The sequence below is a fragment of the Paenibacillus macerans genome (assembly GCF_900454495.1).
Classification (GTDB): domain Bacteria; phylum Bacillota; class Bacilli; order Paenibacillales; family Paenibacillaceae; genus Fontibacillus; species Fontibacillus macerans.
In genome coordinates this window covers 3,171,480-3,229,150 of the sequence record NZ_UGSI01000001.1, presented here as the reverse complement: position 1 = coordinate 3,229,150, position 57,671 = coordinate 3,171,480, and the positions used below count along the sequence as shown (strand labels likewise).

Below are 57,671 nucleotides of genomic sequence, written 5' to 3'. Positions count from 1 at the left end.
CTTGAAAGGCAGTTAGCGATTGCAGGGCGGTCTGCCTATTTTTGGAGTAGTCGAGTTTGTAAATGCAGGAATACAGCACGTTTAACACATATTCAAATGCGATCTGGGAAGAGAAGGTCCCGATTTTGGCATAGGACAACTCGTCGTTTGGCACCTGAATACAAACCTTACTGAGTGCGGCCAGTTCGCTGCGGGCCGAAGAGGTGATGGTCAGCATGGGAACTCCGGTATTTTTGAGATGCCGGGCGGCCTTCAAATAGATGGGCGATTTACTGTGATACGTCAGAAAAACGGCGCAATCCTCCGGAGTCATATTCATGGTATGCTGCGCCCATTCCGCCAGTTCGGTGGCAATAATGGCATATTTGTTGATTTTAATCAGTTTATTTTGAAAGCTCTGGGCACGAATTTGAGAATCCCCCAACGCAAACATAAAAATCCGCTTCGCACGGTTCAGCATTTCGGCAGACCGGTTCAACAACTCATGATCCAGCAAAACAAATGTTTTCTCAATGGTCTCCTTCAAGAGTTCGGCCATCCCTTTGGCTACCTGAATGGAAGACTCATCGACCCCAAAAGGCAGGTTCGGATCTACGCCGGAAATCTGCTGAAGGGACTGCTGCAATTCCTGGGCCAGTTTGATTTTGAATTCCTTGAAGCCGGCCAAGCCGAGCTTTTGCGTCAGACGAACCACGGCGGAATGCGAGGTGAAAGCCGCTCGGGCAAGCTCATGGATGCTTAAGGACAGGCAGTTCTCCGGATGCTGCAGAACGTAGGCGGCAATACTCTGTTCATTTGGCGTAAAACCTCTCATCTCTTTCAGCAATGTTAGTATTTTCATCAGACCCACACCTCAAGATTTATTGTACCAAAGGATTTGCTCAGAAGTATAGAAAATGAACTTTTAGTTCAGCATTAGGGGGAGCGCCATCGGCACGGCTGAACATAAGTACCATTCTGGCGGCAGTCTCTATACGAGCGGGAGTTTATGTTCCTATAATGGAGTCATTAAATTACAAGGATAAGGAGTGTGCGGACAAGATGAAATTGGGAATAGCGGGCGCGGGTAAGATCGTGTTGGATTTGTTGAGTTTTATTCATGAGATTCCCAACATTTCCGTCATCGCCATCTGCGGGACACCAAGAAGCTATGAGAAACTGGGGCAATTACGGCAGCAGTATCGGATTCCGGAGATTTACACGGATTACGACAGGATGCTGGAGGATGATTTGGATACAGTTTATATCGGCCTGCCCAATCATCTGCACTATTCTTTTGCCAGAAAGGCATTGCTGCAGGGTAAACATGTGATTTGCGAGAAGCCTTTTACATCGAATTTGCGGGAGTTTCTGGAGTTGGACAGGCTGGCGCGCGAGCGCGGCTTGATGCTGCTGGAGGCGGTCACAACGATTCATCTGCAAAATTACAAATCGATAAAAGAACGTGCGGGATTGCTTGGCGATATCAAAATCGTGCAGTGCAACTACTCCCAATATTCCTCCCGTTATGACGCGTTTAAAGCAGGGAGCACGCTGCCCGCGTTTGATCCGGCAATGTCCGGCGGAGCGCTGATGGACATCAACATTTACAACATCCACTGGGTAACCGGATTGTTCGGCAGCCCGGAACATGTGCAATATACGGCCAATATCGAGCGGGGGATTGACACTTCCGGCGTATTGCTGCTGGATTACGGACATTTTAAGGCCGTCTGCGTTGGCGCCAAGGATAGCTCGGCTTCCGCCTTCTACAGCATTCAAGGAGACAAGGGCGTCATTCAGATGAACAGTCCGGCCAATATCTGCGATTCGTATACCTATACTCTCCATCGTCAAGCGCCGCCGGAAAAAGTGGATCATAAAAATCACGCGCACCGGATGTATGACGAGTTCGTGGAGTTTGAACGGATGATAGCCCAGCGGGACACGCAGGCCGCGGAGCTATTGCTGGAGCAAAGCCGGAGAGTGATGGAGATCGTGCAAGCGGCGAGAGAATCGGCCGGTATTACATTCGCCGCTGATTATGGCTGATCATAAATGAGTACCGGTTTAGCGCCTAACTTCGTCATGATAAGGACAAAAAAGGTCGTTATTCCGGCGATATCCGTCCATTTGAGAGAAATAGAGGAAATTTATGTCGCTATTCTCCCCGGTCGCCAGGATATACCTATGTTTTGGACCATTTATAGGAAAATAGGGACAAAAAAATCCGCTATAGGGATCAACATGCTAGGGCTCCCGATAATAAGAACATAAAATTCCACTATTTTTGAAGGCCGGCAGTTCGTCCTTCCAGAAGCTGCCCGCTCCACTTTCACTCCTCAACTTCCTCCTGTTCGACCCGCTTGACCAGGTTCCCCAACTTTGAGAGCAACTGGCTCCGCCAGTCGCCCAGTTCCTTAATTCTTTCTTCGATTAATTCGGAAGGGGATTTAACCGTTTTTCCGTTGCAGTAGGATAACGCACTCCACATGGCTCGTCTGCGGGAACATGTCGACCGGCTGCACCCAGTCGATAGCATAGCCGCCGTCCAGCAGCACCTTGCAATCCTTGGCCAGGGTGGAAGGGTTGCAGGACACGTAAACGAAGCGCTTCGGCTTCGTGCGCAGGACCGCTTCGAGGAAGCGGGGATCAAGGCCGGTGCGCGGCGGGTCGGCGACGATCACGTCGGGCGCGAAGCCGCTCTTCACCCAGCGGGGCAGCAGTTCCTCCGCGTAGCCGGCGTAAAAGGAGGCGTTGCCGCGGCCGTTGCGGGCGGCGTTTGCCTTGGCGTCCTCGACGGCCTCGGGGATCGACTCGATCCCGCGCACCTCCCGCGCGTAAGGCGCCAGCCACAGGCCGATCGTACCGGTGCCGCAGTAGGCGTCGACGACCGTTTCCCGGCCGGTCAGCCCGGCGGCGGCGCGCACCGTTTCGTACAGCTTCACCGTCTGAATCGGGTTCAACTGGAAAAAGGCGCGGGGCGATAACGTAAACTCCAGGTCGCCAAGCGACTCCCGGATGCTGTCTTCGCCCCAAAGAATCACCGTCTTGTTGCCGAAGACAAGCGATGTATTTTTCGGATTGACGTTCATCGCAATGCTCGTCAAATCGGGCAGCGCCAGCCGCAGTCCCTTGATCAACTCGGCCTGGCGCGGCAGCTTGTCACTCGCCGTTACGAGCGTGACCTGGAGCTGCTCCGACTGGAACCCCCAGCGAACGACGATTGTGCGGACGAGCCCCTGATTGCTTTTTTCCCGGTAGACGGGGATTTGCAACTGCTGCAGGACGTTGCGCGTCCGGTCCACCGCTTCATTGATCTTCGGATGTTGAATCGGGCAGCCGGTGATGTCGATCAACTTGTGCGAGTCGGCCGCGTACAGTCCGGCGATCACGCCTTCCTGGGCCATGCCGAGCTGCAGCTGTGCTTTGTTGCGGTAATTCCAGGGATGCTCCATGCCCAGTATCGGCTTAATCCGCATGTCCTGCAATCCGGCATAACGGGAAAAGGCCTCGCGCACCATGTCCTCCTTGCCGGCGAGCTGGCCTTCGTAAGACAGGTGCTGGATTTGGCAGCCGCCGCAAATGCCGAAAACCGGACATGGCGCATCCACCCGGTAAGGGGAGCGTTTTTCGATCTCCTTGATGACGGCGGAAATAAACTTGTCCGAAACACCGGTAACTTCCGCCTTGATGACTTCCCCGGGGATGGCGCCTTCGATAAATACCGCCTTGCGGCGGTAGTAGCCAACCCCTTCGCCGTTGATCCCGAGCCTCTTGACCGTGACGACGATCCTGTCTCCGGCCTGCAGCCGGTCGGCTTCCTCCCGGGTTGCGGCGGATTGCTTTGGACGCGGCTTCGAACCGTGTTTTTTTCCCGGCGTCTGTATTTTTTTATCAAAATGTTGTTGTTTGTTGTCTTTCATTGATCCGGATTCTCCATTTTCGAAATATGTACAGACCCACTATACCATGCGGGGTCGTGGAGCACCACTGGCAGCTAACGCTTCGGTTTTTAATTCAAGGCGTGCAGCAATAGAAAAGTCAGCAGCCCTGCGGCGGAGAGGGCGACTTCGGCCCAGCCAAAGAAGCGGGCGCAGCGGTGCTCCTTTTTCATATGCGTCACTTTGTAAATCTCCTTGTCCACCAGCAGCAGAATAAGTCCCGAGAACAGGAACATGACGGAGGTGGATGCGAGCACGCGAATCATACGGTTTTCCTCCTATTTGCTCTTTATTCCGACGCGGCGGATCGTATTTTCGATTTCGACATCAACGGGAATGTCCGAATACATCAGCTCCCAATCGCGCTTTTGATGAATATTGTCCCGCCAGAAGGAACGGTAGTGGGCTCTGACATATTCTCCGATTCCGAAAATATCCGAATGATCGCGTTGGGTTTTGCGGATAAAGCTTTTGATCAGGGCGGCCGCTTTTTGATCGAATGCTTTCTCAATACGCCGGATGTCCGCCGAACTGTCGATGGCTTGACCGGAATCGAAGTGTTCGTCAAGGACGGATTCCACATGAATTTTAAAGGAAACGCGAGGTTTGCCGTCAACGATTTTGACGATGGTCCGCGTGTGCCGCTCCGTGACCTTGGTCATGACGTAACCGATGCCGGGGACATGATACAGGGTGGAGTATCCGCCGGGATTCAGGCCTTTGGCCGCCATAAAAGCCCCGATTTCGATCGGATCGCTCGTTCCGGCGAGACGTCCGGCGCTGAAATACGCGAGCCCTTTGATCAAAATATTATCTTTGCCCTGAATGGTGACGTAAGGCAGGTAGCCGTCCTGCCCCCATTTCGATTCCTCATCCCAGAAAGCCCCAAGAAAATTGGGAGGAAACTTGCCCATATCGACCGCTTTTTCCACCATAGCATCGAGATAAAGCGTCGGTACGCGTTCCAGCGGAGGAGCCACCTTCATCAGCCTTGCCGCTTCAATATCGGAAACAAGCAGCCAGATACGGCGGCGGACTTCCGGGTTGCGGCGCAGAAAATCGCTTAGTTCATCGAGCCCTTGCCGGGCGATGCTTTCATTGATCACGATAATCCGCAGATGCACGAGATAGCGGGGATCGGCAATTTGCTGCTGCAAATTGTTCAGCGCTTCGTCCAGGCTGTGACCGATGACTTGAACGACCCAGACCGGATTGGTGTTCTCGTTCCCGCCGCCCATTCCGCTGCTTGGCCCTAAAGGAACGCGCCCGGGAACGGCGATTTGCGCGGTCACCCGGAACATTTTGGCGCTGGGCGGCTGGTCTTTGAGGATGGTTACCTTCGGATCTTCCTTGGCGCTCTCCGGCGGAGCTTCGTCGATGGCGAGGCCAAGCACCAACGCCCGGTTTTCGATTTCAACCTGATCCCAGCATCCGGACAGGCTAAGCGGCAGGGTTAAAGCCATCAGGCCAAGCAGGCATCTTTTGGCAAGTCTCCTGTTCATGGTTAAGTCCTCCTCCCGCGCCGAACCAGCGAAACCGCCAAAAGCAGCAGCCCGTATCCCGTCAGGAAAATATAGCTGGACCAATCCGCGATCCGGGAGATCTCATACAATTGAAACAAATCATTCGGGAGCATGGAAATGCCGAAAAAGACGGGAATCAGCAGGGTCGACGTCATGCGCTGGTCCTTTACCCGCAGCAGTTCGCACAGCGAATAAGCCGATAAATAATAGCCGGAATACAGCGTCGAGTAGATGTTAATGACCCACATGATGATAAAGATCGCGTCAAAGCGCTCGATGACCTGGCCGCCGAGCTCAATGGACCTGGCCACTTCAAGGGTCGGGTACAGCAGAAGCTTGGTTTCTTCCACCCCGTATATGCCAAGGGCCGAAATGATGATCAGCAAATACATTCCCCCCGCGACCGAAATGGCGATAACGCTTGCCTTTAGGGCCTTCTTTGGCTTTTCCGTTACAGGCAGCAGGATGGCGATGATAAAGGATCCCAAATAGAGGGAAGCCGACGAAAAGAGCGACGGGACGAGATCCGCAGGCTCATTGCCCAGCAGCGGCATGAGATTCAGCGGATTGATCGATTTGGCGGAAACCAGAAACAGAAACAAAAACGGCGTAATTACGAAAGGCCAGTAAAAAATATGCACGTAGCAAAACTTAAGCACGTTCCGGCGGCAGGAGAAAGCGACCAGAAGCAGCATCAGCAAAATGCTCATCTCGATGGGCGTTTGGCGAAAGACGACGGTGGAGAGCACCTCACCGGTATGCCGGAGTCCGAGGGCGGTCGTGATCAGAAAAACGGCCAATACCAAAGAATTGATGAAAAAAGCCGGCCATTTGCCGATCAGGTTCCGGCTGTAGTCATAAATCGTCCGGTCGCTGAACCTTTGGCTCAGGATCGCAAAGATGAACAGGCTGACCGCAGCAAAGGCCGTTCCGGCCACCGTGATTAACGGGGCTGCGGTGCCGGCGCTTTCGGCCATGATTTTCGGAAAGCTTAAGACATTAGAGCCGAAAATCGTGCTACTGATCACGACCGCCAGTTGAATCGTGCTGATTTTTCCTGCGCTTTGCATCGAGATTTCCCTCCGGAAGAATGATCTTTTCAAATTGGTGCTCAAACATGCCCTCGGCGCGCCGCGTATCGTCGACCGCATGCAGATAGGCGGGGCGTCTGCCCATCCACCAGAGCGGAGCGCGAACGAAGGTATCCTTGACCCCGGCCCGTTTTTTGGCCACAATCGACTTTAGATAAGGGACTCCGAACGATTCGAGATACAGCAAATGATTGATGATAAAAATACTTCCGATCATCACCCCGTACAGCCCGAACAAGCCGGCGAGAATGATCAGGGGGAACCGGAGCATACGCAAGGCGATCGCCACATTATAGGCCGGTGTAGCGAATGACCCGATCGTGGTCAGGGCGACGATGACGACCGTAATCGGGCTTGCTAAGCCGGCCGAGACGGCGGCTTGGCCGACGACGAGTACGCCGACGATCGACAAGGCGCCCCCGATCATCTGCGGCAGCCGGATCGTCGCTTCGCGCAGAATTTCCATGGAAGCCTCCATAATGAGTACTTCCAGCATGGCGGGAAAAGGAACTCCGGCCCGTCCGCCGGCGACCGCGACCGCAAAATCCGTCGGCATCAGCTCGGGGTTGTAGGAGATGACGGACACGTACAGCGACGGGAAGAAAATCGAAAACATCAAGGCCGCGAGCCGCACGAACCGGAGCAGGCTGGCGATCAGGAACCGTTCGGAATAATCGTCGATCGTTTGAAAAAACTGATCGAACAGCGCCGGTACGATCAGCGCAAAGGAGGAGCCGTCGACCAAAATCGCGACCCTCCCTTCCAGCAAGGCGGCGACGGTTTTATCGGGCCGTTCCGTGTTTTGGATTTGCGGGAAAGGGGAAAGCGGCTGATCTTCGATAAACTGTTCGATGTAACCGGTATCGATGATTCCGTCGATATTGATTTTCGCCAACCGCCGCATCACTTCGCCGATCAGATCCGGATTCGCAATGCCGTCCATATAGCACACCGCCACTTTCGATTTGGTCCGCGCCCCGATATCCCCGGTTTCGATTTTCAGACTGGCGCTCTGCAGCCGGTAACGGATCAGGGACAGGTTCGTTTCCAAAGCTTCGATAAATCCTTCCCGGGCGCCGCGGATGACCTGCTCGGTTTGCGGCTGTTCGATCCCGCGTTTTTCGATTTTGCGCGTGTCAAAGGTTTGCGCCTCGGCGTATCCGTCCAGAAGCAGCAGGGCATGCCCTTTGGTCATCCATTCCAGCAGTGCGCTCCAATCCGCGCTGCGCGCTCCTACATTAATGTAGACCGTTTCTTCGCAAATGGCGGCCAGCACATCGTCCCCCGAACCTGCCTCCCGTCCGCCCTCCGCCGACATCAGCGCTCTGACGATCCCTTCCTGGATTTGCTTTTGGTCGGTTAGGGAGGAGTAATACAACAATGCCGCTTCCCGCTTGCCGTAATGCAGCTTCCGAACGGTAAGATCGGTATTGTCGCCGAGCCGCACCTGCACCTCCCGCAAATTGCGTTCCAGGCTGATGTCCAGTTGCTTGGCGTTTCCCCGCTTACCGTCCTGTCCACCGGTATCTTTGGAGGAAGAAGACGAGGAGCCGGCTTGGCGCTGCTTTTCCACAAAAGTTTCGTATTTGCGTTTCCAATCCAACATCACTTAAGCCCTCCGCTGCAGTGTTTGATCGTTCGGGTGCGGCTATTCGCCCGCCTAAACGGGTTATACATAGTTGAACTAAACAAATGCGGAAGTTAGGCACACCAGTGGTCGCCTTTGTGAGCGGATTTCATCCTTGTTGGAATCTAAAAAAATCATCAGAAATCCGCGAACAACAGCGACCGCAAAAACATTTCACACGGCTGCCCTGATCCATACAATCAATAGTTCAACTTGTGTAGAAGCACGCTAACTAATTAGAGTGTTGGTTATTTTGGAAATGTTTATGTAGAGGCGGTTTATTTAGGCGGCGAAAGGGCGTGAGGCGGCCCGCTTAATGGGTCGTGGATCGACGAATCGCGGAGCGATGAATTCGCGGATCGATGGATCATGGTTGCCAAGGTGCGGCCAAGCCCGGTAAACTTTAAGTATATGGATTTAGGGAGAAAAGAGTGAGGAGCAAATGATTTCACAAACAGCAAACATGGAACAAGCGCGGCAATTGCTGCAAAAATATTACGGCTACCCCGATTTCCGCGAAGGTCAGCGAAAAATCGTGGAAAGCGTGCTGTCGGGCGCGGACACGCTCGGCATCATGCCCACCGGCGGCGGCAAATCGATCTGCTACCAGGTTCCGGCGCTTTTGCTGCCGGGGCTTACGCTGGTCGTGTCGCCGCTCATTTCTTTGATGAAGGATCAGGTGGACGCGCTGACCGCGATGGGGATCTCCGCCGCTTACATCAACAGCACGCTCACCGGCAAAGAGGTGAACGAGCGCATCCGCACCGCCCGGCGCGGCGAGCTGAAGCTGCTGTACGTGGCGCCGGAGCGGCTGGAGCTGGACTGGTTCCGCGAGGAGATGAGCGGGCTGACCATCTCCTGCGTAGCCGTGGACGAAGCGCACTGCGTTTCGCAGTGGGGGCACGACTTCCGGACGAGTTACCTGGCGGTGTCGCCGTTTGTGCAAGGGCTGCCGCAGCGCCCGATCATCGCGGCCTTTACGGCCACGGCGACGCCGGAGGTTATGGACGACATGGTGTCGCTGCTGCGGCTTGCCGAACCGGCCGTGTTCGTTACCGGCCTCGGCCGGGACAATCTGGCGATGTCGGTGCTGCGCGGCGAAAATAAACGCGAATTCGTGATGAACTATGCGAACTCGCACGCGCACCAGCCCGGCATCGTGTATGCGGCGACCCGCAAGGAGGTCGACGATCTGTACGACCGGCTGCGCCGCTCCGGCATTCCGGCGGGCCGCTACCACGCCGGCTTGTCCGACAAGGAGCGGGAGGAAAGCCAGGAGGCGTTCTTGTATGACGATATTCGCGTCATGGTCGCCACCAACGCGTTTGGCATGGGGATCGACAAGTCGAACGTACGGTACGTCATCCACTACAATATGCCGAAAAATATGGAAGCGTATGTCCAGGAAGCCGGCCGGGCCGGCCGCGACGGCGAGCCGAGCGAATGCATTTTGCTGTTCAGCCCGCAGGACATTATGACGCAAAAATTTCTGATCGAGCAAAATCCGCAGGACGACAGCCGCAAGCGCAACGAATACCGCAAGCTGCAGCAGATGGTGGAGTACTGCTATCAGACCAAGTGCCTGCGCTGGGCGATGCTCGATTATTTCGGCGAGGAGCACGACCATACGCCGTGCGGCATCTGCAGCTCCTGCCGGGACGAACGCGAGCTGGTCGACATGACCCGCGACGCGCAGATCGTCTTCTCCTGCATCCACCGGATGCGGGAGCGGTTTGGCGTGTCGCTGGTCTCCTCCGTTCTTAAGGGCTCGCAGAACAAAAAGGTGCTGCAGTACGGCTTCGACTCGCTGCCGACCTACGGGATGATGCGCACGCGCACGGAGAAGGAAATTTCCGAGCTGATCAACGTGTTTATCGCCGAGGGATATTTGGCCTTGTCGGAGGGGCAGTACCCGGTCGTACGCCTGCAGCCGCTGGCCGTGGAGGTGCTGAAAAGCCGCCATCAAGTGATGCTGCGCGCGCCGGAGCCGGCGGCCGGCAAACAGAGCGGATCCGGCGGCGGATCGCGCCGCAGGGGCTATGACGACGGCCCGTCCGCGGTGAATGAGACGATTTTCGAGCAGCTGCGCCTCATCCGGCGCGATCTCGCCGAGAAGGAGCACGTTCCTTCCTATATCATTTTCAACGATGCGACCTTGCGCGAAATGAGCGTCGTCTGCCCGACGCGCGAAGCGGATATGCTGAAGATCAAGGGCGTGGGGGAAGTCAAATATCGCAAATACGGCAAACCGTTTCTGGAATTTTTTCAAAATATGGAATAGGGTTGTGAAATATGAAAGTCATACTGGCGACATTAAACGCAAAATTTATCCATACTTCACTGGCCATTCGGCTGCTTAAAGCTTACAGCGGGAACGAGTTCGATATCGATTTGGCCGAATATACGATCAAGGATCCCGTGATGAACATCGTTTCCGACCTGTTTCAGCGCCGGCCCGACGTGGTCGGCTTCTCTTGTTACATCTGGAACATCGAAGAGACGATCAAAGTGATCCGCTTGCTGAAAAAGGTGCTGCCGGAAACGGCGATTGTGCTGGGCGGCCCTGAGGTGTCTTACGATACGCAGCATTGGATGGAGCGCGTCCGCGATGTCGATTTCATCGTGATGGGCGACGGCGAGGAGACGTTCCATCAGTTGCTGCAGGAGCTGTCCGGCGACCGGAAGTTCCACTTCGTGTTCGGCGCGGCTTACCGCAAAGGGGAGGAAGTCGTGATCAACCCGCCGCGTCCGAAATCCGATCTGAACACGCTGCCTTCGCCGCACCGTTTTCCCGAAGACATCCCGAACCTCGGTAAGCGGATCATTTATTTTGAGACGAGCCGGGGCTGCCCGTTCAGCTGCCAGTTTTGCTTGTCCAGCATCGAGGTGGGCGTGCGCTATTACGATATCGAACGGGTGAAATCCGACATCCTGTACCTGATCGAGCACGGAGCGAAAACGATCAAGTTTTTGGACCGCACGTTTAACATCAACCGCAGCTATGCGATGGAAATGTTCCAGTTTCTGATCGACAACCATCAAGGCTGCGTGTTTCAATTCGAAATCACGGCGGACATCATGCGGCCCGAGGTGCTGGATTTTCTGGCGGAAAACGCGCCGCCGGGGATCTTCCGCTTCGAAATCGGCGTGCAGTCGACGAACGATCCGACCAACGAGCTCGTCAAGCGGCGGCAGAACTTCGCGAAGCTGACCCGCACGGTGACCAAAATCAAGGACAGCGGCAAAATCGATCAGCACCTCGATCTGATCGCCGGGCTGCCGGAGGAGGATTACGCGACGTTCCGCAAGACGTTTAACGACGTGTTTGCTTTGCGTCCCGAGGAGCTGCAGCTCGGCTTCCTGAAAATGCTGCGCGGAACCGGGCTGCGGAATAACGCGGCCAAATACAATTACGTGTATATGGACCATGCTCCATATGAGATTTTGGGCAACGATGTGCTGCCGTTTTCGGACGTCGTGCGCCTGAAACGGCTCGAGGATGTGCTGGAGAAATACTGGAACGCGCATCGGATGGACCACACACTGGAATATCTGGTGAGCCGCGAGTTCGACTCGCCGTTCGATTTCTTCCAGGAGTTCGGCGATTACTGGGAGGAGCGGGGCTGGCAGCGGATCGGCCATCAGCTTGAGGATTTGTTCGCCCGTTTGCACGAATTTCTCGCCCATCGCGGCCTGAAGCGGCCGGAGGTGGCCCTTGGCCTGATGAAGCTCGATTATTTGCTCGGGCATAAATACAAGCCGCGCAAAATCTGGTGGGAAGACCGGCTGGACAAGGAGCGCCGCAGCGGCTATTTCAAGGCGCTGGCGAAGCATCCGGCGGCGTTATCCGCGGACTTCGCGGCCTACGGTCTGGACGAGCGCGAACTGCAGAAATACGCCTGCCTGCAGGTGCTGCCGTTCCGGCTGGGCGACGTGCTTGCCGGGGAGGAAGCCCCGGCAGAGCCTGCGGACCAAGGCGGGAGCACGGTTGCGGCTGCCGCCGCAGGCGCGGGCGATCTTGCAACCGCAGGCGCAGGCGCGGATGTCGCAGGCGCAGGCGATGTCGCAGCTACAGCCGCCGCAACCGCGGGTGATGCCGCAACCGTAACCGCAGGCGTGGAAGTCGTAGCCGCAGGCGCGGGTGATGCCGCAACCGTAACCGCAGGCGTGGAAGTCGTAGCCGCAGGCGCGGGTGATGCTGCAACCGCAACCGCGGGCGCAGACGCCGCTGCATTCACGGCCGCGGGCCAAGACGTAGCGGCGGCTCCGGCGACAACCGTAGACGCGGCCACAACCGCCGTTTCACTCTCAGTCGCCGATCCTCTCCCCGCCGCTGCGGACACGACCCTGCTGATCGTGCTGTACCAGCAGAACGAGGACGAGCGCCCGGTATTTTTCCATGCGCCGCTGGCATTTCAGTAAATTCCGGCACTTCCTCCATCACAGGCGTGGAAATAGAGGCCCAAAATGTCGTTATTTTCTTCCAAACCGGGATATGAGACAATTAGCGGTATAAAAGGTGCTTATTTTCCACAGACCAGCTAAAATGGGGGAGAAATGGGGGCCCGCCGCAGAAATAGAGACCAAGAATGTCGTTATTGCTGCGAAAAGTGGCCGAATTACGAAAATAAGGACAAAAAACTCCGCTATTGTGTATCCCATCGAATATCGGCAGGCATCCGGCAGGTATTCCTCCGGGAATTCCACCGAGTATCTGGCGGACGACCCACTGAGTATCGGAGAACGTTCGACGGGAAGCCAACTGCTGATCAACCTGCGCAAACACCAAAATCAAGCCGCTGACTTATTCAGCGGCTTGATTGCTATACTAAGATGAGCTGCCCTCAGCCTCTGCGCTGATAGGCAAATGGCGCTCCAACCAATCGGCAAGATCGTTCATCACTTCGTCACGGTTGATTTCGTTCAGCATTTCGTGGCGCCCGCCGGGGTACAGCTTCACCTCGACTTCCTGCAGCCCCAGCCAGGAATACAAAGCGCTCAGCCGCCGAATGCCTTCGCCGTGCAAGCCGACCGGGTCCTGGTCGCCGGCGAAAATATAGACCGGCTTATGTTTCGGGATAAACTGCATGTGCTCCGGCTGATGGATTTCCTGCAGCAGATCGAAAAAATCCTGAAAAAAACCGGCGCTGCACAGAAAACCACAGTAAGGGTCGTTTATGTATTTGTCGACCTCTAGCTCGTCGCGGGACAACCAGTCAAACGGAGTTCTGGCGGGCAGAAACTTCCGGTTGAAGCCGCCGAAGGTGAGCGCGTTCATCAGGAAACTGGGATGATCATCTCCTTGAAACCTTGCCTGCAGGCGGGCCAGGTTTTTGCCGAAGCCGAGCAGCGAGCGCGGCCCGTTCGTACCCGTAAGGACGAACCCGCGGTAAGGCTCGTGTGCAGCATACATTATTTTTTGCGTTAAAAAAGAACCCATGCTGTGGCCGAGCAAAAACAGCGGCAGCTCCGGGTACTCGCCGCGGATGATTGCGCCAAGGTTGATGAGATCCTGCACCATGCCGTTAAAGCCGTTTTCGCCGGGCCAGCCCAATTCCTCCGGGCCTCTGGCGGTGCGGCCGTGGCCGCGATGGTCGTTGGCGTAAACGACAAAGCCGCAGGCGGTCAACACCCGGGCGAGGCGCTCGTATCTTTTCGCGGTTTCCGCCATGCCGTGAGCGATTTGCAGCACACCCCGCGGCGGGGGAGCGGCTCCTTCCGCGCTCCAGCGATAGACGAACACGTTATGGCCGGCGCTGTTTTCGAACGTAAACGTTCGCTCTTCCATGCGCAGCACTCGCTTTCTCAGATTAGTTAAGAAAAACGCAATTCAACTTCACAGAATGAAAATCAGCCTAAAAGCAGGTCAATCCGATGGTTCAAATGTAAAAATGCAGTTCATTTCGGGCCAAAGTCTACTTTTTTATTATATAGCCCTAAATGAGATGTACTATCAGCTTTCGCAGTTGATTCCATCGGCTTGCCCTTCTTCCCGTGAAAAAAATCAACTCGGCTGTAGGCCTTAACCAAATCCGGCCTAGTGGGGCGGTCGCTTTGCAACTATTACTGAAGCTGCCCCCGCGAAGCCGTTGCCAAAACCGGGAAAAGCTTTCCGCTCTGATTTAGCGTCGGCTCCACCGGTAGATCACGGATTTCCCCGTTAGATCAAGGCTTGATTGCCAATTTTATGCTGCGAAAGCGGAAAGCCGCGTTCGACCCGAAGACGGTCACTCCGTCAGTCCATCACTCGTCAGTCCATCACTCGTCAGTCCATCACTCGTCAGTCCGTCACTCCGTCACATTGTAACTCTATCACACCTTAACACCGTCACACTGCAACACCGTCAAACCGCAACACCATTACACTGCAACACCATTACACTGCAACAACATTACACCGCAACACCGACCGCAACATCGTTACACTGCAACTTCATAACACCGCAATTCCGTCACACCGTCACCGCCGGCTGAAAAAACTCAATCCGCTCGCCGTCCGGTCCGTTAAAGAAGAAAAAGCGGCCGCCGCCACCCGGGAGCGAGCGGATTTCCCCATCAAGCCCCGACAGGCCCAAAGCGGCGATGCGGGCGTATTCTTCCTCGATCTCGCTGGCGGTGAAGGCGATGTGGTGAACGCGCCCTTCTCCCGGCAGATCTTCCCCGCCCTGCAAACTAACCAGTTCTACCTCTACTGACTCCTGTCCCGGAAAAGACAGAAAAGCGAGCCGCAACGGGTCGCCGACCTCCCCGATCGTGTGAAGCAGCTTCAGCCCGATAACCCGCTCGTAAAATTCGATCGAATCCTCCAGCGCGGACACGCGGATTCCGACATGCTCGATTTTGCGAATACCCATGAATAAACCCCAGCCTTTCTTTTATCGTTTGCCGCTTATTGTTTATTGTTCGCTGTTCATCGTTCATCGCTTATCTTTTCTCTACGGCGACCAGATAAGGCGCGGCTGGCCTTTGCAGCTGCCGGTATACAATCGCTTGTCCATCTGCGGCGGACAGTGACGCGGCCCAGGCTTCCACGGCTGCGGCTTCGGTCTCTCCGCCAGGGTGCCCCGGGTAGAGGACGGCGGTGAGAATCCCGCGCGGCCGCAGCAGGCGCACGGCGGCCTCAAGCGCCGGGATCGTGCTGTCCGGGAGCGTGATCAGCGCCGGGTCCGCTCCTGCGGCCGGCAGGTAGCCGAGATTGAACATCACGGCGCCCAAACGGCCATGGACCTCGGCGGGCAAAGCAGCCTCCATCTCGGCATGGCTGCGTTCGATCAGGGTGACGCCGGCCAGGGGGGAGGGCGCCCCTTTGTCAAGCCGCTCCCGGGTCAGGTTTAAGGCCTGCGGTTGAATATCGAAGGCGAACACCCGCCCCTTCGGTCCGCAGGCTTTGGCCAAAAACAGCGTGTCCGCCCCCGTGCCGGCGGTGGCGTCGACCGCGGCATCGCCCGGCTGCAGCCGTTCGCCGGCCAGCTTATGGGCCATGCTTAACACCGAGAGGAAACCCATGCCCCTTGCCCCCTCCAGTATTTGCCCTGCCAGGAATCGCGCCGTTTCAGCTCGGCGTCGATGGCGTTCAGCACTTCCCATTTTTTCAGGCTCCACATCGGCCCGATCAGCAGGTCGCGCGGCGCGTCTCCCGTCAGGCGGTGGACGATCATCTCCGGCGGCAGAAACTCCAGCGTATCGACGATCAGCTTGATGTATTCGTCCATTTCCAGGAACCGCAGCAGTCCGGCTTCATACTGCTTTACCATCGGCGTTTTGCGCATCAGGTGAAGCAGGTGGATTTTGATACCCTGAACATCCATGGCAGCGACGGCCCGCCCCGTTTCGAGCATCATTTCATGGGTTTCCTGGGGGAGGCCGTAAATGATATGCGTGCAGACGCGAATGTTGCGTTTGCGCAGCTTCTCGACGGCGTCAAGATAACACTTTGTATCATGCGCCCGGTTGATCAGTTCGGAAGTCGATTCATGGATGCTCTGCAGCCCCATCTCGACCCATAAATAAGTCCGCTCGTTCAGCTCGGCCAAATAATCGACGACGTCATCCGGGAGACAGTCCGGCCGGGTGGCGATGGACAAGCCGACGACGCCGGGCTGTTCGAGGATCGCCTCGTAATATTCGCGGAGCACCTCCACCGGGGCATACGTGTTCGTATAGGCCTGGAAGTAACCGATGTATTTGGCCTGCGGCCATTTCTGGTGCTGCCGGTCGCGGATCCGGTTGAATTGGGTCACCAGGTCGTCCCGGCGGCTGCCGGCAAAATCTCCCGAGCCCCGGGCGCTGCAAAAGGTGCAGCCGCCTTTGGCGATAGAACCGTCGCGGTTGGGGCAGGTAAAGCCGGCATCCAGCATCACCTTGAACACTTTTTCCCCGAATTCGCGGCGCATCTCGGTATTCCAGGTATGAAATCGCTTGTCTCCCCACAAAGCAGGAGTGTCCGCCATTAGTGTACTCATCACAAGCTCCTTTATTTTGTCAAAAAAATTTTTTGTATATTTATTCACTGGGAAAAGCCCGTCGTTTCGGCGATTCTACCTGATTCATTGTATCAAATTTTTCGAAAAAAGGGGAATACAGCCTGGTAGCTTCCTTGCAGTGAAATACGGATTATGCTATTTTGAATGTATTAAATTTGTTGGAACCCCAATTCCAAAATATATCGAAAAAGGAATCACTCGTTCGTCTCCCCGGCGTTCGTTTCGGTTCCTTTTTCATTTTCCGCTCTTTACTTTTATGACGATCTTCGGCAAAATATTGCAAGTACGAATAACCAGAAAAGCGAGGAATAACATGCGTTTACGCGGCAGAAAAGGCATTCGGGAGGATTTGGAGCAGCAGCGCGACCTGGTTGTGCTGGATCCCCGGGAATATAAAGGACGCTGGGCGGAGGCGTTCGGCAACGGACGGCCGATTCACATCGAGCTTGGCATGGGAAAAGGACAGTTTATCAGCGGGATGAGCGTAAAATACCCGGAGGTCAATTTTATCGGCATGGATATGTACGATGAACTGATTCGCCGGGCGGGCGAGAAAGTGCGGGCGATTTGGCGGGAACAGGGCGCGGAGCGGCCGGAAAACGTTCGGCTGGCGCTCGGCAACGTCGAATCGCTGGAGGAGTTTTTTGCTCCGGGGGAAGTGGAGCGGATTTATTTGAATTTCAGCGATCCTTGGCCGAAGAAGAAGCATTGGCGGAGAAGGTTGACGCACCCCAGATTTTTGGACAAATACCGCGCCCTGTTGAACGAGCGGGGGGAAATTCACTTTAAGACGGATTCGAGGATTCTGTTCGAGTTTTCGTTGAATTCGTTTGCCGCGTGCGGGCTGCAGATGAGCGATATTTCACTCAGCCTGCATGAGGGAGGCGTTAACGAGGGGCATGTCATGACGGAATACGAAAGCAAGTTCGTCGGTCAAGGCCTGCCGATTTACCGCTGCGAGGTGATTGTGGGGGAAGCGGCGCTGCAGCGGTATCATGAACATAAGCTGGAGCGGTTTTAGATCGGGCTTGAAAAAACAAGGCGGCGCAAAGGGATACCCTTCGCGCCGCCTTGTTTTATTTTCGAATGAAATTCGTGTTTCCAAGAAGATCGATGATGGCCTGGGCGCTCTGCATCGGACGGAAGCGGGCGATATGGCTCAGCGCGTCTTCCCTGGCGCGGACGACCTCTTCGTAATCGTCGGTCAGGCGTTTGATCCAATTCGTGATATCGTCCAGGGAATCGATCGGAGTCCCCCATCCTTGCTGCGCGAAATAGTGGGAATTTTCTTCCTCCTGGCCGGGAAGCGGCTTGTGGAACAGCATCGGGATGCCTTTGGCCAGTCCCTCGGAGCAGGTCATTCCCCCGGGCTTCGTAATCAGCAGGTCGGATATTTCCATCAGCTTGTCGATTTCCTTCGTGAATCCGAGCAGCCGAATATTCGGATGGATGAAGCGAGGATCCTTTTTCATCTTTTCCAGCGACTTTTCGTTGCTGCCGAAGCAGAAAATGATTTGGATATTTTCCCGGTATGAGGCCAGCAGCGAGTTCACTGCCTCATCCTTCATAAACCCCCAGCCGCCGCCCATCACCAGAACGGTCGGCATGTCCTTCAAGCCGAACTGCAGGCGGATGTCTTCTTTGCGGTGGCGCTCCCAGAAATTCGGATGCACGGGAATGCCCGTGATCAGGATTTTACTCTTGTCCACGCCGCGGTCCATCAGTTTGCGCTGCACCTGGTCGGTGGAGACGAGGTAGCAGTTCACTTCCCGGCTTACCCACGCCCCGTGCACATCATAATCGGTAATTACGGTGCAAAGCGGCACGTCAAGCATGCCCAGCCGCTTCATCCGCGAGATGACCGCGCTGGGAATCGGGTGGGTGCAGACGATCACGTCGGGATGCAACTGGCGTATGATCTGGATGGTGCGGGTATAAAAAATCCGATGTAGAGCAAGCGTCGTCAATCGGTTCATGGATTTTTTGTAATTGCTGCGGTACATCATGCGGATGAGCCTGGGCTGGGTGGACACTGTTTTTTTGTACGCGGTGATGAACAGCGGAGCCACTCTCGGGTTCAAAAAACTGCCGAGCTCCAGGACTTTCGTTTGCACGTTTGGCGCCAGCTTCCGTAAACTGCTGGAGAGCGCATAGGCCGCCTGGGTATGTCCCGCTCCAAACCCTTCGGATAAAAGCAAGACTCTTTGTTTATGCACTTTGGTTTCACCTTTTCCTGCAAGGTTTTCCTACTGAACTACAATATCCCCTTTACGCCCAGAATGCAACCGTGCCGAGGGCCACGCAAGAACCGATCACCGCGCCGGCAAGGCAGTCCGAAGGATAATGCAGGCCCAGGTAAATCCGCGAAACGGCGACCACCAGCGCCACGGGCAAAAGCACAAATCCGAGCCCGGGGGCGGCGGCCACGAACGGTACCGTTACCGAAAAAATCGCCGTCGTATGCCCGGAAGGAAAAGAATGGTCCTTCAGCGGATTCCTGAAGGTGTTCGTGCCCGGCAGCGTCAAATAAGGCCTAACGCGCGGATATGTTTTTTTGACGAGCGCGACGGGAAGATGGCTGAGCGCAAGAGCAACGCATGATTGCAGGCCTACCCTGCTCCAGGGCTGGGGTGCGGCAAGCCAAATGAGCAAGGAAAAGGCGATCGTAAACGTAGCTCCGCCCAAAAAAGTTAATCGATAAAGCCAGGAATTGAGAAATTCGCGGTGCCAGCGGCCGTTGATCCCCACGAAAATCCGGCGGTCCAGGTTTTTTAATTTTTGAATGAGCTGATTCATGTAATCCCTCCGCGTTTGGTTTGGCCGCGTTCTACGGCCTAAAACTGCCCGTTTTTACGTTTTGCTTAAAAAGTAGGTTGGCATTTTCAGGTTAGACTTATCATATTTTTAATCCATGGCCTTTTCAAGAACTGTTTTTTTGTTCGGGGTACATCGGCGGGTTTTGACTTTTTGCCCGGCGTCCCTTTACAATGATTCAAATAATAGCAAAAAAGTTTAAAAAAAAGTGCAGGAATCTGTAAACTTTTTGCCGCTTTGTCACGTCTGTTAAATATGGAACGTTCCTTTTTTTGACGCGGAGAATGAAAAAAAAGTTGGAACCTGAAATAAAAAGTGCCAAAAGTGATGAAAATAAGAACAAACCGCACCTGCACGCAGGATGCGGCGGTCCCGTACGCGAAAATAGACCGACTTCGGATATATTTGCGCTACGGCGGGGTTATAGTGGCTTTGACAAAAGCGGCAAATTCGTGGAAAATCGAATGCGTTACGTTAATTTGATTAGAAAAAAATGCCATTCGAAAGACAAAAAAAGGGACAGTGACAAAAAAAGGGTCAATTATTACCAAACGCTCCGGACATGAGAGATAGAAAACGGAGCATTAAAAAGGGGGCAAGAAATCATGTTGGACATCATCTTGGTCTCGCTGCAGGTGGTGCTTGCGGTGATTGGGGTGTATCAGTTCGGTTTAGCTTTATTCGGCATGTACAAGAAAAAAACGAAAAGGCAATTCGAGCCAACCAAATCTTTTGCCGTGCTTGTCGCGGCGCACAACGAAGAAAAAGTGGTCGGGGCTTTGATGGAAAATCTCAAGCTCCTGAACTATCCGAAAGAATTGTTCGACGTATTTGTCATTTGCGATAACTGCACGGACGGTACGGCGGACATCGTCCGCAGCCACGGCATGAACGCCTGCGTCCGCAGCAATCCGAATTTGCGCGGCAAGGGCTACGCGATCGAATGGATGCTGAAGCAGCTGTGGAAAATGCCGCGCCAGTACGACGCGATTGTGATGTTTGACGCCGACAATCTGGCGCATCCGGATTTCCTGCGGGAAATGAACAACGATCTGTGCTCCGGGGCCCGCGTGATCCAAGGGTACATCGACACGAAGAACCCGGAGGATTCCTGGATTACGGCTTCTTACGGGATCTCGTACTGGTACTGCAACCGGCTTTGGCAGTTGTCCCGGCATAATTTGAACATGGCGAACTTCCTGGGCGGCACGGGGATGTGCTTTGAAACGAACCTGCTCAAAGAGATGGGCTGGGGCGCGACAAGCTTGGTCGAAGACTTGGAATTTACGATGCGCTGCGTGGAGCGGGGCGTGTATCCGGTGTTTAACTACGACGCCAAGCTGTTCGACGAGAAGCCGCTGACGTTCAAAGCTTCGGCGCGCCAGCGTTTGCGGTGGATGCAGGGACACTTTACGGTCGCCCGCCGTTACTTCTTCCCGCTGCTTTGGAAGAGCATCAAGGAACGCAATTTTGTCAAGCTGGATATGGCGCTTTATGGGGTCAACGTATACATCGTGTTGCTGACGTTCCTGCTGACGGCATTGATCTGGGTGGACCAGTCGCTGCTGCAAGGGCCGCATTTCGATACGCTTTATCAATACTTGCCGATGTGGGTTTCCTATTTGGCGATCGCGGCGAACGTGTTTATTTTCCTGGCGGCCATGATCCTGGAGAAGGTGAAGTCCAAGAAGGTGTACGCATACCTGATCCTTTTCCCGATTTATCTGATCTCCTGGTGGCCGATCACGTTCTACGCATTCTTTACGCAAAACAACAAGCAATGGAGCCATACGCAGCATACGCGCGTAGTTCGCCTCGAAGAAGTGCAAAGCAAACAAGGCTGATTTAAGGAAACTCAAAAGGCCGTCTTTTGATCACGAAGTAATTTCAGAGGGCTGTTCGGCGTCGAATCTTGAATTCAATAGGGCCTTCCGGTGCTCACGTAGGAACTACCTACGCTCCGCTCCTCAGTCCCTATTTCATCCAACCTTTTCGGTGCTGAAAACCTGGCCTTTTGAGTCTTGATTGTAACAGTTGTTTAAAAACCGACTTTTGAAGATATGAGGATGAGTAATCATCCAAGAAAGAACTTCCTCATATCGCAAGAAAAACTTCCGCTAAATGCGGTCTGACTGCTTGGATTTGCATCGATAAAGGTTTTTCTTATCACGAAGCTTTAAACGGATGAAGCGGGCTCGGCGTCGAATCTTGGATTCAGCCGGGTCCTGCGTGTGCTCACGTAGGCTCACCTACGCTGCGCTACTCGGTCCCAGCTTCATCCAACCCTTCTCGGTGCCGAAAAGCCGGTTTTTAAACTTTTATTGAATCGAAAACTCAAAAGGTCATCTTTTGAAGATATAAGACTGAATCATCATCGAAGAAATAATCTGCCTTATTTCGCAAGTCATGCAGGTTCGCCGAAGTTGGCGCTTGAGCGCGCCGTACAGTATCGTACTGTACTGTACCGTGCCGTGTCGGAAGGATAGCGGCAAAAAATGACCTTATTTTATCCGACCAGGGAGCTGTGGAGCAAATAAGGGATTTTTAGGCTCTTATTTTTGGGCGAAGGCTCAATATCGCTGCTTTTTACGGGCTGTCTTGGAAAATAAGGGCGTAAAACGCTTCTATTTCGGGCAAACGGAATCAAAAAGCTAAAATAACGACATTAATGACCGCTATTTCCGGCCCAACTCTCCGGCCCATCTTTCCAGCCTAACTTTCCGGCAGCGAGACCACCAAGTGGATAGGGAGCTTGTAGGGAGGGAGTCTGACTCCCCGCCGGAGGCGAACGGAAATACAAAAGAAATACAAACCGGCTTTTTTTATCAAATCCCCTTGACTTGGCGTTTATCCTCATGCTATAGTATTTGAGGTTGCAAGAAGTTTTTGGATTGCAAGCAGAGGCCCCGGCTTCTCACCTGACCGACTTTAACGTTGGCTGGTTTTGATCCAATGATTTGTGAATGATATGTTCATGAAGAATTGACGATCAATTTGGGATGCGGGCGTAAGACCTGCATCCTTTTTATGTGCCTAAGTTTCGGTCAAAGAGCTTAAGACCTTTTGGAGGTGGAGAATTATCAGTAAGGAACATTTGATCAATGATGAGATTCGTGCGAAAGAGGTCCGTCTGGTTGGCGCTGCTGGAGAACAAATTGGCATCAAGCCGCTGCGCGAAGCGCTGCAGATGGCGATCGACCTGAATCTGGATCTGGTGAACGTTGCGCCGACTGCCAAGCCGCCGGTTTGCCGGATTATGGACTATGGCAAGTTCCGTTACGAGCAACAGAAGAAAGAGAAGGAAGCCCGCAAAAATCAGAAAATTGTGGACATCAAAGAAGTCTGGTTCCGGAGCAACATCGAGGAGCACGATTTCCAAACGAAGCTTCGCAATGTGATCAAATTTTTGAAGGATGGCGACAAGGTGAAATGTTCGGTCCGCTTCCGCGGACGCGAAATTGCCCATGCCGACATCGGGAAAAAAATTCTCGACCGCGTCAAAGATGAGGTTGCGGAAATCTCAAGCATTGAGCGCCTTCCGAAGCTGGAAGGACGCAGCATGATCATGATTCTGGCACCGAAAAACTAAGCGCTTGTTTTCTATATATGAGCGTTCCGCCCGCGGAATGCCACGGAAAGGGAACAATCGTCTCACAAACTTTGAGGGGGAAGTACAATGCCTAAAATGAAAACTCACAGCAGCCTGAAAGGCCGCTTCAAAATTACCGGGTCCGGTAAAGTTAGACGTTACAAAGCGAACCGCAATCACTTGCTGTCCCATAAGTCCAATCGCAGAAAACGTGTTTTGGCCAACAGCCCTGTTGCTTACGCAGGTGACGTTAGCCGTATGAAGCAACAACTGGCAAACTTGAAGTAATCAAAGAGATAGTTCAAAAAGTCATCTTTTGAAGATATAAGAAAGTAAAGCCTCTCGGCACCAGCTTCCTTATATCGCAAGAATAACCACCGCTTAAGGCGGTCTGGCTTCCGTGCAGATGCATCGATCGAGGTTTTCCGATCATGAAGCCTGCCGAAAACCTGACTTTTTGAACGCTCATACTTAACACAACTTTTTGGGAGGTTTTTAATATGGCAAGAGTAAAAGGCGGATTCGTCGTTCGTCGTCGTCATAAAAAAGTATTGAAACTGGCTAAAGGTTATTTCGGTTCGAAGCACCGCATTTTCAAAACCGCGAACGAGCAGGTTATGAAATCCCTGCTGTACGCATACCGCGACCGTCGCACGAAAAAACGCGACTTCCGTAAGCTTTGGATCGTTCGGATCAATGCGGCAGCTCGCATGAACGGTTTGTCCTACAGCAAATTGATGCATGGCTTGAAATTGGCCGAAGTGAACATCAACCGCAAAATGCTGGCGGATCTCGCCGTCAACGACCTGAACGCATTTAATTCTTTGGCCGCCGTAGCCAAAGAAAAAATCAACGCTTAATTAGGTTGACAAGGCGCTGTTTCCGGTATTAGAACACCGGGGCGGCGCCTTTTTTAGAAGATGCATAAGCAAGACAGGCATGGAAATTAGAAAATGAGGAAGTATATAGGTACAGCGGGGCGAAGCGGGCCGAGAGAAAAAGCTTACATTGTGCTTCGGGTTGCTGGGAAAAGTTCGGAAATAGACAGTTCTTCCCAGCTTAAGTTCACATCAAACGAACATTGCGTGGGAAACTTGTCAAAAGCAAGCGCTTTACCTGGAATAAACACGAAAATTATTTGACCCAAGGTCGTTAAAAGTATGGATTTTAGCTTATTTTGCAGTTATAATCTGACTATATCGAAACCTTGGATAAGGTCATAAATTTTAAGGGGGATTATTTTTCAATGAACAAAGCCTTCAAACTTTCTCTAGTCATGATGCTCGCCTTCGTGTTGGTTTTGGCCGGCTGCGGTCAGAAAGCGGCGAACAATGGCGGTGCCAACGGAGGCAACGCGGCTAAAACCGGAAATGCCGGAGCGGGCAACGGCGGGGATACGGCTTCAGCTTCCAATGTGAAGATCGGTCTTGTCACGGACGTCGGCGGCGTTAACGACAAATCGTTTAACCAATCGGCATGGGAAGCGCTGCAAGCTTTGAACAAAGAAAAAGGCATTCAAAACCAGTATTTGCAAAGCGCAAGCAGCTCGGACTACGTTCCAAACCTGAACCAATTCGTGCAAAACGGCTTTGATCTGACCTGGTCGATCGGCTTTGACCTCGGCGACGCTACGAAACAAGTGGCTGACGCGAATCCGAACGCCAAAATGGCCATTATCGACAACGTGGTTGACGCTCCAAACGTGGAATCCGTAACATTTGCGGAAAATGAAGGGGCTTATCTGGTCGGTGTCGTAGCCGGCTTGACGACGAAAACAAACAAAATCGGTTTTATCGGCGGTGCCGATAGCCCGGTTATCAAACGCTTTGAGGTTGGTTTCCAAGCAGGCGTTAAGGCGGTTAATCCGGATGCGGAAGTCAAAATTACTTATGCCGGCGCGTATGACAAACCGGATATCGGCAAATCTCTTGCCGGCCAATTGTTTGATTACGGCGCGGACATTATTTTCCCGGCCGCCGGCCAAACCGGCAACGGCGTGTTCAACGAAGCAACCGCGCGCAACAACGCCGGCGGAGCAAACAAATTGTGGGTTATCGGCGTCGACAAAGACCAATCGATTGAGTTTGGGCATGAAGTTACTTTAACCTCGATGATTAAACGCGTTGACGTTGCGGTGAAGAACGTTTCTCAGCAAGTTATCGACGGCACGTTTAAAGGCGGACAAGTTACCAACCTGACGCTGAAGGAAGACGGCGTTGGTTTGCCGGAAGAAAATCCGAACCTGAGCAAGGAAATTCTCGACAAGGTGGAAGAGTACAAACAAAAAATCGTAAGCGGCGAAATCACGGTTCCATCCGAATAACCAAGCGGCTTAAAAGATCGGCCGGGTTTGAGCCGGATGCGGTCAAGCAGCAGTAAACATAGCAATCAAGCAGGCAAGGCCAGTGGATGAACTGGCCTTGTTGCTTGCGTAAATCCCAAAATGGTGAGGGTGATTTCATGAATGCCGAGGCTCCCGTAGTCGAGTTGAAGCAAATCACAAAGCGTTTTCCCGGCATAGTGGCCAACGATTCCATCAGCCTGACCCTGAAAAAAGGGGAAATTCACGCGCTTCTCGGCGAGAATGGTGCGGGCAAATCGACGCTAATGAACATTTTGTTCGGGCTCTATCAACCTGATGAGGGTACGATCGAGATGAACGGCCAACCGGTAACGATCGACAGTCCCAATAAAGCGATCAAATTGGGAATAGGCATGGTTCACCAGCATTTTAAGCTTGTCCAGCCTTTTACGGTGACCGAGAACATCATTCTCGGCTTGGAGCCGAAAAAAGGCGTTAACATCGACTATAAATCGGCGTCCGCCCAAGTGGCGAAATTGTCGGAACAATATGGTCTTCATGTCAATCCGAACTCGAAAATCCACGATATTTCCGTCGGGATGCAGCAGCGGGTGGAAATCATGAAAATTTTGTACCGGGGCGCGGATATTCTTATATTTGACGAGCCCACGGCGGTGCTTACGCCGCAGGAAATCGAAGAGCTGATGGCGATCATGCGTCGGCTCGTCGCCGAAGGAAAATCGATCATTCTGATTACCCATAAGCTGAAGGAAATTATGCAAATTTCCGACCGGGTAACGATTATCCGGCGCGGCAAAGTGATCGATACCGTCGAGACGAACAAAACGAATCCGAGCGAACTGGCCGAAAAGATGGTGGGCCGCGGGGTATCGTTCAAAATCGATAAAAATGAGCCGAAAATTGGGCAGCCTGTATTGCAGCTAAGTGAAATCAAGGCAAAGGACAAACACGGCATTCCGGTGCTGGACGGCTTGAATCTCGAAGTGCGGGCAGGGGAAATCGTCGGAATCGCCGGGGTTGACGGCAACGGTCAAACGGAACTGATCGAAGCGATTACGGGATTGCGCAAGATCGAATCCGGATCGGTCCGGCTGCTGGGGAAGGAACTCGCGAACCTGCCGACCCGCAAGATCATTGAAAGCGGCGTGTCGCATATTCCGGAAGACCGACATAAGCACGGCCTCGTTCTCGACTTTTCCATCAGTGAAAATATGGTGCTGGAAACGTATTATAAAGCGCCTTACAGCAAAGGTGTGATGCTTAACCAGCGTGCAATCGACGAGCGTGCCAAGATTTTGGTCGAGCAATTCGACGTGCGTACGCCAAGCATTGAGACCAAAGCCCGCTCCTTGTCCGGCGGCAATCAGCAAAAGGCAATTATTGCTCGGGAAATAGACAAAAATCCGGTCCTGCTGATCGCGGCCCAGCCGACGCGCGGGCTTGATGTCGGCGCGATCGAATTCGTGCACAAACAGCTGGTGGAGCAGCGCGATCAGGGGAAAGCGGTACTGCTTATTTCCTTCGAGCTGGATGAAATCATGAACGTATCCGACAGGATTGCCGTCATTTACGAGGGGAAAATCGTCGGCGAAGTGCTTCCGCAGGAAACGAACGATCAGGAACTCGGCCTGATGATGGCGGGCAGCCTGGAACGGGGAGGTCAGTCGATTGGATAAACTGCGCAAAATATTTACGATGGACAGCCTGATCGTCCCGCTGGTGGCGATTTTGCTCGGCCTGCTGGTCGGGGCGGTGGTGATGCTGATCGGCGGCTATAATCCGCTGGTGGCTTACGGCGCGTTGATTAAGCGGGTCGTCGGCAATCCGTACGATTTCGGCGAAACGATCCGGCAAATTACGCCGCTTATTTTCACCGGTCTGGCCGTTGCCTTTGCGTTCCGTTCGGGGATGTTCAACATCGGTGCGGACGGGCAGGTGCTCATCGGCATGACGACCGCCACGGCTGTCTCGTTGTCCTTGTCGGGTTTGCCGTCCGCCATCCTTGTGCCGCTCGCGGTCATCGCCGGCGGGATCGCCGGAGGTCTATGGGCCGCCATCGCCGGGTATCTTAAGGCCAAGCGGGGCATTAACGAGGTTATTACGACGATCATGCTCAACTGGACCGCCTTGTACTTATCCAATTACGTGATCCGGAACTTCTTTTTACTGAAAGGCCAAAACCGTTCCGAGGATATCGAAGCTTCGGCTTCGATGACGTTCCTGTTCGGGATGTTCAACAACGCCCGGATTCATTGGGGAACGGTGATCGCCCTTTTGGCGGCGGTATTTTTCTTTGTATACCTGTGGAAAACGAAACAAGGGTACGAAATGCGTTCGGTCGGCCTGAACCCGAACGCGGCCGAATACGCGGGGATGAACGTTGGCCGGAATGTGGTGAAAGCGATGTTCATCAGCGGCGTGTTTGCCGGCCTGGCCGGCACGTTTGAAGTGCTGGGCGTTTTTCACTATCAGTCGGTATACGCCGCATCGCCGGGGTACGGCTTCGACGGTATTGCCGTAGCGCTGCTTGGGATGAACCATCCTTTTGGCGTGGTGCTGGGGGCCATTCTTTACGGCGTGTTGACTTACGGCTCCGCCGGGATGAGCTTTGCCGCCAAAGTTCCGCCGGAGCTGATCAAGATTGTGCTCGGTTCGATCATATTCTTCATTGCCGCTCAGGGCATCGTACGCTTGGTACTGAAACCTTTCTTCCTGAAGCGAAAGAAAGAGAAGGTGTTGTGATATGGACGTACTAACGCTGCTTGGTCAACTGCTTAATTCAACCCTTGTATTTTCGACCGCGCTGATTTTCACGGCGCTGGGCGGCATTTTTTCGGAACGTTCCGGCGTGGTGAATATCGGTTTGGAAGGCTTGATGATCTTCGGCGCGTTTGCGGCGGGCGTAGGCACCTATTATGCCCAGGAGGCCGGAATGGGAGGACTGGCCCCGTGGATCGGGGTGCTGGCGGCTGTCGTTGTCGGGGCTTTGGGGGCGCTTATTCACGCGGTTGCCACCATCACGTTCAAGGCGGATCAGACGATCAGCGGGATCGTCATCAACTTTTTGGCAGCGGGCCTGACCGTTTACATCGTCAAGCTGCTGTTTGAAGGGGCGGCGGAAACGCCGCTGGTCGACGTCTTCCAGAAATACGCCGTTCCGGTGCTCCGGGATATCCCGATCATCGGTCCGGGCGTCTTCAACTCCTATCCGACGACGTATCTGGCGTTGATCCTCGTCGCGGTCGTTTATTTCGTGCTGTTCAAGACGCCGTTTGGCCTGCGTCTTCGCGCCGTGGGCGAACATCCGAGCGCGGCCGATACGCTGGGCGTCAAGGTAACCCGCATGCGTTACATCGGCGTGCTGCTCAGCGGCGCCTTGGCGGGCATCGGCGGGGCTACGATTACGCTGACGACAACAAGCACGTTTGCCCATAATACGATTTCCGGGCAAGGGTACATTGCGATCGCGGCGATGATTTTCGGCAAATGGAACCCGCTGGGCGCGTTCGGAGCGGCGATGTTTTTCGGCTTTTCCCAGGCGATCCGCAACTATGTGCAGCTGTTTGAATGGTCAAGAAACATACCGCAGGAGTTCATTTTCATGATCCCGTATGTTCTGACGATCATCGTGCTTGTCGGTGCGGTTGGCCGCTCCTCGGCTCCGTCCGCGCTGGGAACGCCTTACGATCCGGGTAAACGGTAAACAACCGTGAGAAGCACTACGGAAAGCTATATAAAAGAGATGCTGCGTTAACGCGCAAGCATCTTTTTTTGCCTAAATCCGTAGACACCGGCCTGTTTTTTTAGGGAGCAAGGCGATGGTGCAGGCACCGATGATTACAGGCGAATATGTTAGGTTTGAACACACAATAGCCGAATAAAACGGTTCACCCGAGCGGTTTGACGGCTATGAAATAACCTAACAGGAGGAGTTAAGATGGGCAGAACGGTGACGAAGAGAGACGCCGAAAAATTGCTGGGCAAAGACATTGTAGCTTATAAAAAGGACGGTAGTATTGTAACGGGCAAACTGGTGAAAATCAGCGGCAACCGCCTGTACGTCCGCCAGAAATCCGGTAAAAAAGTGCATACCAAAGCGATTGCTCCGCTCGTTTTGTTTGATCTGCTGGCTATCGGCACATCGCCCTTTGCTTTCGGCGGCTTTGGTCCCTTTGGATTTGGCGGCTTCGGCCCCTTTGGGTTTGGTGGCCCGTTCATTTGGTAAACCGGCCTAAATGTAGAAATTAAGTATTTTTTCCATTTCATAGCACTTTGTCGCCTCAATGAAACGCTTCCTACGGTACCCCATTTTGCGGTAAAAAAGGTGGGCTCGGGTGTTGTCCCGGTCCACCATCACTTTTGCGCGAATGCATTCGCGCGAAGCGGCAAAATGCTCCGCGTGCAGCATCAGCGTCTGGCCGTAACGCTTGCGCTGATAAGCGGGAGCAACCGCCATCATATCGATATACAGCAAATCGCCGTACACGAGAAAATGAATAAACGCCACCGGATCGGCTTCATAATAAGGCGAGGCTACCAGCGTAACGCCGCGCGAAAGCCGTTTCGGCAGTTCCTTTAGGATCGTTTCGATTTCGTGGGAAGGCAAACTCGAATGGGGGACGAGCTGCTTTTGAACGAGATCGAAAATGACGGGATCGTCCTGCTTTGGTCTTCTGTAGCGGATCATGCGATGATTCTCCTCCTTGCCGCGTATCCTGTATGGGCGCCGCCATTTATCTTATGAGAGCAGGGGGAGAGGTGTTCCGGTCAAAAGTTTTCATTCGATTGGGTATTGACTCTATGTGTAAAGTAATCATATAATGTTCCTAAACATTTTATGAACATACTGAATCGGCGATGATGAGGACGAAGGTTTAAGGGCTCTTTGCTCAGAGAGTGGATGGATTTGCTGAGACCACCACCAAAACCCCTTAAATGCGAGCTCACCTCGGAGCTGTTTTCCTGAAAAGCTGCAAGCCATTCCGCGGTGACGCTTGCGAACAAGGCCTATTAGGGAAAATCGTCAGGTCCGCGTTAGGGACTTCGGGTAAGGGTAACAAGCACCGTACTCGATAAGGCTTGGCACCGTGAGGTGCCGGGTGAAAATGGGTGGTACCACGAAAGGATGCAAACCTTTCGTCCCTCGGAACAGGAGACTGCTTCCGGCGGACGGAAGGTTTTTTTATTTGCAATGTAATTCAATAAGAGTTCAAAAAGTCGGCTTTTTGAACAACCCTTGAAAAGGAGGATGACTGATGAGCGCGCAAACTCCAGAAGTGCGGTCTACAGAACAATTACGTGAGAAATGGATGAAACCGGAAGTCATTACGGGCTCGGAAATACTGCTTCGCAGTTTGCTTTTGGAAGGTGTCGAGTGCGTCTTCGGTTATCCGGGCGGCGCGGTGCTGTATATTTACGACGCGATGTACGGTTTTACCGACTTCCATCACCTGCTGACCAGACATGAGCAGGGCGCCATTCATGCGGCGGACGGTTACGCCCGGGCCACCGGCAAAGTCGGCGTGTGCATCGCCACCTCCGGTCCGGGGGCGACCAACCTGGTTACAGGCATCGCCACCGCATTTATGGATTCCGTACCGCTGGTTGTCATTACCGGCAACGTCGCGACCAGCCTGATCGGCACCGACGCTTTCCAGGAAGCGGACATTACCGGCATTACGATGCCGATTACGAAACATAGCTATCTCGTAAGAAACGTGGAGGATCTGCCGCGCATTATCCACGAGGCGTTCCATTTAGCCAACACGGGACGTAAAGGGCCGGTGCTGATCGATATTCCGAAGGACGTGTCGGCGGCCAAGACGCTGTTCGAACCGGTACAAACGGTCAATCTGCGCGGCTACAATCCGACGGTTGTACCGAACCGGCTGCAGCTCGACAAACTGGCGGCGGCGATCAAAGAAGCGGAGCGTCCGGTGATCATCGCCGGCGGCGGGGTCGTCTACTCCGGCGGCCATGAGCAGCTGTTCGAATTCGTGAACAAGACGCAAATTCCGATTACGACGACGCTGCTCGGCTTGGGAGCTTTCCCGAGCGGGCACGAGCTGTGGATGGGCATGCCGGGAATGCACGGCACCTACACGGCAAACCAATCGATCCAGCAGGCGGATTTGCTGATCAATATCGGGGCCCGGTTCGATGACCGGGTGACGGGCAAGCTGGACGGTTTTGCGCCTCGCGCGAAAATCGTGCACATCGATATCGATCCGGCCGAAATCGGCAAAAACGTGCATGCCGACATTCCGATCGTCGGCGATGTGAAGACGGTGTTGGAAATGCTCAACCCGCTCGTATCCCGGGCGGACAAGGCGGATGCCTGGAGAGAGCAGATCCGGCAGTCGAAGATCGATAAACCGCTGAAGTACAAAGACTCGGACACCGAGTTGAAGCCGCAGTGGGTTATCGAAATGCTGAACGAAACCACCGGCGGCGAAGCGATCGTCACCACGGACGTCGGACAGCATCAAATGTGGGCGGCGCAATTTTACAAATTCAATCAGCCGCGGTCCTGGATCACTTCGGGCGGCCTCGGAACGATGGGCTTCGGGTTCCCTTCGGCGATCGGCGCGCAGATGGCGTTCCCGGACCGGCTGGTCATCTCGATCAACGGCGACGGCGGCATGCAAATGTGCTCCCAGGAGCTGGCCATTTGCGCCATCAACAACATTCCGGTGAAGATCGTCGTCATCAACAACCAGGTGCTCGGGATGGTTCGCCAATGGCAGGAGCTGATTTACGACAACCGTTATAGCCATATCAACCTCGAGGGCAGCCCGGATTTCGTGAAGCTCGCCGAAGCGTACGGTGTCAAAGGTTTGCGGGCCGCAAGCAAGGAAGAGGCCAAACGGGTATGGCAGGAAGCACTCGATACGCCGGGACCGGTGTTGGTGGAATTCATGGTCCGCAAAGAGGAGAACGTGTATCCGATGGTTCCGCAAGGTTCTACCATCGATCAAATGCTGATGGGGGACGGTGAACAAGAATGATGAAGCACGCCATTTCCGTATTGGTAAACGATCAACCGGGTGTTCTTCAGCGCGTGTCCGGCCTGTTCGGCCGGCGCGGCTTCAATATCGAGAGCATCACGGTAGGCCAGTCCGAGGAGGAAGGCTTGTCCCGGATGGTTATTGTGACCCAAGGGGACGACAAGACGCTGGAGCAAATCGAAAAACAGCTTTATAAATTAATCGATGTCATCAAAGTTGTCAATTTGAGCTCCAGACCGATGGTTTCCCGGGAGCTGGCTTTGATCAAGGTCAAAGCCGAGCCGGCCGAACGTCCCGAAATCATGGGCGTCGTCGAGACGTTTCGTGCGGCGGTCGTCGATATCGGTTCGTCCAGCTTGATGGTGCAGGTAGTGGGCGATACCGAAAAAATCGACGCGATGATCGAACTGCTCCGGCCTTACGGCATCCGGGAGCTGAGCCGCACCGGCGTGACCGCGATGATTCGCGGCAACGCCTAAAACGAAAGCCTTAAGTCCAAGTAAACAATCAGGTTTAACTAAGCCGTTTACGGCTTCGGCTTCCGCCGGAGAGCGGGGGTTTGAGCGGATGGACAGCAGCGCTTTACCTCGTTATGGCGTCGGTCCGTTGAAACGCCCGCTCATCAGGCGGAGGGTTAAATATCAAGGGAAGCCAAACGGCTATCCCGCAAATTTTAGGAGGGCAAATTAAAATGGCAGTTACTTTGTACTATGAACAAGATGCAGATCTCGGCGTTTTGAAAGGAAAAACAATCGCAATTATCGGTTACGGCAGCCAAGGCCATGCCCATGCGCAAAACCTGCGCGAAAGCGGAGTGAACGTTATCGTTGGTCTTCGCGAAGGCAAATCCTTCGATAAAGCCAAAGAGGACGGGTTTGAAGTATTGTCCGTCGCCGAAGCGACGAAACGCGCCGATGTGGTGCAAATCCTGATGCCGGACGAAACGCAGGCTGCGGTTTACAACAGTGAAATTGCGCCAAACCTGAAAAAAGGCGCGGCCCTGATGTTCGCTCACGGTTTTAACGTACATTTCGGCCAAATCGTGCCTTCCAAAGACAACGACGTGCTGCTCGTTGCTCCGAAGTCTCCGGGCCACATGGTTCGCCGTACTTATGTGGAAGGCTTCGGCGTTCCCGGCCTGATCGCGATCCATCAGGATGCTACGGGCAAAGCTAAAGAAATCGGTTTGGCTTATGCGAAGGGCATCGGCTGTACGCGTGCAGGGGTCATTGAAACTTCGTTCCGCGAAGAGACGGAAACCGACTTGTTCGGCGAACAAGCTGTGCTTTGCGGCGGCGTATCCGCGCTGATCAAAGCCGGCTTCGAAACGCTGGTGGAAGCGGGTTATGCTCCGGAAATGGCATACTTCGAATGCTTGCACGAAATGAAGCTGATCGTCGACCTGATCTATGAAGGCGGTCTGGCTACGATGCGCGATTCCATCTCCAACACGGCGGAATACGGCGATTATGTAACAGGCCCGCGCATCGTGACGGAAGAAACGAAAAAAGCGATGAAAGAAGTGCTTGCCGATATTCAACAAGGCAAATTCGCCCGCGACTTCATTTTGGAAAACCAATCGAACCGTGCTTTCCTGACGGCTACCCGCCGCAACGAAGCCAGCCATCCGATCGAAGTGGTCGGCGGCGAGCTGCGCGGATTGATGCACTGGATCAAAAAGTAATAAAAATAAACGAAAAAAACGGAGCGGAAGATGCTCCGTTTTTTCGCTTTTCGCTTTTCGTTTTTCATGGAAAGAAGGACAGCCCGCTGGGATCAACTGCAAAAGTGCATTCTATTTTCCGTAAATCACCATCTTAGAGCGATTGAAATGCAAAAGATTCAACTTCCCGAATGTACCTCGACAGACGTTTTTTTAACTGCTGTATCCGCCCCCGCAGCTGCTGCAGGAAGATCCGCCGCTGCAGGAGGAGCCGGCGGGTTAACCCCATGGCGGGGGGCCGTAAAAACTCATTGTAATGCTTTCTCGGCCACAGTTTATCCTTCACGTTACGGATGGCGCTTCGGGCCTCCGGAACATGCCCGCTTTGCGCATTGGTCCGAGCTTTCTTAGAGACACTAACGAGGATAACGGTAGAGGATAAAACAATCGCCATAATCCATAGGAAAACGGAAATAGCTTATAGCTAATGCCTATTGCCTTAATAGATTCTATATCTTTGTTTATCCTAACCGGCTATGATACAACTGAAGAAGAGTATGTTCACGAAAGGGAGCTGGAAGCAATGGCGGAAGTAAAAAAAATCGCGGTTATCGCGGGAGACGGCATCGGACCGGAAGTGGTGGCCGAAGCGGAAAAGGTGCTGAAACGGACGGAGGAGTTGTTCGGATACCGTTTTGAAACGGAGCATGCCCTGTTTGGGGGCATTGCGATCGACGAGAAAGGAACGCCGCTTCCGGAAGAGACGCTGGAAGTGTGCAAAAACGCCGACGCTGTGCTGCTCGGTGCGGTCGGCGGCCCGAAATGGGACAACAATCCGAAGGAGCTGCGTCCCGAAACCGGCCTGCTCGGCATCCGCAAAGCGTTGGGCTTGTTCTCGAATTTGCGCCCGGCGGTCGTTTTCGACTGCCTGAAGGACGCGTCCACCTTGAAGCCGGAGGTGCTTGAGGGCACCGACCTGATCGTCGTGCGGGAGCTGACGGGCGGCATTTACTTCGGCGAAAAATTCCGCCGGGATACGGATCAAGGCCAGGAAGCCGTGGATACCTGCGCGTACAACGTCAGCGAGGTGGAGCGGATCGTCCGCCAAGCGTTTGAAATCGCGCAAAAGCGGCGCAAGAAGCTTGCTTCCGTCGATAAGGCGAACGTGCTGGAGACGTCGCGTTTATGGCGCGAAGTCGTAAACCGGATCGCGCCGGAGTATCCGGACGTAGAGCTTGAGCATGTGCTCGTGGATAACTGCGCGATGCAGCTGCTGCGCCGTCCGGCCAGCTTTGACGTCATCGTCACGGAAAACATGTTCGGCGACATTCTCAGCGATGAAGCGGCGATGCTGACCGGCTCGATCGGCATGCTGTCATCGGCTTCCCTCGGCGAAGGAAGCTTTGGCCTTTACGAGCCGGTGCACGGTTCGGCGCCCGATATCGCCGGCCAAAACCTGGCCAACCCGATCGCCACGATTCTGTCGGTGGCGCTGATGTTCCGCATGACGTTTGGTTACGCCGACGCGGCGGACGCGATCGAAAACGCCGTGGCGGAAGTGTTGGACGCCGGCCACCGGACCGGCGACATCGCGGTTGACAAAAGCAAGGCGATCGGCACGAAAGCGATGGGCGACCTGATCGTCGCGGCGATGAAAAAGTAAGCAAAAAAGGGCTCAACCTAATAATCAGCGCTTGACAGGGAGGGCCGGTAACCGATCGTGGCAAGAGATATCGGCAGATCAACATCCGCTGTCCGGACGCTTTGCATGATTATCCCGTTTGATCCGGAAGCAGATAGGAAGTTAAATTCAGGAGAAGAAAATAGGTTTGGGAGAAGCAGACCTGTTCGTGAGCATTAGTTCGAGATCGTTAGTTCGAGATCGTTAGACAGGTTTGTGAGAATGAGGTTTAGGAGAAGTGAAGCGGACCTGACGGGAGGAACGGGGCAAGACACCGGGAAAAATGAAAGGACTGTGAATAGCCCCCATCCTCTCCCTCCTGAACAAAAGGAATAATCGTGCAAAGCAGTATGCAGGGATACCAAGACACGAACGCTATAGACAGCCACCTCAGAGTCAAAGTCATAATTTATTTTTTCAAGCACTGATCTCGGTTTTGAGTCTAAAAAAAGTTCAAAAAAAATCCTTATTTATAATAATTATAAAAAAGTAACTGTTATAATATTGACTTTGAAATATGCCTTTGATACCATGAGAACTGTAAGTTTGAAAAAGGTTGAAACTTACCAACAAAGGGATTAGAAACACTCATGTGTTTCTTACATATTTTCAAAGGAGGAGTTTTAAAAATGGCAGAACGTTTGGTTGGAAGACCCGCTCCGGATTTTGACATGGCGATCGTAACGGGAGACGGAAAGGAATTTGGACGCAAGAAGCTGGCCGACTACCGCGGCAAATGGCTGGTATTTTTCTTCTATCCGCTTGATTTCACGTTTGTGTGCCCGACGGAAATTACGGCGCTGAGCGACGCTTACGCTCAATTCCGCGACCTCGATTGCGAAATTCTCGGCGTGAGCACGGACTCCGAGCACAGCCACAAAGCGTGGATCAACACGCCTAAGGATAGCAACGGCCTCGGCCAGTTGAACTTCCCGCTCGCTTCCGATATCACGAAGAAAGTTGCCCGCGATTACGGCGTGCTGATCGAAGAAGAAGGCGTAGCCCTCCGCGGATTGTTCATCATCGATCCGGAAGGCGAATTGAAATATCAAGTCGTTAACCATAACGACATCGGCCGCAGCGTAGACGAAACGCTTCGCGTGCTGCAAGCCCTGCAATCCGGCGGCCTTTGCGCCATGAACTGGAAACCGGGTGATAAAAACCTGAACGCTTAATTTCGGGTGAATAGCGATGAACCCCCTGTTTGGCCACTGCCAATCAGGGGGTTTTTTGCCCATCAAAAGCGCCTTATGCCAAGCTTGGTCCGCCGGCGCTTACCTGCCTGAGGATCGGACCATAGTCCCGTTTTGTAACAAAATGGGTGAATTTTCAAATGAGGCGCAGGAATTTCAATCCTGCTTCACGAATAAATTATATGAAAATCCTGCAATGCGATTAGCCTGGGATCCATGGATGTACCGAACACGCGAAAGGGTGAAGGGGAATGAGTTTTTGCTGCGGAGCAAGCATGCTGGGAACAAAGGGGACTTTAAAGCATTATCGTACGCAGGTTCATAATGTTCCCCTGTTATTTTGCCCGGTATGCCATCGGGTTGAGGTTCATTATAAGGTGGAGAACGAATACGAAATATTGGCGGAATACGCCCACGGCGACGGGGTTTCGGAAATCGATTTTCAGGATTTCGTCATGGAGGACGATGAATCGATTTTCGGAAATTGCGTCAACCGTGAGGATGAGGACCCGCTCTTGATCGTTCAAAGCCAAATCGATATTTCGCTTGATCTCCTGTCCGTTGCGAAGCAAATCGGCGATGATAAATGGGAGGAAGAACTGAAGAAAAGATTGGCCGTTATGAGCAGGCGCAGAGCCCGGCTTCAACACAAATAACGGCTGAATACAGGCCATAAACAGCCTCCCGGCAGGGAGGCCGTTTTATTTTTAGGACTATGGTCGTCCATTTGCGGTGATTCCATGTTTTTCGACAGTATCTCTGATTGACGGTATTTGGAAGACTTTACTATGATTGAAATAGGCAGTTTCGGACTGATTTTCGGACAGGCTTTTAGTTCATGAAATATTACCGTCGTCGAAACGGATCGGAGCGGCTAATGGAATGAAAAAAAGCGTTACGCGCGAGCCGATTTCGGGTAAGTTCTTCTCAGGTAGTGATCGTATGTTGTCAGTAAGGCAAGTACATCATTTATGGGAAAAGGGGGAACCAACTTGTTGAGTGAATTCCAGGAGACGCTGCTCCAATCCGTCAAAGCATTCCAATCAACCCAACTCGTCAAAAACAAATACGAAAACGTGCTCCAGCACCTAGACAGCGGAATTATGCTGTTTGACTGCGAAGGAATATTAACCTTCATCAATGTTCAAATGGCCAGGCTGCTCGAGATGCCGCGCCAATCACTCATCGGTTGCAATTTGCTGCAAATGCTGCGCCACCCGCACCTGAACCGATTCAAGAAGCGGAAGATTCTGCGGATTTATCGGGAAACCATTTTTCACCGGAAAAAATACCACGAGTTTATCGATGAGTACGGAAGGCATTGGCTCATTACGGTTACATACGGAGATCAGATGGACGGGGACTTTTTGCTAAGCGTCAAAGATGTGTCGGATTTCAAACGGATCGAGCAAACGGCGTACCAAAACGACAAGCTGGCGATGCTCGGGAAAATATCGGCGGCGATCGCCCATGAAATCCGCAACCCATTAACCGCGATCCGCGGGTTCATTCAATTGCTCCGCCCGCATTTGGTGGAGCTGGGCAAGGATGAGTACGCCCGGATAATTTTAACCGAGATCGACAGGGCCAACGACATCATTCATGAATTTTTGAATTCGTCCAAGCCTTCCGCCCCGCAGAAATCGACCGTCAGCGTGTCATCGCTGCTGAAAGAGGTTGTCCTGCTGACGGAAAGCGAGGCGGTGATGAAAGGCTGCCAGATGATGCTGCACGCTCCGGAGGAGGAGCTTCTCGTATCGATCGATGTGAAGCAGATCAAGCAGGTCCTGCTCAACATCATCAAAAACGCGATGGACGCCATCGCCGAGGTGGAGGGGGATCATAAGGGAGTCATCGATATCCGGGCGGAGATGGAGGGCAAGGCGGTCAACATTTCCATCCAGGACAACGGAAACGGCATGGACAAAAGCATGCTGGGCCGTCTGTTCGATCCTTTTTTTACGACAAAAGAGAAAGGCACCGGTTTGGGGCTGTCCGTAAGCTATCGGATTATCCGCAACCATCGGGGGAATATTTCCGTGGACAGCCTCAAAGGCGCGGGAACGATTTTCGTCATCAAACTGCCGCTCGTATCTTAAAAACGATGCTGCACTTACTCGCGTTTGGGCTTGGCCGGCGAACAGGAAGAGGCGGGGGGCGCCTGACGTCCGCTGCACGCCGCAGAACAGGTTTTCTGCTGCGAGCACGACGCGCAGGCGCCTTTCTTGCTTTTTTTGAAGCCGCGGTACAGCGAGTATCCGGCGAAGGCGAAGACGGCGGTTACGATCACAATATCGAACAGCATAGTTTTTCTCCTTTCCGTTCTTTGGCTTGGGTTGGGAGCTGACTTAGGCAAGTCCCAACCATATTCCGCCCCGGTAGATGATCAGCGAAACGACATAGGCGAGAGACAGCGAGTATCCGATCGTAAACAGCGTCCATTTCCATGAGGCGGTCTCTTTGCGGAGCACGCCGACCGTAGCCATGCAAGGCGTATAGAGCAGGACGAAGGCCATGAAGCTGTAGGCTTGCAGCGGCGTAAAGAAACGGGCGATTTGCCCCTGCAGACCGGCCAGATCGGGAACGTGGTAAATAATGTTCATCGTTGAAACGACGACCTCTTTGGCCATAAAACCGGTAATCAGCGCCGCTCCGGACTGCCAGGTACCGAACCCGACCGGGGCCAGCACAGAGGCAAACAGGCCGCCGATCAGGGCCAGAAAGCTGTCGTCCATATTTTCGGCGATACCGCCCGGTCCGAGGTAAGTAAGCAGCCAGATCAGCACCGAACCGCCCAGGATGAACGTACCGGCCTTCCGCAGAAAACCTTTGCCCTTTTCCCAAGTGCTGCGGAGTAAAGTTATGCTTTGCGGCATACGGTAGGGCGGCAGCTCGACCATAAAAAAGGAGTGCTCCTTTTTAAACAGGGTAGCGGAGAACAGTTTGGCCATTACCAGCGCAAGAACGATGCCCAGCACGTACAGCGACAGCACGACCAAGGCCTGATACTTGGCGAACAGGATGCCTGCAAACAAGGCGTAAACCGGGAGCCGGGCCGAGCACGACATCAGGGGGATGAGCAGCATCGTAAGCAAGCGTTCCTTGGGCTGTTCGATATTCCGCGAAGCCATGACCGCCGGCACATTGCAGCCGAACCCGAGAATAAACGGGATCAGCGCCTTGCCGTTCAGTCCGACGAGCTCCATCAATTTGTCCATCATCACGGTGATCCGCGCCATGTAGCCGGAGTCTTCGATAAACGAGATGATCAGAAACATGATGAAAATTTGCGGAACAAACACCAGCACGCCGCCGACCCCGCCGATAATCCCGTCCAGAATCAGCGCCTGCGTGAAACCGGAAGCTCCCGCCGCCGCCAGCAGCCATGCCGCGCCTTGGGTTACGGGGCCGGTGATCAGAGCGTCGAGCCAATCGGATAACGGATTGCCGATCCAGTCAAACGTCAGCTGAAAGGTCAGAAACATAAAGGCGATGAACAGCGGAATTCCCCAAATAGGATGGGTGACGATTCGATCGATTTTTTCCGTGAAATCGTTTGGCTTTTCGCCGGTCGTGTCGATGACTTCGCGGCATATTTTGCCGATTGCCTGCATGCGGATCGCGCGGATATGATCCTCTGCGCCGGCGGCGACGCCTGCCGCGGCAAGCCGGTTTTCCGCCGCTGTCCGTAAGGCGGCCAGTTTACTCAGATCGGTTTGCGGAGGCAGCACCGAACTTACGGCGGGATTGCCCTCCAGATATTGCAGAGCGATCCAGCGCAGGGAAGGATGAGGGTCCGTCAGCGAGCCGTTTAATTCACGGGTAATGTCCTGAATGGCCTCTTCAAGGATGTCTCCGTAATAAATCTTAAACGCCGGCGCGGCTGCGGACGAGGCCAACAGCTTGCCCATCGCCGCAAGCATTTCCTTGCTGCCCTTGCCTGTGCGGGCAACAAGCGGCATAACCGGGGCGTCCAGCAAGCCGGCCAGCCGCTCTATGTTGACGTCGATTCCGTTTGCTTTGGCGACGTCCATCATATTAAGCCCGATGATGACGGGCTGGCCGTATTCCAGCAGCTGCAGCGTCAGATAGAGGTTGCGTTCCAAATTGGACGCATCGACGATATTGACGAGCAGCGAGGGGCGTTCCGCGGCGAGAAATTCGGCGGCCACCCCTTCGTCGCGCGACAGGGGGCGCAGCGTATAGATGCCCGGCAGATCGGTCAACTGCCCGGACTTGTTGCGGAGCTGTCCGACTTTTTTCTCCACGGTCACGCCGGACCAGTTGCCCACGTATTCGTATGATTTCGTCAGGCTGTTGAACAGCGAGGTTTTTCCGGTGTTGGGGTTGCCGATCAACGCTGCGACGCTCATGACACCATAACCTCGATATTAGCGGCTTCCTTTTGCCGGATGCCGAGCAATTGCCCGCCGCATTCCAAAGTCACCGGACCGCCCAGCAGGCAGTACCGTTTAACCGTTATACGCGATCCCTCCCGGATCCCGAGATCGGCCAGCCTGCGCTTCAAGATCGGGTCCATTTGGCCGAAATCCGCAACCCGGGCCGACGCGCCCGGCTTTAATCTGAGCAAACAAAAGCGGCAAGTTTCCATTACGAATCACTCCTCGTCAATTAGGAAGATAATAATGTATGTCTATTGGATGCCTGCGATAGATGGAATGGATGTTTTCATTGAGAATCAATCTCAATTAGATTCAAAAGTAATATATCACGCTAGTTCGTACCATACTGTGACTAACCTCATATCAATTATTAATTGCTTCTTTACTTTTTGATTTCGCTTCAAGTAAGATGGGTATTAATACTATCGATGGAGAGGAACATGCTGGTATGAAGGGTAACCCGTGCAAAATCGTGGATTGTACAATACGTGACGGAGGTTTGGTCAACAACTGGGACTTCAGCGTTGAATTTGTCCAAAAATTGTACGCCGGCCTGAACGAGGCGGGGATCGATTATATGGAGATCGGCTATAAAAATTCGCCCAAGCTGCTTAAAGGCGCCGATCAGGCGGGACCGTGGCGCTTTCTTGACGATGATTTTCTCCGGAAAGTCATTCCCGAAAAAGGCCGTACGAAGCTGTCGGCTCTGGTCGACATCGGACGCGTCGATGAAAACGACATCCTGCCGCGCAGCGAAAGCCTGCTCGATCTGATTCGCGTCGCCTGCTACATCAAAGATGTAGACAAGGCGCTTCAATTGGTGCAGCTGTTCCATGACCGCGGCTACGAAACGACCTTGAACATTATGGCATTGTCCAACGTTATGGAAAATGAGCTGCTGGAAGCTTTCGAAATGATCCGGGAGAGCGTCGTGGACGTCGTTTATATCGTCGATTCCTACGGCAGCCTGGATTATAAGGATATGGAGTATCTGGTCAACAAGTTCAAAACGCATCTGCCGAACAAACGGCTTGGGGTGCATACCCACAACAATATGCAGCTGGCGTTTTCCAATACGCTCATAGCCGCCGAAAAAGGCGTCGAGCTGCTCGATGCGTCGGTGTACGGAATGGGGCGCGCCGCGGGCAACTGCCCGACCGAACTGCTCGTCACGCATCTGAAAAATACGAACTACCGTCTGCGTCCGGTGCTCGAAGTGCTGGAAGAGCTGCTTATCCCTTTGCGCGAAAAAGAGGAATGGGGTTATTTGATCCCTTACATGATCACCGGGACGCTGGACGAGCATCCCCGCTCGGCGATGGCGCTGCGCGCTTCGGACGACAAGGACGGCGTTGTGGATTTCTACGATAAATTAACGACGCCGGAAATCAGCTTTGACAAGAAGAAGAAGTAATGCTGCGAAAAGTTCGGCCGCTTTGGCCGGGCTTTTCTTTTGCTCCGACATTTTTGGAACAAAAGGAAGGAAAAACACGGAAAATGTTGAATTATTAATTTTTAGGACCATAGACAGATACTTACCTCCGGAGGTTGAGGGCATTGAGAATCAGGGCAGAAGCAAAATCGACAATCGTCCCAGGGGTAGTCGGGCTGGCAGCGATGATCGGTGTCGTCTGGTTGTCGGCAACAGCCGTCTTGCCGGGCGGAACCGGCAAAACGATGCAAGCGCTGCATTTGCTTGCGGGCTTGATGTGCCTGGCCGTGTCTTATTCCATCTTTGCGCAGGGATGGATCATGTTTACCGACAAGTTGTCCAGGCAGCGGCTGTATTCCGCCGCATTGTTTTCGGTGGTAGGTATCCTTGACATGTTATATTCCGCCGCTTACGGAGGCATTCCGCTTTTGGGCTTCGAGCCCGGACCGGGGCTGGCGGATTGGTTTTTAACGTTGTCCCATACGGTGGGAGCGCTTGGCATGCTGGCTGTTTTCGCTTCCTCCGAGAAGCAGGTGTCCGACGTTCATAAAATTACGCTGTTTTCCGTGACGGCGCTGATCGCCGCCGCCGGCCTGGCATGGATGAACCGGCACGAAGCCAAGCTCGCTTCCGGTTTGGCGGCGGGCTTTCTGAACTCGCCGGCGGGCAGGTTTACGCTCATATTCGGCGTTTCCATGCTGTATATTGTAGCGATCGCCGCGATTATGCACAGCCACCGGGCGGAACAGCCGCCGGCCATCATGACGGTAACGCGGGCCTTGCTGTTTATGGTTATGGGCCATGTGATGCTGACGTTTCCTTTCAAAGACCCCCAAGGCTCCATACAAGCGGCGGGCCAGTGGTATATGTGCTTATCCTATTATTTTGTGCTGAAAGGCGTTTACCGGCTGACGATCGAAGAGCCGATCCGCGGCCGGCGCCAGGCCGAAGCGCGGATGAAGCATATGGCTTATCATGACGATTTGACGGGCCTGCCGAATCTAAGGCTAATGAAGGAGCAGCTCGGCCAATGGTTGAGCGTTTCGGGGGCGTATACCGGGGTTGCCGTCATCAATATCGACCGTTTCAAAGCGATTAACGATTCGCTGGGGTACAGCGCGGGGGACAAGCTGCTCACCGAGTTCGGAGCCAGGCTGAAAGCGCTGTGTCGTGCCGAAGAGCAGGTGTACCGCATGGGGGAGGACGAGTTCGCCTTGATTTTGCCTAGGACGGACGGCGCCGAGATTGCCGAAGAGCGGGCCGAGCAGCTGCTCGGTGCGGTAAACCCAGCGGTGCTGATCGACGATACGGAATACCATATCTCGCTCAGCATGGGCCTGTCGGTGTTCCCGGTTGACGGCGAGTCGGTCGATCAAATGATTCAATACGCGGATATGGCGGTTCATCACGCCAAGGAGCACGGGGTTCATTTTATGCGGTATACTCCGGCGATGAAGATGTATACCCAGTCCCGGGTGGAGCTGGAGAACGATATGCGAAAAGCGCTGGACCGCGAGGAGTTTTTTCTGGAGTTTCAGCCGCAAATGAGTCTGGACACCGGAAAAATGGTGGGGATGGAGGCGCTCGTCCGCTGGAACCACCCGAAACGCGGGCTGCTGCCGCCCGGCGAGTTTATCCCGCTGGCCGAGGAGAGCGGCCTGATCGTTCCGTTGGGGGAATGGGTGCTCAAAACGGCCTGCCAGTACAATAAGCAGTGGCAGCTTGCGGGATATGAACCGGTAAACGTATCGGTCAATTTGTCGATGCGTCAATTCCGCCAATACAATCTGGCGGAGCGGATCGGCGCGATTTTGCGCGAGGTCGATCTGGACCCCCGTTACCTGGAGCTGGAAGTGACCGAAAGCATGACCTACGATATCGATACGGCTTTGGACCAGCTCCATCGTTTGAAGAGCTTGGGCATCCAGATCAGCATCGACGATTTCGGCACCGGCTATAGTTCGCTGTACTATTTGAAAAGCTTGCCGATCGACCGGTTGAAGATCGACCGCGCTTTCGTCAAAGAGGTTATGTACGACGGCAACGACGCGGCGATCGTCTCGACGATCACGACGATGGCGCATCATCTGAAGCTCAAGGTGACGGCCGAAGGCGTTGAGAACGAGGAGCAGTTGCAGTTTCTGAGGCTGCAAAAATGCCATGAAGGCCAGGGGTATTTGTTCAGCAGACCGGTATCCGCCGGCGTGCTGGAGCATGAATTCCTCAGCCGGCTCGCTGGCTAGGGGATTTTCCTTCTCCCGCTATTTCCTAAAGGAAATAATATCCTCTTGCACCGGGCCCGCAAAAATGGTATATTATATTTTGTCTTCGCGTTTCGGACTGATCGCGAAGCTTCCGGGACGTAGCTCAGCTTGGTAGAGCACCTGGTTTGGGACCAGGGGGTCGCATGTTCGAATCGTGTCGTCCCGACCATATTATACCTTTGCGGGTAATGTGCGGGTGTAGTTCAATGGTAGAACTCCAGCCTTCCAAGCTGGTAGCGTGGGTTCGATTCCCATCACCCGCTTACTGTGAAATTTCTGTAAAAACCCTTGCGGCGCAGGGGTTTTTTCTTTTGTCTTTAACGCTGCCAATACGGGCTGCGTTCTGCTCTAGGGGGCAGTTTAAGGGACAAATTCAGGCTGTAGCCGGCGCTGATAACCATTAGTTTTTTTATTGACGGAACCTGAATGAAGTTTGCTCGTGTATATTAAAATTAATTTATTAAATTTTTAATATATGTGATTTAAATCACATATATTGTGAAAAAAATCACTTATAATAAAGACATCAAAGATGATCATCCTTAAAAAACAAAACAAACCAACTTAAGGAGTGGTAAATATGTTTAACAACTTCCTGAGAACCAATAAAATCGCCATGTGGCTGCTGACCGTCATCCGGGTTTACCTCGGGTACCAATGGATTGAAGCCGGGTATCACAAAATTACCGGCGGCTTCGACGCCGCGGGCTTCCTCACCGGCGCGATCGCGAACAGCACGGGCGATCATCCCGCTGTCCAAGGCTGGTGGGCCAATTTCCTGGAACATTTCGCCCTGCCTAACGTAGGCCTCTTCAACGTCCTTGTTCCTTACGGCGAGTTCCTGGTCGGCCTGGGGCTGATCCTCGGCACCTTCACCACCTTCGCCGCCCTGATGGGCCTGGTAATGAACGCGGCGTTCCTCTTCAGCGGAACGGTAAGCACGAACGCGCAAATGCTGCTGCTTGAAGTGCTGGTCGTCGTCGCCGCCGCCAATGCCGGCAAAATCGGCCTTGACTATTACGTGCTCCCTTACCTGCGCAAATTGTTCGGCAAAAAGGGGGACACAGGAACGAAGCTGGGAGCGCCGCAGCCACCGGTGAATGTGAAGCATACGGCGTAAAGCGGCCGACTGGACTGGTAAGAATCTGAGATCGGAAGCCACTTTCCAAGACTCTTCCTTTGTGAAGGGTCTTTTTTTCTGCGTTTTGCGGAGTGTTGGGGAATGACGGCAAATGTGGGGCTCAATCTAGTGATCGGCGCTTGACAGCCAACCAAATGGAACGCCCAACCGTCAGCGTTTAAAATATCGGCACATTATGTACTTATTATCCGAAACCTAGCATGTTCATCCCCATTAGCGGCATTTTATGTACTTATTTTCCTAGAATGTTCGCAGAAGAGAGTCATTTCCTTGCGAAAGAGGAAAATAGAGGCGTGAATTGTCTCTATTTTCCTCAAATTGCCTGATATCGCGGGATTAACGACAATTTTAGCCTTTAAGGTTATTTTAGTCCGATAGCCCGCCCGCATATTCTGAATCGTTTTGTCCGAACACGGTCTTTCGCTTTGTGACACGGTCTTTCGCTCTAATGACAGGGTCGTTCGCTTTAAATACATGGTATTGTCGTCTTGCTGCCGGTATACTCAAAGCAGGAACTTGTAGCAGGGGGGAAACTGCGTGCAAATAAGTCGGTTGTTTGGGATCGTCTATTTGTTGATGGAACGCAAAACCGTGACGGCGGCCGAACTTGCCGAACGTTTTGAGGTGTCGGCGCGGACAATTTACCGGGATATCGATACGCTTAGCGCTGCGGGTATCCCGGTGTTTTGCAGCAAAGGCAAGGGCGGGGGCATCGGTTTGCTGCCGGATTTTGTGCTCAATAAATCACTGTTATCGGAAACGGAGCAAAACGAAATTTTGTTTGGACTGCAAAGTCTTGCGGCCACGAACGCCGAGCAAACCGGGGAGGTGCTGGCCAAATTAAGCCGCCTGTTCCGGCGGGAAGAAGTGAACTGGATCGACGTGGATTTTTCCCATTGGGAAAGCGGGGAAGCGGAACGGCGGAAGTTCGGCATACTGAAGACGGCGATTCTGGAGCGGCGGAGGATTTCTTTTACCTATTACAATTCGAACGGGGAACAAACGCAAAGGCAGGCCGACCCGCTGAAGCTGCATTTCAAAAACAAGTCCTGGTATTTGCAGGGATATTGCTTGCAAAAGCAGACGTTCCGCACATTTAAGATCAGCCGGATGGAAGCCGTCGCGTATACCGGCGAGCATTTTGAGCGGAGAGAGGGCGAAGTTCCCGAACTTGTGTCGTCCTCACGGGAATTGGCGCCGCTTGTTCGGCTGGAGCTGTGGTTTTCGCCGCGTTTGGCCTTCCGCATCCATGATGAATTTGACCGGACTTCCGTACATAAAAACGAGGACGGCAGCTTTCGGGTTACGGTCAGCTATCCGGAAAACGGGTGGGTGTACGGGTACCTGCTGTCTTTTGGCGAGGACGTCCGGGTGATCTCCCCGCCGCATATCCGGCAGATCCTGAGGGACAAAGCGGAAAAAATCGCAAAAATATATCAAAACCCTTCTGAATATGACATACAGTCGTCATATTATGATTGATACAATGGCTCCATCAAAGAAGGGAGTGGACAAGAAATGGCGGAATTGAAGTTGAAGTATGTGGAAGAGTTTACGGTGGCCGGAAAGCTTGGCCAGGGAAAAGCGGACGAGGGACCCCAGTGGATTGTTCCCCTTTGGGAGCAAGCGAACGGAGCGTATTCCCAGATTCAGGACATCGCCCTCAAGAACGAAACCGGTGCGCCCAAGGGAATGTGGGGGGTGATGGGGCACCCTGACGTCTATTTGGGACGGTGGGACGACCGGGGCCTTTATCTGGCCGGCTGTGAAGTGAGAGCGGACGCCGAAGTTGCGGAAGGATGGACAAAATGGACGGTGCCGGCGCACACGTATCTGGTGGGGGATTGCCGCGGAACGGCTTACGGCGAGGTGTTTCAGCAAACGATTGAACATGATTTGCCCAAGCATGGGCTGCAGTTGACCGGAGCCGTGCACGAGCATTATCCGGAACCGGGCAATCCGGCGCATGTGGAGCTGTATTTTCCGGTGGCAAAGGGCCATCTGTTCTGCCAAAGCTGCGGCATGCCGCTGACGAACAACGAGGAGCTCGGCTCGGAACAAGGCGGCGGGGCCAACTATGACTATTGCGGTTACTGCTACCGGGACGGGGCGTTTACGAGCGATTTGTCGATGGAGGAGATGATCGAGCAGTGCCTGAAATACGGGGCCGAGTCTGGAGCGGAATTTTTTGCGGATCGTGAACAGGCCAGAACGCGGATGCAGGCGTGGTTTCCGGCGCTGAAGCGCTGGAAGCGGGACTAGCGGGAATAAGGAACGGGATGGACGATGATGGAAAAACTCGATTATAAAAAGAAATACAAGGAGCTGTATTGGCCGAAACCGGAGCCGATGCTGATTGAAGTTCCGCCGATCCGCTTCATTATGGTGGACGGTGAGGAAATAACCGGCTGCCCGCGCGGATGGAGCCTGGCGGCACCCTTTAGTCCGCTTTGGCGGGATGGATGGCCTTCACCCGGCCCACCTGGCCGTCCTGAAGCCGTACTTTGATGCCGTGAGGATGGGCGGGCGAATTCGTCAGAATGTCTTTCACCACACCGCGGGTCAGACGGCCGCTGGGCTGGTCTTTTTTCAGAACGATGTCGACGGTAAGGCCGGGATAGATGTTTTTGCGTTCGTTGCCGTTCATGGGGGTGTACTCCTTGTATGGTATAGTTTGCTGAGATAAACATACCATATTTATGCGGCGGCTTGCCAATGGCGGCAAGTTTGCATATAATAGCAGTTAAAGTCGAAAACGCGCCGTCACAGGCGCGGTTGCAAACACTAACGACGAAATGCGATGATGGAGAAGAGTAAGCAGAGGCCTCCTTACAGGGAGGGAACGCCGGAGATTGAGAGCGTCCCCACGGAAACAGGCTGCCGAAGTTCGCTCCGGAGCAGTTCCTTGAACCCCGTGCGCTTTTCGCCTGTTCAATGGGCGAGGGGCCGGCGCAGTAGAGGATACCGGTTACGATCCGTTATATCGTTAAAGTGAGAGCTGCAGGAAGCATCGGACACCGTACCGCCTGGCCGAAGTTGGCGCGGCAAACAGCGCCAATTATACGGAGGTTATACGGAATGCCGGGCCTGACGGGCTCTAACAAGGGTGGTACCACGGTCTTTTCGTCCCTTTCGGGAGAAAAGGCCTTTTTTATTTTGCCTGAGGAGGAAATATTCATGAAAGAACGTTTGGAAGCACTCAAGCACGAAGCGTTGGAGCAGCTTAGCAAAGTTGCGGACGCCGGGCAGCTGGCTGAGCTGCGGGTCAAATATTTGGGCAAAAAAGGGGCGCTGACGGAAATCCTGCGCGGCATGGGATCGTTAAGCGCGGAGGAGCGCCCGGTCATCGGACAGATCGGCAACGAGGTGCGGTCGGCGATCGAGGCCCTGATCGAAGAGAAGCAGGCGCATTTCGAGCGTCTTGAGACAGAGGCGCGCCTGGCCGCCGAGAAGGTTGACGTGACGCTGCCGGGGCGGCCGCTGAGGCAGGGGGCGGTTCATCCGCTGAACCAGGTCATCCAGCAGATCGAGGATATTTTTATCGGCATGGGCTATTCAATCGCGGAAGGTCCGGAAGTGGAAACCGACTATTACAACTTCGAAGCGCTGAATCTGCCGAAAAACCACCCCGCCCGGGACATGCAGGATTCGTTTTACCTCACCGACGATCTGCTGATGCGGACGCAAACGTCGCCGGTGCAGGCGCGCACGATGGAGGCGATGAAGGGCGAAGTGCCGGTCAAAATCATCTGCCCGGGACGGGTGTTCCGGCGCGATGACGACGATGCGACCCACTCGTTCCAGTTCCACCAAATCGAAGGCCTTGTCGTCGGCAAAAAAATCCGCATGAGCGACCTCAAGGGCACACTGCTGGAATTCACCCGCAAAATGTTCGGAGCGAACACGCAAATCCGTTTGCGTCCGAGTTTCTTCCCGTTCACGGAGCCCAGCGTTGAGGTGGACGTGACGTGCATGAAATGCGGCGGCAGCGGCTGCCGGGTGTGCAAGCATACCGGGTGGCTGGAAATTCTCGGCAGCGGCATGGTGCACCCGCGCGTGCTGGAGATGAGCGGTTACGATCCCGAGGAGTACAGCGGTTTTGCGTTCGGGATGGGCGTGGAACGGATCGCGATGCTGAAATACGGGGTGGACGACATCCGTTATTTCTATAACAACGACGGGCGTTTCCTGCAGCAGTTTGCCAGAGTTTAATTTTTGGAAGAGGGAAGGGAATTACGATGAAAGTATCAACCGAATGGTTGTCCGATTATATATCGCTGGACGGAGTCAACATCGAGGAATTGGCGGAGCAAATCACGCGCTCGGGTATTGAGATCGATTCCGTTGAAAACCGCAACAAAGGCGTATCGAACGTAGTTGTCGGTTATGTCAAAAGCAAGGAAAAGCATCCGGATGCCGACAAGCTGAACGTCTGCATTGTTGATGCCGGGCAGGACGAGGAGCTGCAGATCGTCTGCGGGGCGAAAAACGTCGCCGCCGGCCAGAAGGTGCCGGTAGCGCTCGTCGGCGCCAAGCTGCCGGGCGGGATTGAGATCAAAAAGGCGAAGCTGCGCGGCGTCCCTTCGCAGGGGATGATCTGCTCCGCGAAAGAGCTGGGCCTGAACGACAAGCTGCTGCCGAAGGAGCAGCAGGAAGGCATCCTCGTGCTCCCGGAGGACGCCAAGATCGGTACGCCGATCGCGGGGCTGCTTGGCCTGGACGATAAAGTGCTCGATTTCGATCTCACCCCGAACCGTTCCGACTGCCTGAGCATGCTGGGCGCCGCTTATGAAGTCGGCGCGATTCTGGGACGCGACGTGAAGCTGCCGAAGCCGGAAAAGGAGCTGATCGAGTTCGCCCAGCCGGCCGAGGAGCGGATCGCCGTCAAAGTCGAGGCTTCCGAGCTGTGCAGCCGCTATGCCGTCCGCTACATTTCCGGCGTTAAAATCGGCCCGTCCCCGCTGTGGATGCAAAACCGGCTGATGGCTGCCGGCATCCGTCCGATCAGCAACGTCGTGGACATTACCAACTACGTCATGCTGGAGTACGGACAACCGCTGCACGCTTTTGACGCCGACAAAATCGCCGGCGGGCAAATCGGCGTCCGCCAGTCGCGGGAGGGCGAAAAGCTGGTGACCCTGGACGGCCAGGAACGCGAACTGGAGCCCGGAGCGCTGCTTATCGTGGACGGCGACGATAAGCCGGCAGGTCTCGCCGGCGTAATGGGAGGCCTCGACTCAGAGGTCACGGACCGGACGGTCAACATTGTGCTGGAGTCGGCGAAATTCGACGGCGGGGCGGTGCGGAAGACGTCCCGCGCGCTGGGGCTCCGCTCGGAAGCTTCGCAGCGCTTCGAGAAAGAGGTCGACCCCTCCGCCGTCATTCCCGCGTTGAACCGCGCCGCCGAGCTAATGGCCAAATACGCCGGAGGCAACGTTTGCAAGGGGATCGTAGAGGTCGTGAACCGTGAGCCGCAGGAACAGGTGATTACTTTGTCGCTTGGCAAGCTGAACGATTACCTGGGAACGGACATCTCCACGCTGGAGACGAAAACGATTCTGACCCGGCTTGGCTTCGCCAGCGCCGACTTGACCGAAAACGCTCTGGAAGTGCGGATTCCGACCCGGCGGGGCGACATCACCCGGGATGTGGATTTAATCGAAGAGGTGGCGCGGCTTTACGGCTACGACAACATTCCGACCACGCTGATCGAGGGGCCGACCACGGCCGGGGGCTGCACGAAGCCGCAGGCGCTGCGGCGGGCGATCCGCAGCCTGCTGGTCCATGGCGGCTGGCAGGAAGTGCTCGGCTACTCCTTTATCCGGGCGGGGGCGGCCCGGAAATTTCCGCAGCTTGGCGGGGGCGGCCACGAGGTTAAGCTGGCGATGCCGATGAGCGAGGATCGCAGCACCTTGCGGAGCAGCCTGCTGCCGGGAATGATCGATATCGCCGTATATAACCGCAACCGCAAGCAGGAAAATCTGGCGCTGTTCGAAATCGGCGGCGTATTCGTGACCGAGGAAGCGAAGCTGACGAAGCAGCCGGACGAAGTGCCTGCGCTCGGTCTGCTGCTGGCCGGCGAGCGCGAGCCGAAGCGCTGGAACGCGCCGGCCGAGCAGGTTGATTTCTTCGATCTCAAAGGCGCGCTGGAAAGTCTGTTCGATTACCTGGGTCTGGGCGGCCGCGTGAGCTATGCGGCGGATCGGCCGCAAGGCTTCCATCCGGGGCGTTCGGCTTCCGTTTATTTGCAGACGGAGGGCGGAAAACGCTGGATCGGCTCGCTGGGACAGGTTCATCCGGAGCTGCAGCGGGAACTGGATCTGGACGATACGTATGTGGCCGAGCTGCTGCTGAAGCCGATTTACGAATATGCCGGTGAACCGGCCGTATACCGCGAACTGCCACGCTTCCCGGCGATGCAACGGGATATCGCCGTCGTCGTCGCGGCCGATGTCGAAGCCGGCGCGCTGATCGCCGAAATCCGGCAAACCGCAGGCAAGCTGCTGGAAGACGTGCAGGTGTTTGACGTATTTACCGGTTCCAAACTGGGCGAAGGCAAAAAGAGCGTGGCGTTGTCCCTGGTGTACCGTCACAAGGAGCGGACGTTGACCGACGAAGAGGTGACGGCGGTCCATGATCGGGTCGTGGCCGGACTTGCGCAAACTTTTGCCGCCGAACTGAGAAAATAGCAGGAATTGGGCAAAGTCACATCGAATCCATTGTTAGATAACCGATTCGATGTGACTTTCGTTTAATTTATAAAAGACATCTTAGATCTAAGCCCAGGACCGAAGGAGGCACATAGTTTTGAGTAACCAAAGCCGAATTAGCGTGAGTGTGGAAATATACGGCACTTCTTATAAAATCGTAGGCAGCAGCACGGAGTACATGAAGCAGGTGGCCCGCCGCGTAGACGAGCTGATGCACAGCATTGCCCAGGCCTATCCTCATCTCGATATATCGCGTTTGGCGGTGCTCGCGGCGGTTCGGATGGCTGAAGAGGCGGTCAAAACGGAGCAGTTGCAAAACGAGCTGCAGAATGCCAAGCAGGAGAAAGCCGTGATCGCGCAGGAGAACTCCGCGCTGCAGGGACTTCATGCCAAGCAGGAGGATATGTACAAGGCGCTGCAGGAGGAACATCGCAGGCTGAAGGAGGAGAAGCAGCAGCTGGCCGACCAGGCGGAGAAGCTGGAGGCGGCGCTGCAGGCGCACGATGGCGAAGCGCGCAAGCACAAGGGCCGGATCCAGGAGCTGGAGCGGCAATTAAACGAGCAGCGGGGCAGCAACTCGCAGCTTCAGGCCAAATTGCGCCAGACCGAACAGCTGACGGTAAAGGAGAAGGAAGAGCGCGAGAAGCTGCAGAAGCAGCTAAGCGAAACGCTGCAGCGGGAGCAGTCCGCCAAAGCGGCCGAACAGCGGGCCGCGCAGAACGGGGCCAAGCTGGAGGAACAGGTGAAACGGCTGAAGGATATGCTCCAGATCGCCGAAGGGAAGGCGCAAAAGCTGCAGCAGGAGCTGCAGGAGGCGCGCCAGGCGGGCGAAGCGAAAGCGCAAGAGCTGGAGCGGGAGCTGCAGGAAGCGCGTCAGGCAAGCGAAGCGAAAGCGCGGGAGCTGCAGGAAGCGCGTCAGGCAAGCGAAGCGAAGGCCCGAGAACTGCAGGAAGCGCGTCAGGCAAGCGAAGCGAAAGCGCGGGAGCTGCAGGAGGCCCGTCAGGCGGGCGAAGCGAAAGCGCGGGAGCTGCAGGAGGCCCGTCAGACGGGCGAAGCGAAAGCGCGGGAGCTGCAGGAAGCGCGTCAAGCAAGCGAGGCCAAAGCCCAGAAGCTGCAGCAGCAGCTGCAGGAGGCGCGCGCACAGCAGGACAAGCTGCGTGCGGAAATCGCCGCCGCCGTACAGAACGAAAGGTCGTGGCAGAAGCTGGCCGATAAACGCGGCGAAGAGCTTAGCCGTCTGGAAATCAGCTTGCTGGAAGCGGAAGGCCGCGGCGAACAGCTGGAAGAACAGCTCCGTTCTTCGGCCGCGGATCTGGCGAGCGTCCGCGAGCGGCTGCAAGCGGAAGAGGAAAATGCGCGCGTGTTGGCGGACGAATTGGATTTGCTGCGCCGGCAGCTAGAGGAGGCTTCCCGCGAACGGGAGACGGCGCTCCTGACGGCAAGCTCGGCCGAGGAAGAGAAACAGCGGATGGCGGCGGAGCTCAGCCGCCTGCACGACCGGCTGCAGGATATGAACGTGGAACTGCAGGAGCATGCCGAACGGGAAGAGCGGCTTGCGCAGCTCCGGGAAGCTGCGGAAAAGCGGGAACAGGAACTCATGGAGCAGTGGGCCTCCGCCGAGGGGGAGCTTGAGGCGTTGCGCGGGAAGGAAGCCGAGCTGCTGCGCCAGCTGGACGAGTGGCAGCAGGAGAGCGCGGCCGGCAGCGAGCGCGTGATCCAGTTGTCGGGCGATTACCAGCAGTTGGAGGAAGAGAAGCAGCGGCTTGCCGAAGAACTCCGGCAAATTTCCGAGCATTACGAAATCATTTCGCATGAATACCGGCTGCTTAAGGTAGAACGCGAAGCCGAACGCGAGGCGTTTGAGCGGCGGGAAGAGGAACACCGCCGGCTGCAGGAGGATTATGCAAAGCTGCAAACGGAATTCAACGAATGGATCGAACTGATCGAGCAGGACCAGTCCTGATAATTTTAAACGTACCGCCAACAGCAAGAGCCCCGGCATACGGCCGCGGGCTCCTGCTGTTTTTCGGTTATTCGACGATGATTTTGGAAATCATCGAGCTGTGTCCGGAGCCGCACATAACGGAGCAGGACATTTCAAATTCCCCGGCTTCCTTCGGGATGATGACGGCGGAATCGTTTTTGCGGTCAAGCTGCAGCTTCAAACCTGGGACGAGTACGCCGTGATTGCCGGAGGCGTTTTTGAACACGATTTTGACCGGTACGTCTTTTTTTAGATGGTATTCGGCTTGGTCAAACTGATAATTGGACGCTTCGATCACGAGTTCGGCTTCGGGCTGAATATTGCTTTCGGCCGCGCTGCCGTTTCCAGCGGAGCTTCCGCCGCCGCAGGCGGATAAAACCAAAAGCATAATAGCGGATGCAAATAAAGCAATACCTTTCTTCACAGTCATCCCCCGCATTTTAAATATTTTGTGACAATTTTAAGAATATCATATCGTATTTTACGGGAGTACAACGGGGACAGGTTTGAATAATTATTGAACAAATGAAAAGCGGCCGCCCTGAGCAGCTGGATGCTGCATAAGGACGACCGCATTTTCTGCTCCGCCATGAACGGGTTTAGGGCATCAACGGGTTGCTCTGTCTTTGTTTCTGCCTGCTTCAAACGGCGTAGACACCGGGATGAACAGGTCGATAATCCCGATCACGAGGGCGGCAAGCAGCGCCCCGATGACGGAGACGGAAACGCCGGTAATAATGAACTGAGCAAGCCAGATCACAAGCGCACTCGTTAGAAAACCGACGATTCCGCGCCCGAACGGGGTAACCCGCTTCCCGAAAATGCCTTCAATGGCCCATCCGAGAAGGGCGATTACGAGAGCCAGCAGCAAAGCGCTGCCGAATCCCCCGATACTGAATTGCGGTACAAGCCATCCCACCACGAGCAATACAATGGCGGAGACGATGAATCGCACGACGTGTCCCAGAAATTGCATTGGCACATAGCCTCCTTTTAATTGGTAAGTACGTTTGGCTATACGTAATTATCATGTTCCGCAATACGGCATCTTATGTGTGCGGCTTCGTAAAATAGCGAAAAATGAGCGGTTTCGGTTATAATGGGATCATAGCCCGAGGGGAGTTGTGAATGTTCTTGGACGAAAAAATTTTTAAAACGATGGAATATCGAAAAATCATAGATCAGCTGATCCATTTTGCGCAAACGCCGATGGGAAAACAAGCGGCGGAGTCGCTTGCTCCCGTCAGCGACCTGGAGGACGTCAAACGGCTGCTGCAGGCGACGGACGAAGCGTTTAACGTGGACCGGCTAAAGGGGGCGCCGGGGTTTGGCGGCATTGTCGATATAACGCCGGCGGTAAAGCGGGCGCGCATCGGCGGAACGCTGAATCCGCACGAGCTGTTTGGCGTGGCGACGACGCTGGAGGGTTCCCGCAGAGTCAAAAAATACATTGCGGCCGTGCATGAGGAGCACGAGGTGGAGCTGCTGTTTGTGCTGAGCGATGCCTTGAGCGACCAGAAGCCGCTTGAGGATGCGATCAAGCGCTGCATCGACGAAAGCGGCGAGGTGCTGGATTCCGCCAGCCCGGAGCTGGCGCAAATCCGCCGCGAGCTGCGCGGAGGCGAGGTGCGCATCCGGGAGAAGCTGGACGCAATGATCCGCTCCTCTTCCGTGGCCAAAATGCTGCAGGATCAGCTCATCACGATCCGGGGGGACCGCTTCGTCATTCCGGTAAAAGCCGAGTACCGGTCCCACTTCGGCGGCATCGTGCACGACCAGTCGGGGTCGGGGGCCACGCTGTTTATCGAGCCCGAGTCGATCGTGGCCATGAACAACAAGCTGCGGGAAACCCGGCTGAAGGAAGAGCGGGAAATCGAAGTGATTCTGCAGAAGCTGACGGCCGCCGTCGGTGATCAAGCAGAGTTGCTGCTGTATGACTCAGATGTGCTGGGGCAGCTTGATTTTATTTTTGCCAAAGCACGGTTGGCGCGGGAGATGAAGGCGACGCTGCCGCGAATGAACGACCGCGGCTTCCTGAAGCTCAAGAAAGGGCGTCACCCGCTTATTGCTGCGGATAAAGTCGTACCGACCGATGTGGAGCTCGGCAACCAATATACGACCATCATCGTGACCGGACCCAATACCGGCGGGAAGACCGTCACCTTGAAGACGATCGGCCTGCTCAGCCTGATGGCGATGTCCGGCTTGTTCGTCCCGGCGGAGGACGGCAGCCAGCTTTGCGTTTTCGACGCGATTTACGCCGATATCGGGGATGAGCAGAGCATCGAGCAAAGTCTCAGTACGTTCTCCAGCCACATGACGAATATCATTTCCATTTTGAGGAAAATGACGCCAAAAAGCCTTGTGCTGCTCGACGAACTTGGAGCGGGCACCGACCCGGCGGAAGGATCGGCGCTGGCCGTGGCGATTTTGGAGCATATCCACGGTTTGGGCTGCCGCATGGTGGCGACGACGCATTACAGCGAGCTGAAGGCTTACGCATATGAACGAAAAGGCGTTATTAACGCCAGCATGGAATTCGACGTCAATACGCTGAGCCCGACTTACCGTTTGCTGGTCGGCGTGCCCGGACGCAGCAACGCGTTTGCCATAGCCGAGCGGCTGGGGCTGCCGGAGAAGATCCTGGAGTATGCCCGCGGCGAAGTGAAGGAAGAAGACCTGCGGGTCGAAAACATGATCGCTTCCCTGGAGGAAAACCGGCTTGGCGCCGAGCAGGAGCGGGAGTCCGCAGAGAAGCTGCGGCGCGAGCTCGAGGCATTGCGCACCCGCCATGCGGCGGAGCTGGAGAAGCTGGAACAG

The 57,671-nt window shown here is 54.4% G+C and carries 47 protein-coding genes, 2 tRNA genes and 1 pseudogene (2 of these 50 cut by a window edge); 31 read left to right on the top strand and 19 right to left on the bottom strand.

Annotated elements, in window-relative coordinates; genetic code table 11:
- On the bottom strand, window positions 1–841 hold the 5' portion of the coding sequence (locus DYE26_RS14620) for a MurR/RpiR family transcriptional regulator (RefSeq protein WP_036624957.1). The gene continues 26 nt to the left of window position 1, outside the view; only the first 841 of its 867 coding nucleotides appear in the window; it begins with the start codon at window positions 839–841; its stop codon lies off the left edge, out of view.
- Window positions 842–1,041: 200 nt separating this feature from the next.
- On the opposite strand from DYE26_RS14620, the gene DYE26_RS14615 reads away from it, so the two are divergent.
- Window positions 1,042–2,031: a Gfo/Idh/MocA family protein gene (locus tag DYE26_RS14615; protein ID WP_036624956.1), complete on the top strand. Its 990-nt coding sequence runs from the start codon at window positions 1,042–1,044 to the stop codon at window positions 2,029–2,031.
- A gap of 401 nt (window positions 2,032–2,432) precedes the next feature.
- On the opposite strand, the gene rlmD is transcribed toward DYE26_RS14615, so the two are convergent.
- The 5 genes from rlmD to DYE26_RS14585 form a co-directional block, all read right to left on the bottom strand.
- Window positions 2,433–3,905, bottom strand: a complete 1,473-nt coding sequence (gene rlmD, locus DYE26_RS14605; RefSeq protein WP_036624954.1) for a 23S rRNA (uracil(1939)-C(5))-methyltransferase RlmD — start codon at window positions 3,903–3,905, stop codon at window positions 2,433–2,435.
- Window positions 3,906–3,994: 89 nt separating this feature from the next.
- Complete coding sequence (locus tag DYE26_RS14600) at window positions 3,995–4,189, bottom strand: CLC_0170 family protein (RefSeq protein ID WP_036624952.1); 195 nt, start codon at window positions 4,187–4,189, stop codon at window positions 3,995–3,997.
- A gap of 12 nt (window positions 4,190–4,201) precedes the next feature.
- On the bottom strand, window positions 4,202–5,425 hold the full coding sequence (locus DYE26_RS14595) for a Ger(x)C family spore germination protein (RefSeq protein WP_063836321.1): 1,224 nt from the start codon (window positions 5,423–5,425) through the stop codon (window positions 4,202–4,204).
- A 2-nt stretch (window positions 5,426–5,427) separates the two neighbouring features.
- The gene (locus tag DYE26_RS14590; RefSeq protein WP_036624951.1) at window positions 5,428–6,516 is read right to left on the bottom strand and encodes a GerAB/ArcD/ProY family transporter; all 1,089 of its coding nucleotides are present in this window, start codon (window positions 6,514–6,516) and stop codon (window positions 5,428–5,430) included.
- On the bottom strand, window positions 6,464–8,143 hold the full coding sequence (locus DYE26_RS14585) for a spore germination protein (RefSeq protein ID WP_051985635.1): 1,680 nt from the start codon (window positions 8,141–8,143) through the stop codon (window positions 6,464–6,466). Before DYE26_RS14585 ends, DYE26_RS14590 begins: the two co-directional genes overlap by 53 nt.
- Before the next feature lie 463 nt (window positions 8,144–8,606).
- Between DYE26_RS14585 and recQ the strand changes: the two genes are divergently transcribed.
- Together recQ and DYE26_RS14575 are read left to right on the top strand one after the other, a co-directional pair.
- On the top strand, window positions 8,607–10,445 hold the full coding sequence (gene recQ, locus DYE26_RS14580; RefSeq protein ID WP_036624950.1) for a DNA helicase RecQ: 1,839 nt from the start codon (window positions 8,607–8,609) through the stop codon (window positions 10,443–10,445).
- Between the two features lie 11 nt (window positions 10,446–10,456).
- Window positions 10,457–12,109 (top strand): annotated as a pseudogene (locus DYE26_RS14575) (B12-binding domain-containing radical SAM protein); the annotation flags it as partial.
- Between the two features lie 883 nt (window positions 12,110–12,992).
- Here the strand turns inward: DYE26_RS14575 and DYE26_RS14565 are convergent.
- The 4 genes from DYE26_RS14565 to mnmL form a co-directional block, all read right to left on the bottom strand.
- Window positions 12,993–13,952: an alpha/beta hydrolase gene (locus tag DYE26_RS14565; RefSeq protein ID WP_036624946.1), complete on the bottom strand. Its 960-nt coding sequence runs from the start codon at window positions 13,950–13,952 to the stop codon at window positions 12,993–12,995.
- A 664-nt stretch (window positions 13,953–14,616) separates the two neighbouring features.
- A complete protein-coding gene (locus tag DYE26_RS14555; RefSeq protein ID WP_036624945.1) occupies window positions 14,617–15,018 on the bottom strand; it encodes a VOC family protein in 402 nt (133 codons plus the stop codon).
- 70 nt (window positions 15,019–15,088) lie between these two features.
- A complete protein-coding gene (mnmM, locus tag DYE26_RS14550) occupies window positions 15,089–15,670 on the bottom strand; it encodes a tRNA 5-(aminomethyl)-2-thiouridylate-methyltransferase MnmM (protein ID WP_036624943.1) in 582 nt (193 codons plus the stop codon).
- A complete protein-coding gene (mnmL, locus tag DYE26_RS14545) occupies window positions 15,649–16,626 on the bottom strand; it encodes a tRNA modification radical SAM protein MnmL/YtqA (protein ID WP_036628576.1) in 978 nt (325 codons plus the stop codon). The genes mnmM and mnmL overlap by 22 nt, the downstream gene beginning before the upstream one ends.
- A 334-nt stretch (window positions 16,627–16,960) precedes the next feature.
- On the opposite strand from mnmL, the gene trmB reads away from it, so the two are divergent.
- A complete protein-coding gene (gene trmB / locus DYE26_RS14540) occupies window positions 16,961–17,668 on the top strand; it encodes a tRNA (guanosine(46)-N7)-methyltransferase TrmB (RefSeq protein WP_036624942.1) in 708 nt (235 codons plus the stop codon).
- Between the two features lie 55 nt (window positions 17,669–17,723).
- On the opposite strand, the gene DYE26_RS14535 is transcribed toward trmB, so the two are convergent.
- Both DYE26_RS14535 and DYE26_RS14530 read right to left on the bottom strand, forming a co-directional pair.
- Window positions 17,724–18,863 (bottom strand): UDP-N-acetylglucosamine--LPS N-acetylglucosamine transferase, encoded by a 1,140-nt coding sequence (locus tag DYE26_RS14535; protein ID WP_036624940.1) that lies wholly within the window; start codon window positions 18,861–18,863, stop codon window positions 17,724–17,726.
- Between the two features lie 52 nt (window positions 18,864–18,915).
- The gene (locus DYE26_RS14530) at window positions 18,916–19,443 is read right to left on the bottom strand and encodes a phosphatase PAP2 family protein (protein ID WP_036624939.1); all 528 of its coding nucleotides are present in this window, start codon (window positions 19,441–19,443) and stop codon (window positions 18,916–18,918) included.
- A 623-nt stretch (window positions 19,444–20,066) separates the two neighbouring features.
- Here DYE26_RS14530 and DYE26_RS14520 point away from each other — a divergent pair.
- From DYE26_RS14520 to DYE26_RS14480, 9 genes are all read left to right on the top strand, one after another.
- Entirely contained in the window at window positions 20,067–21,305 is a 1,239-nt protein-coding gene (locus DYE26_RS14520) for a glycosyltransferase family 2 protein (protein WP_036624936.1), read from the top strand.
- A 1,250-nt stretch (window positions 21,306–22,555) separates the two neighbouring features.
- Window positions 22,556–23,050, top strand: coding sequence for a translation initiation factor IF-3 (gene infC, locus DYE26_RS14515; RefSeq protein WP_036624935.1), 495 nt, complete (start codon window positions 22,556–22,558; stop codon window positions 23,048–23,050).
- An 87-nt stretch (window positions 23,051–23,137) separates the two neighbouring features.
- Window positions 23,138–23,338 carry a 50S ribosomal protein L35 gene (rpmI, locus tag DYE26_RS14510; protein WP_036624934.1) on the top strand — a complete coding sequence of 67 codons (201 nt, stop codon included), beginning with the start codon at window positions 23,138–23,140 and terminating at the stop codon, window positions 23,336–23,338.
- 212 nt (window positions 23,339–23,550) lie between these two features.
- Window positions 23,551–23,910 (top strand): 50S ribosomal protein L20, encoded by a 360-nt coding sequence (gene rplT, locus DYE26_RS14505; protein ID WP_036624933.1) that lies wholly within the window; start codon window positions 23,551–23,553, stop codon window positions 23,908–23,910.
- A gap of 386 nt (window positions 23,911–24,296) precedes the next feature.
- A complete protein-coding gene (locus DYE26_RS14500; RefSeq protein WP_036624932.1) occupies window positions 24,297–25,373 on the top strand; it encodes a BMP family lipoprotein in 1,077 nt (358 codons plus the stop codon).
- Between the two features lie 137 nt (window positions 25,374–25,510).
- Window positions 25,511–27,049: an ABC transporter ATP-binding protein gene (locus DYE26_RS14495; protein WP_036624931.1), complete on the top strand. Its 1,539-nt coding sequence runs from the start codon at window positions 25,511–25,513 to the stop codon at window positions 27,047–27,049.
- Window positions 27,042–28,115 carry an ABC transporter permease gene (locus tag DYE26_RS14490; RefSeq protein ID WP_036624930.1) on the top strand — a complete coding sequence of 358 codons (1,074 nt, stop codon included), beginning with the start codon at window positions 27,042–27,044 and terminating at the stop codon, window positions 28,113–28,115. The genes DYE26_RS14495 and DYE26_RS14490 overlap by 8 nt, the downstream gene beginning before the upstream one ends.
- A 1-nt stretch (window position 28,116) precedes the next feature.
- Window positions 28,117–29,076, top strand: a complete 960-nt coding sequence (locus DYE26_RS14485; RefSeq protein ID WP_036624929.1) for an ABC transporter permease — start codon at window positions 28,117–28,119, stop codon at window positions 29,074–29,076.
- A gap of 234 nt (window positions 29,077–29,310) precedes the next feature.
- On the top strand, window positions 29,311–29,598 hold the full coding sequence (locus DYE26_RS14480; protein ID WP_036624927.1) for a hypothetical protein: 288 nt from the start codon (window positions 29,311–29,313) through the stop codon (window positions 29,596–29,598).
- A 6-nt stretch (window positions 29,599–29,604) separates the two neighbouring features.
- Here DYE26_RS14480 and DYE26_RS14475 read toward each other — a convergent pair whose 3' ends face one another.
- On the bottom strand, window positions 29,605–30,060 hold the full coding sequence (locus tag DYE26_RS14475; RefSeq protein ID WP_036624926.1) for a GNAT family N-acetyltransferase: 456 nt from the start codon (window positions 30,058–30,060) through the stop codon (window positions 29,605–29,607).
- 568 nt (window positions 30,061–30,628) lie between these two features.
- On the opposite strand from DYE26_RS14475, the gene ilvB reads away from it, so the two are divergent.
- The 7 genes from ilvB (at window position 30,629) to DYE26_RS14440 (ending at window position 39,016) form a co-directional block, all read left to right on the top strand.
- Window positions 30,629–32,380, top strand: coding sequence for a biosynthetic-type acetolactate synthase large subunit (gene ilvB / locus DYE26_RS14470; protein WP_036624924.1), 1,752 nt, complete (start codon window positions 30,629–30,631; stop codon window positions 32,378–32,380).
- Complete coding sequence (gene ilvN, locus DYE26_RS14465) at window positions 32,377–32,859, top strand: acetolactate synthase small subunit (RefSeq protein WP_036624923.1); 483 nt, start codon at window positions 32,377–32,379, stop codon at window positions 32,857–32,859. The genes ilvB and ilvN overlap by 4 nt, the downstream gene beginning before the upstream one ends.
- Before the next feature lie 212 nt (window positions 32,860–33,071).
- Entirely contained in the window at window positions 33,072–34,064 is a 993-nt protein-coding gene (gene ilvC / locus DYE26_RS14460; RefSeq protein ID WP_036624922.1) for a ketol-acid reductoisomerase, read from the top strand.
- A gap of 562 nt (window positions 34,065–34,626) precedes the next feature.
- The gene (gene leuB, locus DYE26_RS14455) at window positions 34,627–35,706 is read left to right on the top strand and encodes a 3-isopropylmalate dehydrogenase (RefSeq protein WP_036624921.1); all 1,080 of its coding nucleotides are present in this window, start codon (window positions 34,627–34,629) and stop codon (window positions 35,704–35,706) included.
- A gap of 647 nt (window positions 35,707–36,353) precedes the next feature.
- Window positions 36,354–36,899 carry a peroxiredoxin gene (locus DYE26_RS14450; RefSeq protein WP_036624920.1) on the top strand — a complete coding sequence of 182 codons (546 nt, stop codon included), beginning with the start codon at window positions 36,354–36,356 and terminating at the stop codon, window positions 36,897–36,899.
- A 269-nt stretch (window positions 36,900–37,168) separates the two neighbouring features.
- Entirely contained in the window at window positions 37,169–37,573 is a 405-nt protein-coding gene (locus DYE26_RS14445; protein ID WP_036624918.1) for a hypothetical protein, read from the top strand.
- Between the two features lie 336 nt (window positions 37,574–37,909).
- Entirely contained in the window at window positions 37,910–39,016 is a 1,107-nt protein-coding gene (locus DYE26_RS14440; RefSeq protein ID WP_036624917.1) for an ATP-binding protein, read from the top strand.
- A gap of 14 nt (window positions 39,017–39,030) precedes the next feature.
- Here DYE26_RS14440 and DYE26_RS14435 read toward each other — a convergent pair whose 3' ends face one another.
- From DYE26_RS14435 to DYE26_RS14425, 3 genes are read right to left on the bottom strand one after another with little or no spacing between them, the layout of a single operon-like run.
- Window positions 39,031–39,222 (bottom strand): FeoB-associated Cys-rich membrane protein, encoded by a 192-nt coding sequence (locus DYE26_RS14435; RefSeq protein ID WP_036624916.1) that lies wholly within the window; start codon window positions 39,220–39,222, stop codon window positions 39,031–39,033.
- 43 nt (window positions 39,223–39,265) lie between these two features.
- Window positions 39,266–41,290, bottom strand: a complete 2,025-nt coding sequence (gene feoB / locus DYE26_RS14430) for a ferrous iron transport protein B (RefSeq protein ID WP_036624915.1) — start codon at window positions 41,288–41,290, stop codon at window positions 39,266–39,268.
- Complete coding sequence (locus tag DYE26_RS14425; protein WP_036624914.1) at window positions 41,287–41,529, bottom strand: FeoA family protein; 243 nt, start codon at window positions 41,527–41,529, stop codon at window positions 41,287–41,289. The genes feoB and DYE26_RS14425 overlap by 4 nt, the downstream gene beginning before the upstream one ends.
- 239 nt (window positions 41,530–41,768) lie before the next feature.
- On the opposite strand from DYE26_RS14425, the gene DYE26_RS14420 reads away from it, so the two are divergent.
- From DYE26_RS14420 to DYE26_RS14390, 7 genes are all read left to right on the top strand, one after another.
- A complete protein-coding gene (locus DYE26_RS14420) occupies window positions 41,769–42,734 on the top strand; it encodes an aldolase catalytic domain-containing protein (protein WP_036624913.1) in 966 nt (321 codons plus the stop codon).
- A 143-nt stretch (window positions 42,735–42,877) separates the two neighbouring features.
- Window positions 42,878–44,995: a putative bifunctional diguanylate cyclase/phosphodiesterase gene (locus DYE26_RS14415; RefSeq protein ID WP_036624911.1), complete on the top strand. Its 2,118-nt coding sequence runs from the start codon at window positions 42,878–42,880 to the stop codon at window positions 44,993–44,995.
- Window positions 44,996–45,108: 113 nt separating this feature from the next.
- Window positions 45,109–45,185: transfer RNA gene (locus DYE26_RS14410), tRNA-Pro, on the top strand.
- Window positions 45,186–45,208: 23 nt separating this feature from the next.
- Window positions 45,209–45,279, top strand: a tRNA-Gly gene (locus DYE26_RS14405).
- A gap of 317 nt (window positions 45,280–45,596) precedes the next feature.
- Window positions 45,597–46,136 carry a DoxX family protein gene (locus DYE26_RS14400; RefSeq protein WP_036624909.1) on the top strand — a complete coding sequence of 180 codons (540 nt, stop codon included), beginning with the start codon at window positions 45,597–45,599 and terminating at the stop codon, window positions 46,134–46,136.
- A gap of 558 nt (window positions 46,137–46,694) precedes the next feature.
- Complete coding sequence (locus DYE26_RS14395) at window positions 46,695–47,639, top strand: helix-turn-helix transcriptional regulator (RefSeq protein ID WP_036624908.1); 945 nt, start codon at window positions 46,695–46,697, stop codon at window positions 47,637–47,639.
- 36 nt (window positions 47,640–47,675) lie between these two features.
- Complete coding sequence (locus DYE26_RS14390) at window positions 47,676–48,419, top strand: zinc ribbon domain-containing protein (RefSeq protein WP_082207887.1); 744 nt, start codon at window positions 47,676–47,678, stop codon at window positions 48,417–48,419.
- A 178-nt stretch (window positions 48,420–48,597) separates the two neighbouring features.
- Here DYE26_RS14390 and DYE26_RS14380 read toward each other — a convergent pair whose 3' ends face one another.
- A complete protein-coding gene (locus DYE26_RS14380; RefSeq protein ID WP_036624906.1) occupies window positions 48,598–48,804 on the bottom strand; it encodes a YwbE family protein in 207 nt (68 codons plus the stop codon).
- 530 nt (window positions 48,805–49,334) lie between these two features.
- On the opposite strand from DYE26_RS14380, the gene pheS reads away from it, so the two are divergent.
- The 3 genes from pheS (at window position 49,335) to DYE26_RS14365 (ending at window position 54,830) form a co-directional block, all read left to right on the top strand.
- Window positions 49,335–50,369 carry a phenylalanine--tRNA ligase subunit alpha gene (gene pheS / locus DYE26_RS14375; protein ID WP_036628573.1) on the top strand — a complete coding sequence of 345 codons (1,035 nt, stop codon included), beginning with the start codon at window positions 49,335–49,337 and terminating at the stop codon, window positions 50,367–50,369.
- 26 nt (window positions 50,370–50,395) lie between these two features.
- Window positions 50,396–52,846 (top strand): phenylalanine--tRNA ligase subunit beta, encoded by a 2,451-nt coding sequence (gene pheT, locus DYE26_RS14370; protein ID WP_036624904.1) that lies wholly within the window; start codon window positions 50,396–50,398, stop codon window positions 52,844–52,846.
- Window positions 52,847–52,964: 118 nt separating this feature from the next.
- Window positions 52,965–54,830: a hypothetical protein gene (locus DYE26_RS14365; protein ID WP_036624903.1), complete on the top strand. Its 1,866-nt coding sequence runs from the start codon at window positions 52,965–52,967 to the stop codon at window positions 54,828–54,830.
- A gap of 67 nt (window positions 54,831–54,897) precedes the next feature.
- On the opposite strand, the gene DYE26_RS14360 is transcribed toward DYE26_RS14365, so the two are convergent.
- Both DYE26_RS14360 and DYE26_RS14355 read right to left on the bottom strand, forming a co-directional pair.
- Window positions 54,898–55,281, bottom strand: a complete 384-nt coding sequence (locus DYE26_RS14360) for a cupredoxin domain-containing protein (protein WP_306308127.1) — start codon at window positions 55,279–55,281, stop codon at window positions 54,898–54,900.
- A 177-nt stretch (window positions 55,282–55,458) separates the two neighbouring features.
- Window positions 55,459–55,827 (bottom strand): phage holin family protein, encoded by a 369-nt coding sequence (locus tag DYE26_RS14355; protein WP_036624900.1) that lies wholly within the window; start codon window positions 55,825–55,827, stop codon window positions 55,459–55,461.
- Between the two features lie 158 nt (window positions 55,828–55,985).
- Between DYE26_RS14355 and DYE26_RS14350 the strand changes: the two genes are divergently transcribed.
- A protein-coding gene (locus DYE26_RS14350; protein ID WP_036628572.1) for an endonuclease MutS2 crosses the window boundary here: on the top strand, window positions 55,986–57,671 show its 5' portion. 681 nt of this gene lie beyond the right edge of the window; 1,686 of the gene's 2,367 nt are visible here — the first part of the coding sequence; the start codon lies at window positions 55,986–55,988; the stop codon falls past the right edge of the window.

What these genes read in the sequence shown, in the direction of transcription:
- recQ (WP_036624950.1), top strand. Translation starts at nt 8,607, where the DNA reads ATGATTTCACAAACAGCAAACATGGAACAAGCGCGGCAATTGCTGCAA.
- DYE26_RS14555 (WP_036624945.1), bottom strand. Translation starts at nt 15,018, where the DNA reads ATGGGTATTCGCAAAATCGAGCATGTCGGAATCCGCGTGTCCGCGCTG.
- DYE26_RS14520 (WP_036624936.1), top strand. Translation starts at nt 20,067, where the DNA reads ATGTTGGACATCATCTTGGTCTCGCTGCAGGTGGTGCTTGCGGTGATT.
- DYE26_RS14475 (WP_036624926.1), bottom strand. Translation starts at nt 30,060, where the DNA reads ATGATCCGCTACAGAAGACCAAAGCAGGACGATCCCGTCATTTTCGAT.
- DYE26_RS14445 (WP_036624918.1), top strand. Translation starts at nt 37,169, where the DNA reads ATGAGTTTTTGCTGCGGAGCAAGCATGCTGGGAACAAAGGGGACTTTA.
- pheS (WP_036628573.1), top strand. Translation starts at nt 49,335, where the DNA reads ATGAAAGAACGTTTGGAAGCACTCAAGCACGAAGCGTTGGAGCAGCTT.
- DYE26_RS14595 (WP_063836321.1), bottom strand. Translation starts at nt 5,425, where the DNA reads ATGAACAGGAGACTTGCCAAAAGATGCCTGCTTGGCCTGATGGCTTTA.
- ilvN (WP_036624923.1), top strand. Translation starts at nt 32,377, where the DNA reads ATGATGAAGCACGCCATTTCCGTATTGGTAAACGATCAACCGGGTGTT.
- DYE26_RS14380 (WP_036624906.1), bottom strand. Translation starts at nt 48,804, where the DNA reads ATGAACGGCAACGAACGCAAAAACATCTATCCCGGCCTTACCGTCGAC.
- DYE26_RS14495 (WP_036624931.1), top strand. Translation starts at nt 25,511, where the DNA reads ATGAATGCCGAGGCTCCCGTAGTCGAGTTGAAGCAAATCACAAAGCGT.
- DYE26_RS14600 (WP_036624952.1), bottom strand. Translation starts at nt 4,189, where the DNA reads ATGATTCGCGTGCTCGCATCCACCTCCGTCATGTTCCTGTTCTCGGGA.
- DYE26_RS14435 (WP_036624916.1), bottom strand. Translation starts at nt 39,222, where the DNA reads ATGCTGTTCGATATTGTGATCGTAACCGCCGTCTTCGCCTTCGCCGGA.
- DYE26_RS14480 (WP_036624927.1), top strand. Translation starts at nt 29,311, where the DNA reads ATGGGCAGAACGGTGACGAAGAGAGACGCCGAAAAATTGCTGGGCAAA.
- rlmD (WP_036624954.1), bottom strand. Translation starts at nt 3,905, where the DNA reads ATGAAAGACAACAAACAACAACATTTTGATAAAAAAATACAGACGCCG.
- DYE26_RS14425 (WP_036624914.1), bottom strand. Translation starts at nt 41,529, where the DNA reads ATGGAAACTTGCCGCTTTTGTTTGCTCAGATTAAAGCCGGGCGCGTCG.
- DYE26_RS14500 (WP_036624932.1), top strand. Translation starts at nt 24,297, where the DNA reads ATGAACAAAGCCTTCAAACTTTCTCTAGTCATGATGCTCGCCTTCGTG.
- DYE26_RS14585 (WP_051985635.1), bottom strand. Translation starts at nt 8,143, where the DNA reads ATGTTGGATTGGAAACGCAAATACGAAACTTTTGTGGAAAAGCAGCGC.
- DYE26_RS14450 (WP_036624920.1), top strand. Translation starts at nt 36,354, where the DNA reads ATGGCAGAACGTTTGGTTGGAAGACCCGCTCCGGATTTTGACATGGCG.
- DYE26_RS14355 (WP_036624900.1), bottom strand. Translation starts at nt 55,827, where the DNA reads ATGCAATTTCTGGGACACGTCGTGCGATTCATCGTCTCCGCCATTGTA.
- rpmI (WP_036624934.1), top strand. Translation starts at nt 23,138, where the DNA reads ATGCCTAAAATGAAAACTCACAGCAGCCTGAAAGGCCGCTTCAAAATT.
- DYE26_RS14590 (WP_036624951.1), bottom strand. Translation starts at nt 6,516, where the DNA reads ATGCAAAGCGCAGGAAAAATCAGCACGATTCAACTGGCGGTCGTGATC.
- rplT (WP_036624933.1), top strand. Translation starts at nt 23,551, where the DNA reads ATGGCAAGAGTAAAAGGCGGATTCGTCGTTCGTCGTCGTCATAAAAAA.
- DYE26_RS14565 (WP_036624946.1), bottom strand. Translation starts at nt 13,952, where the DNA reads ATGGAAGAGCGAACGTTTACGTTCGAAAACAGCGCCGGCCATAACGTG.
- ilvC (WP_036624922.1), top strand. Translation starts at nt 33,072, where the DNA reads ATGGCAGTTACTTTGTACTATGAACAAGATGCAGATCTCGGCGTTTTG.
- DYE26_RS14530 (WP_036624939.1), bottom strand. Translation starts at nt 19,443, where the DNA reads ATGAATCAGCTCATTCAAAAATTAAAAAACCTGGACCGCCGGATTTTC.
- feoB (WP_036624915.1), bottom strand. Translation starts at nt 41,290, where the DNA reads ATGAGCGTCGCAGCGTTGATCGGCAACCCCAACACCGGAAAAACCTCG.
- DYE26_RS14420 (WP_036624913.1), top strand. Translation starts at nt 41,769, where the DNA reads ATGAAGGGTAACCCGTGCAAAATCGTGGATTGTACAATACGTGACGGA.
- DYE26_RS14360 (WP_306308127.1), bottom strand. Translation starts at nt 55,281, where the DNA reads ATGACTGTGAAGAAAGGTATTGCTTTATTTGCATCCGCTATTATGCTT.
- mnmL (WP_036628576.1), bottom strand. Translation starts at nt 16,626, where the DNA reads ATGAGTACACTAATGGCGGACACTCCTGCTTTGTGGGGAGACAAGCGA.
- DYE26_RS14615 (WP_036624956.1), top strand. Translation starts at nt 1,042, where the DNA reads ATGAAATTGGGAATAGCGGGCGCGGGTAAGATCGTGTTGGATTTGTTG.
- pheT (WP_036624904.1), top strand. Translation starts at nt 50,396, where the DNA reads ATGAAAGTATCAACCGAATGGTTGTCCGATTATATATCGCTGGACGGA.
- DYE26_RS14400 (WP_036624909.1), top strand. Translation starts at nt 45,597, where the DNA reads ATGTTTAACAACTTCCTGAGAACCAATAAAATCGCCATGTGGCTGCTG.
- DYE26_RS14390 (WP_082207887.1), top strand. Translation starts at nt 47,676, where the DNA reads ATGGCGGAATTGAAGTTGAAGTATGTGGAAGAGTTTACGGTGGCCGGA.
- ilvB (WP_036624924.1), top strand. Translation starts at nt 30,629, where the DNA reads ATGAGCGCGCAAACTCCAGAAGTGCGGTCTACAGAACAATTACGTGAG.
- leuB (WP_036624921.1), top strand. Translation starts at nt 34,627, where the DNA reads ATGGCGGAAGTAAAAAAAATCGCGGTTATCGCGGGAGACGGCATCGGA.
- mnmM (WP_036624943.1), bottom strand. Translation starts at nt 15,670, where the DNA reads ATGGGTTTCCTCTCGGTGTTAAGCATGGCCCATAAGCTGGCCGGCGAA.
- DYE26_RS14485 (WP_036624929.1), top strand. Translation starts at nt 28,117, where the DNA reads ATGGACGTACTAACGCTGCTTGGTCAACTGCTTAATTCAACCCTTGTA.
- trmB (WP_036624942.1), top strand. Translation starts at nt 16,961, where the DNA reads ATGCGTTTACGCGGCAGAAAAGGCATTCGGGAGGATTTGGAGCAGCAG.